This is a genomic window from Coprococcus sp. RTP31081st1_H1_RTP31081_211007 (assembly GCF_040227275.1).
GTDB lineage: Bacteria > Bacillota > Clostridia > Lachnospirales > Lachnospiraceae > Coprococcus > Coprococcus aceti.
Map to the genome: position 1 here is coordinate 461372 of NZ_JBEHVP010000001.1, position 44165 is coordinate 505536.

At 43.9% G+C, this 44165-nt stretch carries 42 protein-coding genes (1 of these 42 cut by a window edge); 10 read left to right on the forward strand and 32 right to left on the reverse strand.

Going from position 1 to position 44165, the window contains the following annotated elements:
* From clpX to ABUA31_RS02125, 22 genes are all read right to left on the reverse strand, one after another.
* Positions 1-669, reverse strand: partial view of an ATP-dependent Clp protease ATP-binding subunit ClpX gene (clpX, locus tag ABUA31_RS02020; RefSeq protein ID WP_022216030.1) — the 5' portion only. 642 nt of this gene lie to the left of the window's left edge; 669 of the gene's 1311 nt are visible here — the first part of the coding sequence; the start codon lies at positions 667-669; its stop codon lies off the left edge, out of view.
* A 136-nt stretch (positions 670-805) separates the two neighbouring features.
* Entirely contained in the window at positions 806-1387 is a 582-nt protein-coding gene (gene clpP / locus ABUA31_RS02025) for an ATP-dependent Clp endopeptidase proteolytic subunit ClpP (protein WP_015534163.1), read from the reverse strand.
* 46 nt (positions 1388-1433) lie between these two features.
* Positions 1434-2720, reverse strand: coding sequence for a trigger factor (gene tig, locus ABUA31_RS02030; protein ID WP_015534164.1), 1287 nt, complete (start codon positions 2718-2720; stop codon positions 1434-1436).
* Between the two features lie 267 nt (positions 2721-2987).
* Positions 2988-3194, reverse strand: coding sequence for an alpha/beta-type small acid-soluble spore protein (locus ABUA31_RS02035; RefSeq protein ID WP_015534165.1), 207 nt, complete (start codon positions 3192-3194; stop codon positions 2988-2990).
* Positions 3195-3326: 132 nt separating this feature from the next.
* Entirely contained in the window at positions 3327-4394 is a 1068-nt protein-coding gene (gene buk / locus ABUA31_RS02040; protein ID WP_015534166.1) for a butyrate kinase, read from the reverse strand.
* A gap of 33 nt (positions 4395-4427) precedes the next feature.
* Complete coding sequence (ptb, locus tag ABUA31_RS02045) at positions 4428-5348, reverse strand: phosphate butyryltransferase (RefSeq protein WP_022216032.1); 921 nt, start codon at positions 5346-5348, stop codon at positions 4428-4430.
* 103 nt (positions 5349-5451) lie between these two features.
* Positions 5452-8691 carry a SpaA isopeptide-forming pilin-related protein gene (locus tag ABUA31_RS02050; RefSeq protein WP_349818407.1) on the reverse strand — a complete coding sequence of 1080 codons (3240 nt, stop codon included), beginning with the start codon at positions 8689-8691 and terminating at the stop codon, positions 5452-5454.
* Positions 8692-8926: 235 nt separating this feature from the next.
* Positions 8927-9409, reverse strand: coding sequence for an S-ribosylhomocysteine lyase (locus tag ABUA31_RS02055; RefSeq protein WP_015534167.1), 483 nt, complete (start codon positions 9407-9409; stop codon positions 8927-8929).
* A 2-nt stretch (positions 9410-9411) separates the two neighbouring features.
* Positions 9412-10113, reverse strand: coding sequence for a 5'-methylthioadenosine/adenosylhomocysteine nucleosidase (locus tag ABUA31_RS02060; protein ID WP_022216034.1), 702 nt, complete (start codon positions 10111-10113; stop codon positions 9412-9414).
* A 40-nt stretch (positions 10114-10153) separates the two neighbouring features.
* Complete coding sequence (locus ABUA31_RS02065; RefSeq protein ID WP_349092605.1) at positions 10154-12514, reverse strand: transglutaminase-like domain-containing protein; 2361 nt, start codon at positions 12512-12514, stop codon at positions 10154-10156.
* A complete protein-coding gene (locus ABUA31_RS02070) occupies positions 12507-13568 on the reverse strand; it encodes a DUF58 domain-containing protein (RefSeq protein ID WP_055144170.1) in 1062 nt (353 codons plus the stop codon). Before ABUA31_RS02070 ends, ABUA31_RS02065 begins: the two co-directional genes overlap by 8 nt.
* A 41-nt stretch (positions 13569-13609) precedes the next feature.
* Positions 13610-14536, reverse strand: coding sequence for an AAA family ATPase (locus tag ABUA31_RS02075; RefSeq protein ID WP_022216037.1), 927 nt, complete (start codon positions 14534-14536; stop codon positions 13610-13612).
* Positions 14537-14551: 15 nt separating this feature from the next.
* A complete protein-coding gene (locus tag ABUA31_RS02080) occupies positions 14552-16480 on the reverse strand; it encodes an EAL domain-containing protein (RefSeq protein WP_349092604.1) in 1929 nt (642 codons plus the stop codon).
* A gap of 62 nt (positions 16481-16542) precedes the next feature.
* Positions 16543-17235 (reverse strand): glycerophosphodiester phosphodiesterase, encoded by a 693-nt coding sequence (locus ABUA31_RS02085; protein ID WP_055222819.1) that lies wholly within the window; start codon positions 17233-17235, stop codon positions 16543-16545.
* Positions 17228-17656 (reverse strand): YolD-like family protein, encoded by a 429-nt coding sequence (locus ABUA31_RS02090; protein WP_055222821.1) that lies wholly within the window; start codon positions 17654-17656, stop codon positions 17228-17230. The genes ABUA31_RS02085 and ABUA31_RS02090 overlap by 8 nt, the downstream gene beginning before the upstream one ends.
* Before the next feature lie 9 nt (positions 17657-17665).
* Positions 17666-19201 carry a Y-family DNA polymerase gene (locus ABUA31_RS02095; RefSeq protein ID WP_055222823.1) on the reverse strand — a complete coding sequence of 512 codons (1536 nt, stop codon included), beginning with the start codon at positions 19199-19201 and terminating at the stop codon, positions 17666-17668.
* 73 nt (positions 19202-19274) lie between these two features.
* Positions 19275-20828 (reverse strand): MATE family efflux transporter, encoded by a 1554-nt coding sequence (locus ABUA31_RS02100; protein ID WP_242859128.1) that lies wholly within the window; start codon positions 20826-20828, stop codon positions 19275-19277.
* A gap of 25 nt (positions 20829-20853) precedes the next feature.
* Entirely contained in the window at positions 20854-21849 is a 996-nt protein-coding gene (locus tag ABUA31_RS02105; protein ID WP_349092602.1) for an ROK family protein, read from the reverse strand.
* Positions 21850-22078: 229 nt separating this feature from the next.
* On the reverse strand, positions 22079-23470 hold the full coding sequence (locus ABUA31_RS02110) for a uracil-xanthine permease family protein (RefSeq protein ID WP_022216044.1): 1392 nt from the start codon (positions 23468-23470) through the stop codon (positions 22079-22081).
* A gap of 67 nt (positions 23471-23537) precedes the next feature.
* Positions 23538-25832, reverse strand: a complete 2295-nt coding sequence (locus ABUA31_RS02115) for a xanthine dehydrogenase family protein molybdopterin-binding subunit (protein WP_349818408.1) — start codon at positions 25830-25832, stop codon at positions 23538-23540.
* Positions 25833-25844: 12 nt separating this feature from the next.
* Positions 25845-26315: a 2Fe-2S iron-sulfur cluster-binding protein gene (locus ABUA31_RS02120; protein ID WP_161171756.1), complete on the reverse strand. Its 471-nt coding sequence runs from the start codon at positions 26313-26315 to the stop codon at positions 25845-25847.
* A complete protein-coding gene (locus ABUA31_RS02125) occupies positions 26306-27106 on the reverse strand; it encodes an FAD binding domain-containing protein (RefSeq protein ID WP_161171755.1) in 801 nt (266 codons plus the stop codon). Before ABUA31_RS02125 ends, ABUA31_RS02120 begins: the two co-directional genes overlap by 10 nt.
* A gap of 129 nt (positions 27107-27235) precedes the next feature.
* Here ABUA31_RS02125 and ABUA31_RS02130 point away from each other — a divergent pair, with 129 nt between their 5' ends.
* From ABUA31_RS02130 to ABUA31_RS02150, 5 genes are read left to right on the forward strand one after another with little or no spacing between them, the layout of a single operon-like run.
* Positions 27236-28354, forward strand: coding sequence for an ABC transporter substrate-binding protein (locus ABUA31_RS02130; RefSeq protein ID WP_161171754.1), 1119 nt, complete (start codon positions 27236-27238; stop codon positions 28352-28354).
* Positions 28338-29339, forward strand: coding sequence for a FecCD family ABC transporter permease (locus ABUA31_RS02135; protein WP_161171753.1), 1002 nt, complete (start codon positions 28338-28340; stop codon positions 29337-29339). Before ABUA31_RS02130 ends, ABUA31_RS02135 begins: the two co-directional genes overlap by 17 nt.
* On the forward strand, positions 29336-30160 hold the full coding sequence (locus ABUA31_RS02140; protein ID WP_055279897.1) for an ABC transporter ATP-binding protein: 825 nt from the start codon (positions 29336-29338) through the stop codon (positions 30158-30160). Before ABUA31_RS02135 ends, ABUA31_RS02140 begins: the two co-directional genes overlap by 4 nt.
* On the forward strand, positions 30157-30492 hold the full coding sequence (locus ABUA31_RS02145) for a winged helix-turn-helix domain-containing protein (RefSeq protein ID WP_055279896.1): 336 nt from the start codon (positions 30157-30159) through the stop codon (positions 30490-30492). The genes ABUA31_RS02140 and ABUA31_RS02145 overlap by 4 nt, the downstream gene beginning before the upstream one ends.
* On the forward strand, positions 30425-31519 hold the full coding sequence (locus tag ABUA31_RS02150; protein WP_349818409.1) for an NTP transferase domain-containing protein: 1095 nt from the start codon (positions 30425-30427) through the stop codon (positions 31517-31519). The genes ABUA31_RS02145 and ABUA31_RS02150 overlap by 68 nt, the downstream gene beginning before the upstream one ends.
* On the opposite strand, the gene ABUA31_RS02155 is transcribed toward ABUA31_RS02150, so the two are convergent.
* From ABUA31_RS02155 to ABUA31_RS02175, 5 genes are all read right to left on the reverse strand, one after another.
* A complete protein-coding gene (locus ABUA31_RS02155) occupies positions 31520-32212 on the reverse strand; it encodes a hypothetical protein (RefSeq protein WP_004853247.1) in 693 nt (230 codons plus the stop codon).
* A complete protein-coding gene (locus tag ABUA31_RS02160) occupies positions 32209-32769 on the reverse strand; it encodes an RNA polymerase sigma factor (RefSeq protein ID WP_044998344.1) in 561 nt (186 codons plus the stop codon). The genes ABUA31_RS02155 and ABUA31_RS02160 overlap by 4 nt, the downstream gene beginning before the upstream one ends.
* A gap of 185 nt (positions 32770-32954) precedes the next feature.
* Positions 32955-33185 carry a type III toxin-antitoxin system ToxN/AbiQ family toxin gene (locus ABUA31_RS02165; protein ID WP_015534180.1) on the reverse strand — a complete coding sequence of 77 codons (231 nt, stop codon included), beginning with the start codon at positions 33183-33185 and terminating at the stop codon, positions 32955-32957.
* A 261-nt stretch (positions 33186-33446) separates the two neighbouring features.
* Positions 33447-33902, reverse strand: a complete 456-nt coding sequence (locus tag ABUA31_RS02170; protein WP_004853253.1) for a DUF3021 domain-containing protein — start codon at positions 33900-33902, stop codon at positions 33447-33449.
* Between the two features lie 11 nt (positions 33903-33913).
* Positions 33914-34360 (reverse strand): LytTR family DNA-binding domain-containing protein, encoded by a 447-nt coding sequence (locus ABUA31_RS02175; protein WP_004853256.1) that lies wholly within the window; start codon positions 34358-34360, stop codon positions 33914-33916.
* A gap of 525 nt (positions 34361-34885) precedes the next feature.
* On the opposite strand from ABUA31_RS02175, the gene ABUA31_RS02180 reads away from it, so the two are divergent.
* The 4 genes from ABUA31_RS02180 to ABUA31_RS02195 all read left to right on the forward strand — a co-directional run bounded on the left by ABUA31_RS02180 (position 34886) and on the right by ABUA31_RS02195 (position 38888).
* Positions 34886-36277, forward strand: a complete 1392-nt coding sequence (locus ABUA31_RS02180; RefSeq protein ID WP_055144127.1) for a condensation domain-containing protein — start codon at positions 34886-34888, stop codon at positions 36275-36277.
* Between the two features lie 61 nt (positions 36278-36338).
* A complete protein-coding gene (locus ABUA31_RS02185) occupies positions 36339-36587 on the forward strand; it encodes an acyl carrier protein (RefSeq protein ID WP_015534183.1) in 249 nt (82 codons plus the stop codon).
* A gap of 68 nt (positions 36588-36655) precedes the next feature.
* A complete protein-coding gene (locus tag ABUA31_RS02190) occupies positions 36656-38215 on the forward strand; it encodes an AMP-binding protein (RefSeq protein ID WP_329988391.1) in 1560 nt (519 codons plus the stop codon).
* A gap of 94 nt (positions 38216-38309) precedes the next feature.
* On the forward strand, positions 38310-38888 hold the full coding sequence (locus ABUA31_RS02195) for a TetR/AcrR family transcriptional regulator (protein WP_349818410.1): 579 nt from the start codon (positions 38310-38312) through the stop codon (positions 38886-38888).
* A 144-nt stretch (positions 38889-39032) separates the two neighbouring features.
* Here ABUA31_RS02195 and ABUA31_RS02200 read toward each other — a convergent pair whose 3' ends face one another.
* Positions 39033-40502: an alpha-N-arabinofuranosidase gene (locus ABUA31_RS02200; RefSeq protein ID WP_349818411.1), complete on the reverse strand. Its 1470-nt coding sequence runs from the start codon at positions 40500-40502 to the stop codon at positions 39033-39035.
* Between the two features lie 115 nt (positions 40503-40617).
* Here ABUA31_RS02200 and ABUA31_RS02205 point away from each other — a divergent pair, with 115 nt between their 5' ends.
* On the forward strand, positions 40618-41412 hold the full coding sequence (locus tag ABUA31_RS02205; RefSeq protein ID WP_055272761.1) for a helix-turn-helix domain-containing protein: 795 nt from the start codon (positions 40618-40620) through the stop codon (positions 41410-41412).
* Here the strand turns inward: ABUA31_RS02205 and ABUA31_RS02210 are convergent.
* From ABUA31_RS02210 to ABUA31_RS02225, 4 genes are all read right to left on the reverse strand, one after another.
* Entirely contained in the window at positions 41402-42025 is a 624-nt protein-coding gene (locus tag ABUA31_RS02210) for a type IV secretory system conjugative DNA transfer family protein (protein ID WP_015533506.1), read from the reverse strand. The two genes, ABUA31_RS02205 and ABUA31_RS02210, sit on opposite strands and share 11 nt — an antisense overlap.
* A gap of 84 nt (positions 42026-42109) precedes the next feature.
* Positions 42110-42274, reverse strand: coding sequence for a hypothetical protein (locus ABUA31_RS02215; protein ID WP_004853270.1), 165 nt, complete (start codon positions 42272-42274; stop codon positions 42110-42112).
* Positions 42275-42548: 274 nt separating this feature from the next.
* Positions 42549-42791 (reverse strand): hypothetical protein, encoded by a 243-nt coding sequence (locus ABUA31_RS02220; protein WP_015533507.1) that lies wholly within the window; start codon positions 42789-42791, stop codon positions 42549-42551.
* A 300-nt stretch (positions 42792-43091) separates the two neighbouring features.
* Positions 43092-44165, reverse strand: a 1074-nt coding sequence (locus ABUA31_RS02225; protein ID WP_349818412.1) for a hypothetical protein, incomplete at its 5' end; no start/stop codon positions are given.

The window sequence follows — 44165 nt, forward strand, 5'->3', positions numbered from 1 at the left end:
CTGAGGTGGAACTGAAGCCACAGTGCCCTCTATTATCTTTAACAAAGCCTGCTGAACGCCCTCACCCGACACGTCTCTGGTTATGGATACGTTCTCGCTCTTCTTTGTGATCTTGTCTATCTCATCAATATAGATTATTCCATGCTCAGCTCTCTCTATGTCATAATCAGCGGCCTGTATAAGCTTCAGGAGAATGTTCTCAACATCCTCTCCTACATATCCAGCCTCTGTGAGAGTTGTAGCATCTGCTATTGCAAAAGGAACGTTTAACAATTTTGCAAGGGTCTGGGCAAGATATGTCTTACCTGATCCCGTTGGGCCAACCATGAGGATATTACTCTTCTGTAATTCAACCTCAAAATCCTTCTGCGCAAGTATTCTCTTATAATGGTTGTACACGGCAACCGCCAGTACCTTTTTTGCCTCTTCCTGACCTATTACATACTCATCAAGAAATTCTTTTATTTCCTTTGGCTTTAACAGATTGATATCACCATCTGAATCAAGTCCTGCGTCAACCAGTTCTTCTTCTATTATCTCTGAGCATATCTCTACGCATTCATCACATATGTAAGCCCCAGGTCCGGCTATGAGTTTTCTAACCTGATCCTGTGTCTTATTACAGAAAGAACATCTGAGCTGTTTTCTCTCGTCACTACGATCTGCCATTACAATACCTCGATTATTCACTATTTATAATTGTCTGGAGCCAGTCTTTTCCAGAATCTGCGAATACACCGCCGGTTCTGCAGGCTGGCTCCAACCAACTGATACATCTTCTACATATCAGATATCTCTATCTGTATTATCTGTTTGTTATAACGCTGTCGATAAGGCCGTATGCACAAGCCTCCTCAGCAGTCATCCAGTTATCACGATCTGTATCTGCCGCGATAACATCAAGTGGTTTTCCTGTATTCTCACTCAGCATTTTGTTGAGTTTCTCTTTTGTCTTTAATATATGTCTGGCTGCGATCTCTATCTCTGTTGCCTGCCCCTGAGTTCCACCAAGTGGCTGATGTATCATGATCTCCGAGTTTGGAAGCGCATATCTCTTGCCCTTTGTTCCTCCTGCAAGAAGGAATGCTCCCATGCTCGCTGCCATTCCACAGCATATTGTTGAAACATCACACTTGATATATCTCATTGTGTCATATATTCCCATTCCGGCTGTAACTGATCCACCCGGGCTGTTGATATATAACGAGATATCCTTTGAAGGATCCTCTGACTCAAGGAATAACAACTGTGCTATAACAAGGCTTGCAGTTGCATCATTTACCTCATCTCCAAGAAAGATGATTCTGTCTTTCAGCAATCTAGAATAAATATCGTATGTTCGCTCTCCGCGGCTAGTCTGTTCTACAACGTATGGTACCAATGCCATGTTATCTACCTCCAATACATATCAAGCCAATCTGTCTGTTAAAATATTAAACTTCCTTTGACTCATCTACAAGAAGCTTTGCAGCCTTCTTAACTGCTACATCCTTCTTGATGCTGTCCTTCTCTGCGTCGCCCATGAATCCCTTGATATCCTCAAGCTTCATCTGGTACTGAGCTGCCATCTTTGAAAGCTCCTCGTCAACTTCCTCGTCAGTAGCCTCAATGTTCTCAGCCTTTACTACAGCCTCAAGAACTGCTCTCTGCTGGATTCTCTTGAGTGCGTCCGGCTTGATTCTCTCCATGAGAGACTCCTCTGTAACGTTTACGATCTGCATATACTGCTCAAGGCTGATTCCCTGATACTGAAGTGTCTGAGCGAACTCATCCTTCATTCTCTTCTGCATATCCTCAACCTGTGCATCTGCAATATCCATAGTTGCGTTCTCGATAACCTTGTCAAGAACCTTTGCTTCCTTCTCGTTTGCAGCGTCTCTGTTCTTCTTTGCAAGTATCTTCTGCTTTACCTCTTCCTTGTACTGGTCAAGTGTATCGCATCCGCCTACCTCGCTTGCGAACTCATCATTGAGCTCTGGAAGCTGTGACTCTGTGATAGAGTTGATCTTGCACTTGAATACTGCCGGCTTTCCTGCAAGCTCCTCAGCCTGGTAATCCTCTGGGAATGTTACGTTAACCTCAACATCCTCTCCGATGTTCTTACCAACAAGCTGATCCTCAAATGTATCGATGAATGAATGTGAGCCAAGAACGAGCTTGTAGTTCTCACCCTTTCCACCATCAAATGGAACACCATCAACAAATCCCTCGAAGTCAAGAGTAACCTCATCGTCAAGCTGTGCTGCTCTTCCCTCTACGAGTACCTTTCTTGCGTTCTGAAGCTGCTCCTTCTTGATGTCCTCAAGAACCTCGTCATCTGTTACTTCAACGTCGATCTTCTCAACTTCGATTCCCTTGTAATCGCCAAGTGTAACCTCAGGCTTTACAGCAACCTCTGCTGTGAATACGAAATCCTTGCCCTTGCCCATCTCTATTACGTCAATAACTGGCTGTGATGCGATCTCAAGCTCTGAAGCTACAGCCTCTTTTGGATAATACTCGTTGATCATTGCATTTGCAGCATCCTCATAGAATACTTCCGGGCCATACATCTTCTCGATGAATGCCATTGGCACCTTGCCCTTACGGAAGCCTGGAACATTGAATCTGTTCTTTGTCTTGTTGTAAGCTGCTGTCATTGCCTTGTCAAAATCTGCTGCAGGTACTGTGATTGTAAGCTTTGCCATGCTGTGCTCAAGCTTTTCTACTGTGAAACTCATCTTTTTATTTCCTCCTTGAAATGTGCAAATGGTGCCTTAAGCCCTACAATTAAGGCACTCAGATAGCATCCATTTATCTTTTTCTTGTTTATATGTGTGGACAAAGTCCACATCAATCATCGATTATATCATAATGTGCAAATGATTGTCCAGTCCATTATACTATTATTATAATAGAAAGTTTTCACGACACAAAAGACCTGATGTATGGATCATACACCAGGTCTTCTTTTTGTTCGTAGATCTAACGGAGATTATAAGCCAGGCTTATCTTCCTGACATCTGCTCTTCCTGTCTCTTGATCATCTGACGAACCATCTCGCCACCGATTGAACCTGACTGAGCTGATGTTAAATCTCCATTGTAGCCATCCTTAAGATCAACACCGATCTCCTTGGCTACCTCCATCTTGAACTTGTTCATAGCACTCTTTGCCTCTGGAACACTTGTCTTGTTAGAGTTTGAACTTGCCATAACCCTGTACCTCCATATTGAAATAATTATTTAAGACTTTCGTCTTGTTAGTATTATTAACAATACGGCTTATGTTATAATGGCAATTTCTGTTATATGCCATGAACTTTTTATCTGAAAATCACTTTTCTCTTAATACTTCATTGGCTCCTCTTCGCCATTCATGACTCTGAGTGCGCCCTGAGCAAGTGCAAGAAGCTCATCCTCTCCTGCATATACTGTAAATGGAGCGATAAATCCTGCTCTCTTCTCAAGCTCTTCGCATGTGTGCTTTGAATATGCGATTCCACCTGTGAGGATGATCTGATCAACCTTTCCTCTGAGAACTGTTGCCATACCACCTATATCCTTGGCAACCTGCTGATAGAATGCATCCTGAACAAGCTTTGCATGCTCATCGCCCTCATTGACAAGCTTCTCAAGATCTCTTGCATCGTTGCTTCCGATGTAAGCGTTGAAGCCGCCCTTTCCAACGAGCTTCTTCATAACCTCAGCCTGTGTATACTCGCCTGAGAAGCACATCTTTACAAGTGCTCCTGAAGGAACGCCACCTGCTCTCTCTGGTGAGAATGCACCGTCACCGTCAAGTGCGTTGTATACATCTACTACCTTACCGTGATCATGGGCACCAACTGATACACCGCCACCCATATGTACTACGATGAGGTTCAGGTCTGTGTACTTCTTGCCAACTTCCTTTGCATATCTCTTGGCTACTGCCTTCTGGTTGAGTGCATGGAACACGCTTATTCTTGGAAGCTCAGGTACTCCTGAAAGTCTTGATGATGGCATAAGCTCATCAACAACGACCGGATCTACGATGTATGAAGGGACTCCGAGCTCATCACCGATCTCTCTTGCGAGGATACCACCAAGGTTTGATGCATGCTGGCCCTGCTTACCGATCTTAAGATCCTCAAGAAGGTCATCGCTTACTGCGTATGTACCGCCTGGGATTGGCTTGAGCATTCCACCACGTCCTACACATACATCAAGTGTCTTGATGTCAAAGTTCTTCTCAGCAAGGACATCAAGAATAACCTTCTTTCTGAAGTCCTTCTGATCTACTATCATATTGAAGCCTGCAAGCTCCTCTGTTGTATGTCTGAGTGTCTCCTCAAACAGAAGTGTCTCGTCCTCGAACACACCGATCTTTGTCGATGTTGAACCTGGGTTTATTATAAGAATCTTATATGACATTTTTTAAACCTCCAAATGTTTTTTATGTATGGCTTATTTGTTTGCCTTAAGTGACTCTGCAACAACTGCTGCAAGTGCTATTGAGTTGAGCTTAACCTCAAATGTATCTGATCTTGATGTAAGGATTACAGGAGCATCTGTACCTGTTATGATACATCCGTTCTTACACTTTGTTGTATGAACAAGTGTCTTGTATACAAGGTTACCTGCATGTATGTCTGGGAACAGAAGGATATCGGCATCTCCAACGATCTTTCTGTCTGTAGCTCCCTTATGGATAGCTGCCTCTGGCTCGATCGCAAGATCCATTGAAAGAGGTCCGTCAACGATACAGCCTGTGATCTCACCGTTCTCGTTCATCTTTGTGAGCTCAGCAGCCTCTACTGTTACAGGCATCTTAGGATTTACAACCTCTACTGCTGCAAGTGGAGCAACCTTTGGACAAGGTATTCCGCACGCATGAGCAACCTCTACAGAGTTCTCTATGATCGACTTCTTCTCCTCAAGTGAAGGATAAGTCATGAACGCAACATCTGTAAGGTACAGGAGTCTGTCAATACCAGGGATCTCAAATACACATACATGTGAAAGTGGCTTACCATTTCTGAGACCAACCTCTTTGTTGAGGACACTCTTCAGGAAATCCTTTGTTGAGAGAAGTCCCTTCATATACATGTCAGCCTTATGATCATGAACAAGTTTCACTGCCTTAAGTGAAGCCTCTATATCATCTGGCTCATTTACGATCTCATAACCTGTAAGATCCATACCGATCTGATCTGCGACCTCTCTGATCTTTGCCTCGTCACCCACAAGTATAGCATCTGCGATTCCCTTCTCCTTTGCTGCCTTTACAGCCTCAAGAATAGGCGCATCCTGTGCTACTGCAACTGAAACTGTCTTTCTGCTGCACTGTGAAACCTTTGCCAATAAATCATCAAAACTTTTACTCATCTTTCGCACCTCACGTGATATTTATTATTTATACAAGTCCATTTTGTATGTTATCACTTATAAATCTAAAGGTCAACCACATTGTCCCATGTTATTATTACTGTCATTTTGATTCTCCGGTAAATTTTTTCCTGTAAAATACGATTCCCGCAACCGAAACTACGGCAAAGCACATAAGCAGTATAACCTTCGAAACAGGATACCGATCTCCGGTGTCCGGCGTATCAGGAGTATTTGGCGTGTCGGGTGATGGATGTTCTTTTATTTTATGATTTGTTATGATCACCGGATCATCCATGGTATATTCACTTTTTGATGTGTCTATCTGAATTTTTTTGTCTGTTTTTTCGTACCCCTCCGGGGCAGCTAACTCCTCTATGCTATACGTGCCTCTGGAAAGTCCGTAAAATACAGCCTGTCCATTTTCTTCCGATTCAGCTTTTGCGATCAGAGCACCCCGGTCATCATATATGCCAAACACAGCCCCGGCAAGCGGACTGCCATCCTCCTGATCCGTCTTGAGTATATGCACCATGCCATAGTGATTTTTGACATTTATCACCGGTGGCTCATCTGCACTCTCCGGCACGCTCACCGGTATAGAATTTACCCCCGGGTCGGCAATATAACCCTTGGGAGTTCTGGTCTCCTTTATATAATACTCTCCCGGCTCGAGTCCGGTGAATTCTACACTGCCGGCTTTGTCAGTCTTTTTTGTCATGAGCTTTTCATGATCAGATGCCCTGTACAATGTGAACTCCGCATCCGCAAGAGGTGTCTCCAGAATATCATCCGTCTTGTGGACACTTATGCTCCCTCTGATCTTCTCTTTTTCTTTTGTATAAACTGTCTGTGAAGCAAGGTTCACATCCTCATGTGAAGCTACGACCTCGCCATCATAATCCTCATCCGTAAGCACCTCATAGCAGACAAGAGCCGAACCACTTATGCTGTCAGCCGAAAAACTGAAATTCACATCCACAGTCATCTCCTCTGCATCTGCGGTAAAACATTTATCTGACGTTGATCCATCTGCCCCAAGCGGTCTGCCCGACTCCTGTGAGACAACGCTTCCGCTCAGTTTATATCTGTGCCCGATATCCAGCCCTTTCATACTCACCGTGTCCGTGATATCTGCAGTTTCCGCATCCGGATCAATGAACTTCGATCCGTCTTCACTGTTCTTCGCCACAGATTCTATCTTCGGCATCCTCTCATCAACTATGTCCCCAAGATCAAACACGCACTCATCTGAATCTATTTTGAATTTTATCGGAGCAATGCTCTTATACTTTCCCCTATTTGCATCACAACGAAGCTCTGTCAATGTGTACTCTCCATACGGCAGTGATCCTTTGGTCTTGTCCGGCTTTCCATCCCCAAACCAGATATCATCCGTAGAACTGGAGTATTCGCCATTGGCATCAGTTGTTATCTCCGCAGACTGGGTGCCATCGGAGTTCTCGACGAGGAATCTCACATTTGCGATCGCTGTCCCATCCTCGGCATCCGCTTTTTTGAATTTGAAGTCACCTCTTACGACATGGTTCCCGACCACAAGCTCGTAGCCATTTACCAGACGAACAGTGTCGCCATCCTGTTCTATTCTGTCCAGATATATTCCATCTGAACTATCCTTTATAATATTGCCATCCTTTGCGCTTTTAAATATTGAATTCACAAGCGTGTACCCTTCTGGGGCTTTTGTCTCCTGAACCGTGATTGTTCCCGTCTGCAAAACCACATCCTCAAGGCCGCACTTACCGCTGTCATCCGTCTTAAGCGTCCAGCTCTGATTCGGCTTCTCTGGGAGCTCGTCCACGGAATTATAAAAATTCCTGTAATAATTGACTGTAAACTCAGCCCCTGACAAGACAGCATCTCCCTGAGATTTATCTCCCGTCTCCGCATCCTGTTTGTATATGCTCAGATCAATCTTGCCTGAGATCACCTTGTCCCAAGTCTCCCAGCTTATTTCAAGCTCCGTGGATGTACTGACCTCCTTGCCATCCACGGACAGGAATTCTCCTTCTTCGTTTATAACGAGCTGTGCCACAGCACTGTTTCTCTCATAGTTGTACGGAGCCCTTTCCTCATATATCCTGTATGTTCCGAACGGCATATCTGTGATCTCATAGGTTCCAAGTCCGCCATATTCTGACATCACAACTATACCATGTCCATTCTCATCAGTCTCTATCTGAGCCACCAGAGTGCGCAGACTCTGTGTGCCGTTTTTCACTTCCATCTCAATATTGTACAGAGCTTCTCCCACACCGACGCCGGAATCTCTGTCGGTCTTGTGCAGACTGAACTTTCCAAGAACAGGCTTCTCTCCCGTCCATTCAATATCCATAGAAATACTGCTTGAAGCTACCGTTCCAAATAACAACTGCTGGTCATCATCTACCTGAGTGGAATCTACAGTATACACTGTAACTCCAGGGATCCCTTTACCAGACTTTACTGTGCCCGTTCCCTTATAAGCCTTCTCAGCACTGAAAAAGAATCTGTCGCCTCCCATTATAGTTACCTTACCTGTCTTGTGGATGGTGAACTCCTTTTCTCCGCTTTTCCTGATATGGAGCCATGTATCCGCCGGTACCGAGATCCTCACTCCATTCTCAGCATCTGCCTTACACCTCATTATCCTGGTTCTTCTTCTCTTCTCACCAGTCTTCTTATCCACATAACCGGTATAATCCTTAAGACTTACATAATTACCGTAATTCTCTTTGCTTCCATCATCTATTATCTCTATATCTGCCTGATCTCCCTGAAGGACGATCTCATCTCGCTTTGTCTCCGATATGTATTTATAGAATTCGTCTATAACGTCAAAATACTGTCCATGTCTTATATAATTCAAAGTCAGTGTCATGATGAGCTGTCTGTGATCTGCGGACACCCCCTTAAAACCAGACCACGCATATTCACTTCCCGGTCCATACAGAAACGCTTTCTGAAGCAGTCTGTTATTTGTCACGGAAAATGCCACCTTGTCCGTGCTCTTAACTTCATTTTTCTTATGATCGCCGCAGTATGCCCTGTACTCTACACCATCCTTATGCACCGTGTAATGCCTCGTGTATGGCATCTCATTGTAAAACACCACATCGCCGCTTAGGATGCAGTCCACATCTTCATAACTTATCTCATATCCGGCCATAGCCGCAATTCCATCCGTTGAGGTGGCCATAACATCAGTATGCCTGCTTTTCTCCCCGGCATACAATTCGTCAGCACTTGACCTTGTACTGAACCTATGATAAAAAACCACACCGGCCACACATACGGCCATAAGAACAGCCAGCAGAATCTTATATACATACAATCTTTTCATAATCTCTTCCTTTCTGTTTAAGTTTCAGCCCATTCATAACCGTATCCGGTAAGAGCCGTCTTCATGAATCTGTTTAGCTGTTTTATGTGCACAAAAAAAGCTTACGTGCATTAAAAAGCACGCAAGCTTCATTGTCAATAGAATGGCAAACATTCCTCAACAAAGCGAATTTCCACTGAAAATCACCCGTTTTTTACATGGTCTGTATATTTTGATCTCATTTGTAAATTGGAATTTAACCCTCTGGATAATTAAGTCTGCTGTCATCTATATCATACAGAACCTGTGACAGGAATTTCTCTGCAAGATAGTTCGCCATACCGAGATTCATATCCAGGTAATTGCCGCACTCTCTTGGATTTGCTCCAGGGATCGGATCGTGATAATGTCTTATGAATTCGAACATTGATATCATAAGCTCCACTATATCCTTCGACTCATAATCGCCTGCGAGTATGAGATAAAATCCCGTCCTGCAGCCCATAGGTCCAAAGTATATGACCCTGTCCTTATACTCTTCATTATTTCTCAAGAATGTCGCACCGAGATGCTCTATGGTATGAACCTCCGCAGTGTTCATAACCGGCTCATAATTCGGCTTTGTCATCCTTATGTCAAATGTTGTGAGGATCTGATCCCCAGCCTTATCCTTTCTCGACACATAAATGCCCGGATTCAGGAGAAGATGATTTATCTGAAAACTTGCTATCTTATCCATGTCTACTTCACCTCATATCTCTTTATTATCTCTGTCATCATGTTTACACTGTTCTCTATAGCCTTTGCCGCAAATGTAGGATAATCCATCTCTGCACTGTCATCAGCCTTGTCCGATATGGCCCGGACAACAAGGTACGGAACCTTATTCAGCACTGCAACATGTCCTATGGCCGCGCCCTCCATCTCTGCACATCTTCCACCAAATGTCTCCACAAGCCATTTCTTCTTGTCCTTGCTCCAGATAAACTGATCGCCGCTCACCACTCTTCCAGTGAACACCTTGACTCCTATATTTGCTGCATCCACTGAGTCCTGTGCTATCTTAAGCAGCTCATCGCTGGTCTTGAACACGCTCAGCTCTGTATCAGGGATCACACCCGGCTCATATCCAAGGGCGGATACATCCATATCGTGCTCCACGGTATCCGTAGCCAGAACGATGTCTCCTATATCTATGTCAGCATCCAGTGATCCGGCTATTCCGGTGTTGATGATAGCTGACACTCCATACATGTCGATCAGCGACTGGGTACACATGGCCGCATTGACCTTGCCGACACCGCACTTTACGACCACGACATCCGTTCCTTCTATCTGTCCTTTGTAGAAGCTCATGCCACACTTGTCTGTGACCTGGAGCCCATCTATCATCTCTTTCAGTCTTGCGACTTCCTCGTCCATCGCACCTATGATTCCAAGCATCTCTTATACCTCCATTATCCATTGCTACCTGTCAACTATACTACAACATTCGGAATATGTATATCCTCTTCATAAAAGGAACCTGTCTCCTAAAGCTCCTGAACAGCACCCGAAGTTCTCCCATACGCTGTACATATTCGTCCCCGGACACCTCGCCGCCATAGCTTATGCCTTCCATATATGCCGCAAGGTCCTCAGTCTCCGCCGGATCTGCGCCCTTACAGAAATATTCAAGCTGCTGCCTGTGATTTCCCGCCTTCGAAAAATCATCCGACGCAAGTCTTGCATAATCACACATATACCTATAGTAAGCTATCACATTTCCAGTCTTATCTCTCCTGTGATAACCCACAAAACGAACTATCTTCCTGACTGCTATACGTCCCACAAACAAGAGCACTGCAAATGCTATACATCCCGCCAGAACATATATTATCCACACGGCATTTCCAAGTGAAAATGCTGTGCCGGTCGTATCTGTTCCGGTATCTCCGCTGTCATCACCTACTAGCCATCTTCCAAATCTGGACCAAAAATCATCCTGGGTCTCATCCTCATCTTCACTCGACGGAGGTGTCAGCTCCACGACCTGCCATCTGCCACGTATGAACGCCTCTATCCACGCATGAGCTCCGCCATCGTCCACATACACCTGAACAACAGCCGTTCTTCCAAGCTCTGATGAGCCTGAATAATAATCATCGTAACTGAACTGTTCTTCATCGAGCATTGTTCCGTCAAGGACCTCGGTGTAATCCACGGCATACCCCTCCACATATCTTGTGGGTATCCCCATGTATCTCAGGATCAGCGCCCCCGCAGTGGCATAATTGGCACACAGGCCCTTCTTCGTGGTATCAAGGAAATAATTGACATAATCCTCATCCCTCGGCGTGGCTCCCGGATGCAGTGTGTACGGATAATTCTCCAGGAAGTATATATACACCTTCTGCAGCACATTATCCACACTGTCTTTTTCCGTGATTCCTGCGCTCTCACAGAATCTTCGTATTGAATCCATATTCTCCTCTGGAATCTCAAGATACTTGTCATCCACCGATGGCATAACCGGCTCAGCCAGAGCGGATGGACTGTACTCCACACTGTACAATGAATCGCCCTCTTTGTAAGTATTCATGGCTTCTATATCAGTGTAGTAAGGGTAATATTTTAGATCTCCGGCGCCATCTATGTTCTGTATATCCATTCGTCCTCTGGCATGTCCTTCAGAATTGACCGGTGACGGATAGTCGCCATCCTTATCTCTGTCCCAATGATCCCAGCTATACTCATCACCAACGAACGCTTTCAGATAGATCCTGTTTGTGCTATATGGTGCAAATGTGATTACCAGATCCGTCTGTCCATCAAGTGTGACATCCGACACGCCTCCAAGCTTTCCATTCGCCAGTCCTCCGGTATTCGCCGAATTCCTTAGGGATTCAAATCCATACATGATGAGGTTTCCAAGCGGGCCTTCGATCTTGTTCTTCGCCGAGCTATCACGATACCTGTACAGATAAGTCTGCTGCGGCTTGACAAGGATAACCGCACTTCCCACCAATATACATACAGCCGCCACACCGGCCGCAAGCTGCAGAGACGCCCTGTCACTATGCCTGTAACTGAATCTTCGCTTCTTCTCATCATATTCAAACGTACTGTCCTTGTCAGTTATACGGAAGTGACCATTTCCCTTAAGGCAGATAACTCCCAAAAGTCCTGTGGATACCATGAACATGTAAATAACATCCGGCTCAAGCCTGAAAAACAATGGTAATATAAACACAGGAAGTGAAAACCACACTGCCCAGAACACACTCATATTCGTGTTAAGGAAAATGTTGAGGATTATTATCTCTACACAGCCTATAGCGATGGCTGCCACAGGAACAGTGAGCGCCCTGTTGGACAAAGTCTCGGAGAATACCTTAACCTCCTGGGCTCCATAATAATCAGTCACATGATCCAGAAACTCATTTACGATAGCATAAAATCCACTGTTTATATAACGTCTGAGGAGCATGATGAACAGGACAAAAGCGACAAGAAATATGACATATCCCACATCTCTCACCCACACCTTGCCTGATTTGAACAGACCACAGAAGTACATGGCCAGCAGCGCATACGCCAGAAATATAACAGGAACACCGTACGCCATATCTATACACGACAAAAAGCCGCACATTGAACCGCCTATGATAAATATCTCCAGCAGGCATTTTGCAGCAATACCTCTGCTGTCCGATTTTCTTCTGCGCAGCTTTCCTTTTCTGTAATCCGCGCCTTCTCTGCCTCCATCTGTGATCTCCGGATCGTTGAGCAGCCTTACACCTTCACAGAATTCTACCGCTTTCCTGTCTTCAGTTTTCTTTTTTCTACCAAAGATTCTACCCAATTATGTATCCTTTCACACGATCTCCATATGTAAACACTACATTGCCATCCGCTCTCATATCGCCGGAAACAACTATGATCCTTCTGTCAGAATCCAGATTCTTCTCAAGCATCGATAACCCATAGCCAAAATCTGCATACGCCTGCTCATAAAAGATCTTCTCCATCCATTCAGCGAGATCATCCCTGCTGTCTATCGAAGTCCTGACTATATCGCCCTGCGCGCCGCTCCAGTAATAGAATGTAAACGGCAGTTGTTCATCCAACAGACTTACAGCCATGCCGTAGGCGGATTTCAGTACATCATTCAATATATGTGTCTCATCATCGGCAAGCTCTACCAATATCATGAGCTGGCTTGACGACATGCTCTCTCTGTCCTTTACCATCAGCACGTCTTTTTTTGCTGACAGCTTCCAATGTATATTCTGAAGCTTATCCCCCGGCTGGTATTCTCTCACATCCACAACCTCGGAGAAATCATGACCTTTTTTCCGGCTCTCCTCAGCCTCGTTCATCCCCTGTGAAACCGCGGTCATATCCGCCTCCACATCAACCTTTCCGGAAGGGAAAACCTTGTACTCTTTTACCGAGTTGCATTTGCTCTTTATCCTCACAAATCCAAGCCAGTCAGTAACACATATTCTGTCCGCTTTCACCTCCAGTGCACCTACATACGACTGGGCTATCTGGTAGTCCACCACATTCGCACTGCGCGAATATGCAGGTATGCACAGCGTATGCCTGCCATTTGTATGGAAAAGATCATTCTCCATGCTTATCTCTATCTCTGTGTTCATATTCGGAATAATGCTGCTGTTGTCGAGCACAACCGATACGAGAAATGGCGAGTCCACCGTAAGGTTCTGCTCCCCGCCGCCAAACTTTACAGTCAAATGCCTTGAAAGCACAAAGGTGCATACTATTGACACGACCGGCAGAACTATCATCAGTATCATAACTATGAAATTAAAATATGAATGCACAAAAAGAAGGATCAACAGATTTATAACAAACACGAGAATGTATTTGAATACATGCCATGCGTACTTCATCCGCTGATCCTCCTTTACTTATATCTCTTATGTTCTCAGTTCTAAGTCCTTGGAACCTTAACCTGACTTCTCACTTCATCCAGAGCCTCTGCGACAGTCATTCCATTAGCTCTGGCACGGGCTGCAAGCTTTACCCTGTGCCCAAGCACGTCGTTGAACACCTCTGCTATGTCTCCCGGCACAACATATTCTCTTCCAGAGAGCACCGCCATTGCTCTGCTCATCCGCAGAAGTGCATTTGCGCCTCGCGGACTTGCTCCCATCGAGAAGAGCTCACTCTCCCTGGTAGCCTCAACCAGAGTCACTATGTAATCAAATATTGAATCATGCACACTCAAAGTTCTCGCCTTATCCTGAAGACCTATCAGTTCATCTCTCGTCACTATTCTCTCTACACTGTCCATAGGTACAAATTCCTGACCTTTAAGTATCTGCACTGCAGCCTCGTGGGATGGGTATCCCATGGAAAGTCTCACCATGAATCTGTCAAGCTGGGACTCCGGAAGCATCTGCGTTCCCGACGAACCAACCGGATTCTGGGTTGCCATGACCGTGAAAGGCTGTGGAAGTTCCCTTGTAACAGCATCGACTGTCACATGTTTTTCCTCCATGATCTCAAGGAGTGCCGACTGAGTCTTAGGCGATGTTCGGTTTATCTCATCCGCAAGGAACAGATTACAGAACGCTGAACCCTCTCTGTACTCAAACTCACCGCTTTTTGCATTGTACATGGAAAATCCCATTATGTCACTCGGCAGAACATCCGGTGTAAACTGGACTCTGTTATATTTCATATCCAGAGTTCTGGCAAATGCCGTTGCAAGAGTGGTCTTGCCCACACCCGGGATATCCTCAAGCAGTATATGTCCACCCGCAAGTATGGCAGCATAGACCTTGATTATTATATCTCTTTTTCCCTTTACGACCTTCTCTACCTCATCAACGACCCGGTTCTCTATATCTGTCATACGCCGTCCTTTCTCTTAGCTCTGGTTAACTCTCTTCACCTCTGATATGAACTTATCCTGTGGCAATGGTCTTGAGAAATAATAGCCCTGAATGTAATCCACTCCAAGATTGCTGAACTCCCTGAGGGATTCCTCCGTCTCCACGCCTTCCACTACGATCTTCATATTCATATCCTTAACCATGCTTATGGTGTTCTTGACAACCTTCATCATCTTGTCATCTGTGTCTATATCCGCAAATGTCTTGTCCAGCTTAACTATCGCAAACGGCATGGATGCTATCCTCTTCATATTGGAATAACCTGTTCCAAAATCGTCAAGTGAGAATGCAATACCATAATCTGTGAGACTGTTGATATTGTCCATCATTGTCGTCTGAGCATAGGCAGCCGCAGTCTCAGTAATCTCAAGATTTATCTGCTCATTGCTGACTCCGTAACGCTCCATCACCGCCCGCACGTCTTCTGATAACTCACTGCTCATGCACTGGATGACCGACAGATTCACCTCAACATATTCCAGTCCGAGATTCTTGAATTTCTCTCCAGCTATGAAACGGCACACCTCTTCAAGAACGAACTTACCTATCTTATGGATCATTCCATTCTCCTCCGCAGCAGGGATAAATATCTCCGGCGAAATGTATCCATACATATCATCATTTAATCTCAGAAGTGCCTCAGCACTGTTATACTTTCCAGAATCTATGCTGTATATCGGCTGATAGTAAACCTCAAACCTGTTCTCGGCAAATGCCTTATCAAGTATCATGCCCATGTCCCGCATCAGATCATATCTTTCCTTGTTATAGATATCTCTGGCATAGAGAACACGGCCTGTATACTCGTGCTCAGCAAGCTCACCGCCAAACCGCATCACACTGTCAACATCCTCTATATCCTGAGGACATCTGGTGATACATATTATCGGCAATAGATTTATAAACATATCATTATACTTATATCCCTTCTTCAGCTTCTCGTTTATCCGCTCCGCAAAATCCTCAGCCTGATCCTTGATACGCTGGTTCATGACACATCTGAACATTCCGGTTCCCAGATAATACCACTCAACATCATATCCGTATGGTCTGCTCCACTCTAAAAAGTCTTCAGAGATCTCCCTGAGCAGCTTATGATATTCCTCAACTCCCAGAATCCCGCGAAGAGTCTTGTCATTCTCCATAGTTATCATAACTACCGTTATATCAAGGCCATTATCCAGAGAATTTCTCACGTCGTCCATGTATCTTGTGATCTTGTTCAGGCCCGTGGCACTGCTTATAATCTGCTCCGGACTCTGTATCAGCAACGCAACGAACAGTAATCCAATCGCATTTGCAAACATCTCAATCGGAATATCCGGGTTAAACATCTGAAATACGGCCGCAACAACAACCAATGGGAATATCGCTATGGTTGATACAAATCTTCCTCTTGTAAGTCTCCTGTGATATCTCGTAACAACCATGAAGCCCAGAATCATATAAAATATTCCGGCAGCATACAGAAATGTCATGAAAAACTCTCTTCTGTACTCTCCCTGTCCGCCTATACTGAATACACACGGAGTGAAAAAATTAACTCCGAGCATGATCATGCACAGCAACGTTGGAAGTGCCAGTATGAAACTCTTCACTTTACCTCTGAATATATGTATGGCATCCACTATGTTCACCACATAAGCGGCATACATAGCCGATGAAACGACATGGAAAAAGAGATATCCCGTATGGAATATGTATTGGGTGACTACATGCCTTTCACCCATATTGTCAAATGCGATGGCGCCTATATCAAACGCTGTGGCAACCATTGCAATGGTCAGAACAAATTGAAACTGCCTGTTTAATTTGCCTCTGGTCATCTTCTTCATGATGACTGAGACCATGATAAGAGTAAACACGCAGAATGCCGCGTAATCAAAGTATAGTACTTTGCTCATATTATCCTCCTATGTCCAACTCCTCCACCTATAAAATAATATAACAAATATTTCTAGGTCTTTCAACGCATTATATCCGGGCGGTCTGTTATCACTGCATCTACGCCCAGTCTGCACATACGTCTCATCCAGTGTGGATCATTCACAGTCCACACATATACCGGTATGTGCTTGCGCTTCATTCTCTTCACAAATTTCTTCGTGCAGAGAAGATAATTCGGCGATATAAAATCCGCTTTACACCGTCTCATTCTTCTCTCAGGAAAATACTCATTCAATCTGACACCGAGCTTAGCCTTTTTCTTACCGACGAGCAGTCCGGTCTTTATCCTCGGGTCTATGGCCTTCACATTGTACGACACTTTGTCCTTGAAGGATTTTATCGAGAACTCACCGTATCCAAATCTCCCCTTGACAAGATCTATGACACGCCTCTCGTATCCGCTCTCCTTTAATTCTATATCAAGACATATCTTTCCGCTGCAGAGTTCCAGGACTTCGTCAAGCGTAGGCACTCTGTAGCCTTCTTTTGATGCAATATCGTTGATCCTGTTGTATGTCATATCTCCTATCTTTCTGCCGTCTATAGTTCCATCATGAAATACTATGAGTATATTATCACTGGTTTTCCTCACATCGAACTCCGCCATATCCGCCTTCAGATCTATAGCTATCTGAAACGCTTCAAGTGTATTCTCATGAGGCGCAAGGGCACTCGCTCCTCTGTGTGCTATCACCATAGTCTCTCTATTCATGCAAATATACATCTCCATTCTGATCAATATTTAAATCATATATATCATCTATCGGTATCTCGGTTCTGTCTTCCATAACTATCTTTTTCCCATATACGTCAACATTGCGTATATATCCCGACACATGTTCGTATCTTCCACCAGCTTTTCTGTCATCCTTTACAAAATACTCTATACTCACACATTTTTTGTCTGCATTATGCATTATATTCAACAGTTTCTGATCAAGAACCATTTTCTGACTCTCATCCAGCTCCAACTTCTCATCGGTGAGCCTTGCAGTCTCCGCTATGGCTGCTCCATGTCCTGTGAGTGCGGCAAATGGGGCAAACTGTGCTGCTCTGTCATGGATAGACATGTGCGGATGAACAGAGGACACGTGATGTGTAAGCTGTATTATGTCATCGTAATTATCTTCCATAAGCCCCTCCTAAGCCTTGTGACCGCCTATCTGTCCGTTCCTCTCTATCGTCGTACCGCCCTCCTCAAGATTCATTCCCTTAAGGACTGCATTTTTGCCAAATTTCTTCTTGAGCTCTATCATCGCTTTCTGCATGCTCTGCTCCCGCTTCATATCCTGCTGCTTTTTCTCCGTCTCTGCTGCCCCGTCTCCAAAATCATCAAACAGACTGAGCTGCCTTGCTGACTGTTTCTCATGTGCCGCAGTATTCGATATGATATTGTTCGCCGTGACATATATCCTTCTGACATACAATAAAGGATCTACGATCTCTTCAAACAATCCGGTCACCGCATCCATGATGACCTGTGTAGATGATGTATACTCTCCAAGATTCACCGTTCCATGGGCACTTTTCGGTATCTTTCTCCCATACATATCTGTCTGTATCTCTCCGGAAAATTTCGCTCCCGCAGCGTTCTTTTTGAGATTATCTATATCATACCCCACTGTTATGACCATCTGATCTGTCTTGACATTCTTATCCACAAGATCCAGCACGAGCAGATCCGTCATCTCACGGATAATAAGTCTGGCTTTTTCATATTCGTATGGGCATGACAACACCTGTCCTGAACCTATGCTGTTCCTCTCCGGCTTGTAAGCCTTGATATCTGCAATGGTACAAGGCTCCCAGCCCCATGCATGATCTATGAGCAGCTCTGCATTTATACCAAATAATCTGTACAGCAGATCTTCGTTGTAATACTCATCGTCATGTCCCAGTGAGCATCTGGCGATATCCCCCATTGTATAAAGTCCATGACTCTCAAGTTTTCTCGCATATCCTTTTCCCACCCTCCAGAAATCTGTGAGCGGTCTGTGATTCCACAGCTTCTGTCTGTACGACATTTCATCAAGACTTGCTATCCTGACTCCATCCTTATCCGGGGCTATATGCTTTGCCTCAACATCCATCGCTATCTTACACAGGTAGAGGTTCGTTCCTATCCCTGCTGTTGCTGTTATACCGGTCTGTGCAAGCACATCCTGTATGATCGTCATGGCAAGATCGTGCGGACTCATCTTATATATCCCAAGATAATCCGTCACATCCATGAACACCTCATCTATGGAATACACATGCATATCCTCTGGTGCTACATACTTCAGATAGATGTTATATATATCCGTACTGTACTTCATGTAATATGCCATACGTGGCGGAGCGGCTATATACGAAACCGCAAATTCATTATGCTCCGCAAGCTCATTGGAATCGCAGCTCTCCCCGGAAAAGTTTCCACCGGGTGAAAGTGTTCTCCTGCTGGCATTGACCTCCTTAAGCCTCTGCACCACCTCGAACAGTCTGGCTCTTCCAGGTATACCATAGCTCTTCAGCGACGGGGAAACAGCAAGACATATGGTCTTCTCTGTTCTCGACGCATCTGCCACTACCAGATTGGTGGTCAGTGGATCAAGTCCGCGCTCAACACATTCAACCGATGCAAAGAAGGATTTCAGATCTATCGCAATATACGTTCTATCTTTCTTATCCCTATCCACAGCCAATCCCCCTGTCACTTCTTGCTCAGTCTTAATCTTCTCTTTCTGATGCTTATGTGCCTTGGGTCACATACTATACAGCAGCCGTCTCAGCAGCTTTCCCGCCGGCCCGTGTATGCCCCAGCACTTTCCTCGATACGAGTATGTAGGCGATTATCATCGCCGTACCTGTTATTATCCATGAAACTATATACACGTTCAAAAGCATGCCAAAAGAATGATATCGCGCAAACACCGTATATATCCATATGATCCTGAACACTACTGAACCCACAACTGTTATAATAGCCGGCAGCATGGATCTGCCAAGGCCTCTGAGTGCCGCAGCTGTCATCTCATATGTTCCTGTCATCGCCTCAAGGAGCATGACATGCTTCATTCTTATAAGTGCATACTTTATAACCTCTGTATCTGTTGTATAAAATCTCACAAGAAAATCCCCTGAAAGCATCATGACACTGCTGAACACAGCCGTCATAAGCATGCCCTCTAACATGGCAATCCTGAGAGCTTTTCTGCATCTCTCCTTCTCACCTGCACCATAATTCTGGCTCACAAATGTCACTGCTGCCTGTGCGTATGCGGATATGACAAAATATGCAAAATATTCAAAATTAAGACCCGTGGATGAGCCTGCCACAGCATCAGGACCAAAGCTGTTGATTCCGCCCTGTATCAGCACATTTGACAATGAGAAAACTGCCGTCTGTATCGCTGATGGAGCTCCTATCCTGAGTATCTTTCCCAGGCACACTTTATCTATTCGTATATTCTTTATATCGAGTCTGAGTGGACCTTCCTCATGCATCAATATATACATGACTATTCCCGTACTGACAACATTTGATATGACCGTTGCCATGCCGACGCCTGCCACTCCAAGTTTACACACACACACGAAGAACAGGTTGAGTACAACATTGAGTACACCTGAAACTATCAGGCAGTAAAGCGGACGCCTTGTATCACCTATAGCTCTGAGCACAGCCGCTCCAAAATTATAAAGTATGATAAACGGCATTCCCACAAAGTATATCCTCAAATAAAGTACAGCCTGATCCAGCACCCTCTCAGGGGTATCTATGGCCTCAAGAATCGGTCTTGCCACAAACATTCCCGCAACAAGCATAACTATTCCGCATATAAGGGCAAACTTCACGCTGGTATGCACACACCTGCTTATGGAATCTTTTTTGTTCTGGCCTATATAATGGGCCACAAGAACATTCACACCCACTGAAAGCCCCACGAACACATTCACAAACAGGGCAACAACCGCCGCATTGCTTCCAACGGCCGCCAGGGCATCACTTCCTGCAAATCTTCCTGCCACAGCTACATCTGCCGAATTGAAAAGCTGCTGCAGTATACTGCTGGCGGCAAGTGGCATGGCAAATATAAGCATCTTAAGCGCCAGTGAACCATTTAACATATCCATCTCGTGCGATTTTTTTCTATAATCGGTGTTCTTTTCTGTATTCGTTTCTTTGCCTTTTTCTTTGCCTTTTTCTATGCTTTTTTCTATGCTTCTTTCTTTACTCTTTTCTGCGCTCATTCTGATGTCAGTCTCTTTTTCGTCATTGTGCTTCATTCTGATGTCCGTCTCTTTTCCGTCATTGTGTTTCATCCTGATATGATCTCCGTTTTCTTATCTAGTGGGCACCCTCATACTTCTGAAGATAGTTGAAAAGTGCTCCTATGAGATTGGAATCGTTGCCAAATTTGCACAGTCCAACCTGCATCTCATTATAGATCACTGAAAATTTTGCAAGCTTATCCACGTACTTCTTCACGCCCTGTATGAACCTCGGTTCCGCACTGATTCCACCTCCAAGGAGTATGATGTCCGGTGCAAGAATGACATGTATATTCATGCAGTGCTTCGCGATGTTCAGATACCAGTCCTCAAGCACATCTATGACCGCCTTATCACCGGCAGTCTCCCACTCATATATCATCTCACCTGACACTTCATCTTCCCTCATGCCCTTGACTGCTGCCACCTCTCTTCTGAGTGAGCTTACCGATGCCTGCATCGTCCAGGTGACATTGTCCGGAAGTTTTACATGTTTCTTTGTATTCTTGAGATTCGCCTCAAGCGGTACAAGTTTGTCTATATTATCCCTGTTCACATCCTCAAACAGGTACGACATCTCACCGGCAACCATACCTCTGCCGTGGAGTATCTTTCTGTCTATGACTATTCCTCCACCGACACCTGTGCCAAATACCAATACAACTGCGCTGCTATAGTCCTTTGCATTTCCCTGCCATATCTCCGACAATGCTGCACATTTGCCATCGTTCTCAAGAGCCACCTTAAGTCCATCGCATCTCTCGCTTACAAGCTCGCCTACATGTGCTTTGTCAAGGTATGGCAACGCTCCGCCGGCATAACAGATTCCGTTATCCACATCCACCTGTCCAGGAAGTGATATGGCTATTCCCTGAATATCAAATCTTTTCTTGTAGTCTTCATATATCCCCTGAAGAATATCCAGAAAGGCATCCAATCCCTGTTGAATACTCTCAAGACCATGTCCAAATCTTCCCGGAGTCGCAACCTTGCTCTTCTCCTGGATCTCCGCATCTCTGTCCATCACACAATGCTTTATAAATGTTCCGCCTACGTCTATCACAAGGTACATAACTTCTCCTCCATACCGAATATGTTTTATTACTATATATTTTTCAAGCTAAAAAATAGCAGTCTCAAATGTATATACAGTATATATTATACTATATCGAACATACATTCGAAAACTACTATTTTTATGTTAGCATATTTTTTTGTTATCAACAACTACTTTTGTAGCACAACTTTTCGTTATATATAACAGGGACGTTCCTTCTGTCACAAAGAGCGTCCCCGATTCACTACTTTTCTTTAGGCAGGATAATATTAAGCAGAATTGCAACCATTGCCGCAGGAACAATTCCTGAGCCTCCAAAAACAAGCTGGAGCAGCTGAGGGGCATTTGCAAGAATACCCGGATTGGCTCCCATTCCATAGCCCACGCCCAGTGCTACCGAAACTATGGACAGGTTGCGTGCGCTTAATGGTTCCTTTGTTATGAGCTGAATACCACTGATAACTATCGAAGAGAACATCATAACTGCAGCTCCACCAAGTACTGACTGAGGCATGATCGATACCAGTGCTGCAAGTTTAGGGCAAAGACCACATAATATCAGGAATATCGCTCCTGTTGCAAGCGCAAATCTGTTGACGACCTTAGTCATGGCTACAAGTCCCACATTCTGGCTGAACGATGTATTTGGAAGGACTCCAAACACAGCTGCAAGAGATGAACCCAGACCGTCACACATCACACCACCTGAAAGTTCCTTGTCTGTGGCTTCCCTTCCAAGACCACCTTCCATAACACCTGATATATCGCCTACAGTCTCCACCGCTGTTACAATAAACATTATGAGAACGGGAAGTATTGCGCGCACATCAAACACCGGTTTTACAGGCATGAGCTGTGGAATCGCAAACCAGGAAGCATCTTTCACCTTGTCCCAGTTCAGCACCCAGGCTTTTGTATATTCCACACCATCAGCAGTTATACCTGTTCTCGGAAGAACAAGTCCCATTATGATCGCTGCGATATAACCTGCGATTATTCCAAAAAGAATAGATGATGAGCTTAAAAATCCTTTTGTCCAATGCTTAAAGAAAAGGATGACCACAAGGACAAATAATGCAAGCAGAAGGTTCTCCATGGATCCAAAGTCTGCGGCATTATTTCCACCTCCAAATGAATTTATTCCCACCGATATAAGGCTGAGTCCAATGGATAAAACCACTGTACCTGTTACAACAGCCGGGAAAAACCTGCGCAATGGCTTCAGGAAAAAGCCAAGCACAGTTTCAAACAAGCCACCGATAATGGATGCCCCCATAATAGCACCATACGCAAGCACTCCACCGCCCATGGTTGCCGCCACGCTGTTGAATACTCCTATAAAACCTGAAGATGTACCCATAATGATCGGCACCTTTCCTCCAACAGGCCCTATTGAGAAAAGCTGTATCAGGGTGACAACTCCCGCGATGAGCATTGCGTTCTGAAGCAGTGAAAGCTGAAGATCAGCAAATTCACCACCGACCAGTCCGCATGCTCCTGTGATAATCAATAATGGTGTCAAATTTCCGACAAACATTGCAAGGACATGCTGAAGTCCAAGAGGTATCGCCTGGGAAAGAGGCATCCTTCCATCAAGCTGGAATGCTGTTTCTGAAAGTTTAAACTTATTTTTCATCTGTTGTTTTCTCCTGTATATTTTTTTCATATTACAGATTCTGTTATTCTGCTTATGTTATCTCCAATCACTCTTCCGGCATGGACATAAGAATCTTCTCCGGTGTGATCGGCAGTTCTCTGTGCCATACACCTGTCGCCCTGTATATGGCATGTGCAATAGCAGGTGCCGGAGTGTTGATAACTATTTCTCCTATCGATTTGGCTCCAAAAGGACCTGTAGGCTCATAGCTGTTTTCAAATTCCACTCTCAAATGTCCCATATCCAGACGGGTTGGTATCTTGTATTGCATGAAACTCGACTCTATCGGGCATCCCTTCGCATTGTAGGTGATGTTCTCAAACAGAGTGTGTCCTATTCCCTGGACTATGCCTCCCTCTGCCTGAACACGTGCCAGTGCCGGGTTTATGGCTATGCCACAATCCACGACTGCAGCATAATCCAGTATCTTCACTTCTCCTGTATATCTGTCAAGTTCTATCTCAACCATTCCGACCATATATGGAGGAGGTGAAACCGGAGATGAATGAGAGACTGTGGCTACAGCAGCAATATCATTTGCGACCTGATCCTTAACACTTATATCAGCCAAAGAAACGCTTTGATCTGTTCCTGTCCGATATGCCATGCCATTTTCGAAATACATTTCATCCTGTTCACATCCAAGCATTCCTGCTGCAATTGCACACAGCTTCTTCTTCAATTTATCACATGCAAGCTCCACAGCCTTTCCTGTTACATACGTAGTGGATGAAGCATATGAGCCGGAATCATATGGTGAAGCATCTGTGTCTGCTCCAAATACCGCCACGTCATCAACCGAGCAGTCCATACACTCCGCAACCATCTGTGCAAGGATAGTATCACATCCAGTTCCCATATCTGCAGCACCGATTATCAGGTTAAATGTACCATCATCCGCAAGCTTGACCGTTGCAGATCCTACATCCACATTCGATATACAAGAACCCTGCATGGCCATTGCCACTCCTGCAGCCCTGACTTTTCCGTTTCCCATGTCCCTGACAGGGTATTTATCATCCCAGTTAAATATCTCCTTGCATCTGGCCATACATCTGTCAAGAGCACACGCATTTGCCGTTTCACCATAATACGCAGGCATCTTCATTCCCTCGCGCAGCATATTCTGCTCACGGATCACAGTCGGATCTATCCCCAGTTTCTCCGCAAGCTCATTCACCGCAGACTCAAGTGCGAAGATTCCCTGCGTAGCTCCATATCCTCTGTATGCGCCGGCCGCCATGGTGTTCGTATATACAACATCATATCCAAACCTATATGCCTCAAGCCCCCCTGTATATAACGGGATGGACTTATGCCCGCTAAGTCCGACTGTTGTAGGTCCATGCTCCCCATACGCTCCAGTGTTGGACAGCGTATACAGATCAAGTCCCCTTATATGTCCATCGCGGTCTGCTCCCAGACGGACTCTCACCTCCATCTCATGGCGCGGTGAACCTGCGATCTGACTTTCCTGTCTCGTAAATATGATCTTGGCCGCACGCCCGGTCTTCATGGTCACAAATGCAGGATACACCTCACTTACCGCTGTCTGCTTTGCTCCAAATCCGCCTCCTATACGTGGTTTTTCCACTCTGATCCTGCTCTTTGGAATGCCAAGCGCCCTTGACAGAATACGACGTACATGAAACACGATCTGTGTAGAAGAAATTACATGAAGCCTTCCATAACGGTCAAGGTGTGTATACGTTCGAAAAGTCTCCATCATAGCCTGGTTAAAGGCTCTCATATGATATCTGTTCTCCAGCACCTCATCACAGTCCGCTATAACGGCATCAACATCGCCATCACCGCCTACTTCGCTTGCAACCAAGTTGCGTTTCGGATCGCCTCCTACCTGAACCGGCGGGAACCAGTCGTCCTCAGGATGAACCAATATGTCATTATCCTTTGCCTTGCGGAAATCCAGAACAGGCTCTAAGATTTTATATTTTACCTTTATGAGTTTCATAGCCTTGATTGCTGACTTTTCATCCTCAGCTGCTATGATGGCAACCACATCGCCCACACACCTCACATGGCGGTCCATAATGAGTCTGTCATACGGTGACGGCTCAGGATATGTCTGTCCTGCTATTGCAAACCGGCTATTTGGCACATCCTGCCATGTGTAAATATCTACTATTCCGGGTATTTTTTTTGCTATGGAGACATTTATATCCTCCACAATGGCATTCGCATGTGGACTGCGAAGCAGTTTCACAACAAGTGCATCACCGGGAGTGATATCATCCACATATACCGGTTTGCCAAGAAGTAACTGCATAGAATCTTTTTTTCTAACGGATTTATTAACTACATTATATTTTTTATGTTCCATGAGTTCACCCCTTTACTGTCTGTCATCTGCAGGAATTCTACTGTCTAAGTAATTTCGGATTCCTCTCAGTTGTCCCTCATATCCGGAACATCTGCACAGATTTCCGGCAAGATATGCCCTGATCTCATCATCCGATGGATCAGGATTTTCTCTGAGAAGAGCTATTGTATTCATCACAAAACCCGGGTTGCAGAAACCACATTGGTCAGCACCCTGATCAGCAATGAACCCGGCAAATTCTGCCGCCTCATCCTGAAGACCCTCAAGGGTCTGCACCTCGTGTCCATCTGCCCTGGCAGCAAGCATCGAACAGGAAAGGACAGGAGTCTGATCCATGAGCACTGTACACAGACCACAATTTGACGTCTCACAGCCGCGTTTCACACTATAACAGCCATGATCGCGCAGAAAATCTATAAGGAGCATATCAGGAGCTATATTTCCCGAGACTAATTTTCCATTTAATTTAACTTTTATTTCCACTGCTGCTCCTCCTCAATTTTTTTCAATAATCTCTGTCCAAGCACACGTATCAGGCGGCTTCTGTATTCTGCGCCAGCACGATGATTGCTTCCAACCGGAACCTTGTCAGAAACCCAATTGGCAAATGCTTTCTCTGTATCATCTGAAAGTCCCCCTGTGAGCAAGCCTTCTTCATCCAGAACAAGTATCGCCCTTCCAGGCCTTGCGCCCACAGCCAGACGGTATTCTCCATCCACGCATGATGCTGAACAGGCAATGACAGGGAAATCTGTTCTCTGATTGCGGACTGATGCATAAGCAAAAACCCCGGGAGTTTTCCTGATGATCAGATGTACAATCACATCCCTGTCCTGCTTCATGTTGACAAATTCCCTGAGAGGAATCATACCACCATGATAAAGCTCCACAAATGCATCCATAGCTAAAAAAACTGTCAGAATGTCCGAAAATCCGAAACGTCCCCATATGCTTCCGCCAATCGTGGCGAGATTTCGAAACTGAACCCCCACAATATCCTTCACCGCTTCGCATACTGCACCATGTGTATATTTGTTTAATCCGTCATGCAGTTCTATCTGACGGAGTGATGTCATTGCACCAATAATGAATTCGTCTTCTCTTTCTTCAATCTTATCAAGTCCCAGATCACACATATCTATGGCTGTCTGTATCAGGCGATCCTGCATTTTTGTCCAGAGCATTCCTCCGATAATACAGCTTCCCTTTTTCTGATTCAGTTCATATGCCTCATCAATACTTTGTGCGCGTACATAATTCTGTATTGTTACCATAAAAGCTCCTTTTAACATATAAACACAATTTTTCAAAATATATTATATTAAAACAGCTTGTCTTTGAAAAGATGCTTTGTTACAATACCGTTGTATTATTTCAAGAATAACGAAAGGAACATTGAATTCATGAAAACAAGTTTTAAAAAGCAACTATCTATCATCCTTATCTGTACCATGCTGGCAGTACTTACAGCCTGTGGTACAGACAGTGCTACGACAACACAGAGTACTACGGAAAGCACCACAGCTGCTTCAGTATCCGAATCAGCTTCCAGTGAAGAAGTATCTGAAGAATTATCTTCTGAAGAGTCTTCCACTGAAGCAGATGCTGAACAGACTGTCTACCCTGTAACAGTTACTGACCAGGCCGGCCGTGAAGTTACAATTGAAAAAGAGCCATCTTCTATCGTGAGTGGCTACTATATTTCTTCAAGCCTTCTGATCGCTCTTGGTCTCAAGGATAAGGTTGTCGGTATTGAGGCAAAAGCAGACAAGCGCCCTATTTATAAGCTTGCTGCACCAGAACTGACAGAGCTGCCTAATGTTGGAACTGCCAAAGAGTTCAACCTTGAGACATGTGCTGCTCTTTCACCTGATCTGGTTATTCTGCCAATGAAACTGAAGGATGCAGCCCAGAGCCTGACAGACCTCGGTATCACAGTACTGCTCGTCAATCCTGAAAGTCAGGATCTTATGACAGAAATGATCAACACCATAGCTACGGCAACTAACACCAATTCAGAAGCTGCAAAGCTGCTCGCATATATAGATTCTCAGAAGAATATGCTTACTTCAGCTCTGTCTGGCGTAGAACCTGAAAGTGTATACCTTGCCGGCAACTCATCATTCTTGTCTACTGCCGGTCCTTCTATGTATCAGTCAAGCATCATAGAGCTTGCTGGTGGAAAAAATGCAGCTGATTCTATCACAGACTCATACTGGGCCGAGATAAGCTATGAGCAGCTTCTTGCATGGGATCCTTCTTATATAATAATCGCATCTGATGCCGAATATACAGTAGATGACGTAATGAACGATCCAAACCTTGCAGAATGCACTGCTGTAAAAAACAGCCACGTATATGCTATTCCTGGAGATGTTGAGGCATTGGACAGTCCGGTACCTGCAGGAATCCTGGCATCTGTATGGCTTGCAGGAATCCTTCATCCTGATCAGGTATCAGCTGACACATATACAACTGAAATGACAAATTATTATGAAACATTCTATGGAATCAACAACTAATAACAAGCGTAAAAATAAAAACAAAGCAACAATAACTATTATACTGGGAGCTGTCATTCTGGCGGCTCTCAGTATATTTTCTTTTTTTGTCGGAAAATATCCTCTTACACTGAATGGATTGCTGCAAGGTGATGACATGCAGTGGCGTGTATTTCTCACGCTTCGCGCAAGCCGCGGAATCATCGGCTGTATAGGAGGATTTGTTCTCGGCATAGCAGGATTTGTATATCAGACTGTATTTAAGAATCCATTGGCTTCTCCAGACATCATAGGTGTATCCTCAGGTGCAAGCGCTGGTGCCGCATTTGGCATTCTGTTTTTGTCGGGAACAATGTCTGTAACCATATCCGCTTTTGCCGGAGCCATATGCTGTGTGATACTGGTTCTGCTTCTGTCATCTCTGACATATGAACGTGATGGAAAAAGCATAGTACTGGCAGGCATAGCAGTACACAGTCTTGCCCAGACCGCTCTTGTGTGTCTGAAGCTGACTGCCGACCCTGAAAAACAATTAGCATCAATTGAATACTGGATCATGGGAAGTCTTAATGGCATAAGCATATATTCCATTGGTTCAAATGTAATACTGTGCGCTGTCTGTCTGCTGATAATGTTCCTGTTGTACAGGCAGATCATAATGCTCTCCCTTGATGACGCAGAGGGCCAAATGCTTGGAGTGCATGTTAACCAGATGCGAATGCTGGTTCTTTTGATCGCAACCCTGGCAACTTCAAGTGTGATCAGCATGACAGGACTTATCAGCTTTATTTCTTTGCTTGCTCCGCACGGAGCCAGAATGCTGCTCAAAAATAACCGCTTATCAACTATGCTTCTGAGTGGTCTTATAGGTGGATGTCTTCTCACTTTCGGCGATATCCTTGCCCGCAGTGTATGTTCCACAGAACTGCCGGTCAGTATATTCACAAGTATCGTAGGAGCACCGTTTCTTATCTATCTATGCATAAGGAGGAAACCTGTAAAATGAGTATATTAAACATATGCGATCTGTCAGCCGGCTACCACCACAGCAGCCGCACCAACACCCCAGATGTGCAAAATGTGATAAATAATATCAGCTTTTCTGCAGAAGAAGGTACAATTGTTGGTATACTTGGCGAGAATGGCTGTGGCAAGACAACCCTTATCAAAGCTATTGCCAATTTGATTCCACATAGTGGCTGCTGCGAGTTAGATAATCTCCAGCTGGAACATATTCCTCACAAAAAACTAGCACAGCTATGTGGATATATCCCTCAAAAAAGCGGCATATCCATAGACATATCTCTCTTGGATGTTGTCATGATGGGATTTAACCCAGAGCTTAAGCTGCTTCAGCCCCCTACTGATACCATGAAAGGAAAAGCTCATGAAGTTCTTGCAATGGTCGGCCTTGATTCACGGATAAACGATAATTTCCAGACATTGAGCGAGGGGCAAAAACAGCTTGCCCTGCTGGCACGTACATTTGTGGCCAAACGGAAGCTTTTACTCCTGGACGAACCGGAAAGTGCACTGGACTTCAGACTGCGCTACCAGATCATGAAACTTCTGTGCAGCTATGTTGAACAAAACCGCGCGGTGTCTCTGGTAACGCTTCACGATTCATCACTTGCATTAAATTACTGCAACACTCTTCTGGTTTTATCTGAATCCAAGCTGATCGGTGAAATATATCCCGATAAAACACCCATTGAGGAAATGGAAATGCTTCTGTCCAAAGTTTATGGTACAATCAGTATCAGAGAACTTTGCAACCGTCAGGGAAAGCGCCAGCTTGTCATGATGAAGGAGGATGATATGCATTGAGAGCTGCTATTAAAATAACATTTTTTGATGATAATGATGAGAAATTCTTTGGTGAAGGCCCATACCGCCTTCTTTTGGCTATAGAAAAAACCGGTTCTCTCCGCTCCGCATCCCAGTCCATGGGACTTGCCTACAGCAAAGCATTCCGCATGATAAAAAATGCTGAAGAAGCGCTGGGATTTTCACTTACAAGCCGCACAACAGGTGGCAGGTCAGGTGGGGGAAGCACGATAACACCAGAGGGAAAGGAATGGCTGAAAAAATATGAACAATACAGAGAAGCCTGTATTCAGGCTGGAAGCCAATTGTATATGGAGATCTTTTCTGACTAGTCAAAAGAAACATATCGTTATTACCGGTGACAGGAAAAGTGGCAAATCAACACTTCTCTCTTCACTTTTCGACAGACAAATGCCCGGAGTTACATCATGGGCCGTTCCAAAAGAAGGCGTATACATGAAAAACAACTCTAGCGGTGAAGTTGTACGTATAGGCAGATTCTGCTCTGATGCCACAGGTTGCGAGAACCTCATGCAGCCCATTAAAGATGCCTTTAACAGCACATGTATTGCTTTTTTAGAAAGCCTAGCAGACACAACAGCACCATGGATTACTGTAGACGAAATTGGATATCTTGAAAACACATCATACGATTATCAAAAAGCTTTCGAAAGGCTCATGAATAAAAAGCGGATCATTATGGTCGTTCGAAAACAGGATCTCTCATTTCTAAACTGGCTGTGCAGCCATAAAGATGTGTTCCTTGTTGACCTTGACAGACCATTTGGCAATTCCGGATGTATCATCATGGCTTCAGGACAGGGAAAGCGCTTTGGCAGCAATAAGCTCATGGCTGAATATCACGGACAGCCACTCATAAAGTGGATACTTGATATAACAAAAGATTTGTTTGCCAGACGACTTGTTGTCACCATACACCAGGATATTGAAAAGCTTTGCACAGAATATAGTATACCGGTAATCCTTCACTCCTCTCCATATCGGAATGATATGATCCGTCTTGGTCTGGATACAATTGGTTCTTATATTGACCGCTGTGCTTTTATTCCTTCCGATCAGCCACTCATAAAGACGGAATCTATAGCATCACTATTATTATGTTCTAAAAATGAGCCATCATATATATGGAGAACGTGTTATGACAAAACACCAGGAGCACCTGTGATATTTCCAAAAGAATATTTTGATGAGCTTATGTCTCTCCCACAAGGAAAAGGCGGAAATGTCGTTGTCCACAGTCACGAATCTCAGGTAAGGCAGCTACCTGTCACCAGCAAGACTGAATTGATGGACATTGACACACCAGCAGATATGGCGCAGCTGAAGGAACGTCCCTGATTATTCTTGGATTTGACTCAAATCAAATGCACCGTTCTCAATCAACTTCAAAATTGTGTCTACCAAGTTGTTTTTTACAGTTTCACTTTCATTTTCAACGCCAGAATACTCTACATAAATAGTGTTCTCTCCCATATCAAAGGTTGCATAATATATTACGGTTTTGATACCTTGACTATTTGACTTTGTTACGAAATATCCTGCATTGATATCAACGCCGTCTACACTTGAAGTGATTGTATTTCCATCAATGATAGTATCTAATAGATTTACACCCTGTTTAGATACTACCATTCTTGTATCACCAATTTTTCCCTCAAGACCCAGAATATTATGATTGTCAGCATCAAAGTAAGCATCTGCGGTAACAGGCAAGTCTGCAAAAAGCATTTCAATCTCAGCATCGCTCAAGGGCCTTGTTGTTACATTTAAGTTAATTGAAGATTGTGATAAGTCATTTTTAACAAAAGTAATTGTTTCTCCACCATCCAGCGTGGCAATATCGTTTTTTGTACCAAACAGATTGCTTTGAAAAACTCCCACTCCAATCACAGCAACGAGTACGAAGCAAGCAGCAACAGACACCCATTTTTGCCGATTAGTTATTTTACTTGTTTTTTTCATAGGTTCAGCCTCCTTAATATACTGATTATCGACATTTCCCAATGCCCTTAAAAGTTTCTTTTCTTTCATACAGAGATACCTTCTTTCTCTAACAATTTTTTAAGTTCGTTCCTTGAACGAAATAATGACATCTTGATTTTGCTCTCGCTCATATCATATTCCGTTGCAATTTCTTTAATGGGCGATAAGTACCAATATCTTCTCATAAAGATTTTTCGCTGTTCTAATGACAGGGAAGAAAGAAAGCGGTTGAGAATATCCGTTAGAGCAATTTCTTCAACAATGTTTTCTGTACTATCCAACGATGGTATGCACTCTTGTATTTCATCAAGAATCAATGGCATTTGCCCGCCATTACGTTTCTTTGCATTGAGCAGTTCGTACCTGTCCAAAGATAAGTTGCGAGTAATCTTCCCTAAAAAAGTTTTTAGGACAGATGGACGGTTAGGCGGTATGCTGTTCCAAGCTCTTAAATAAGTATCATTTACACATTCCTCGCTGTCTTCGTCATTGTGAAGAATATTAAAGGCTATGTATCTGCAATACTTTCCGTATTTTTTTGAAGTTTCGGATATAGCAGCTTCGGAGCGCTCCCAATATAAATCTAATATCTGCTTATCATCCATAGGCTTCTCCTCCTCCTTTGTATTAAGGCCTTTCACTCTAATAGACGGGGAAAATGTGTCAAGCGTCACTTAAATTCAAAAGATATTTATTCAAAGATTAGCTTTCATTTTTTGAAAGAATATAATAAAACAGCAAAAGACATACACCAACAAGTCTCTTAATATTCAATGCGGAAAATTACAATTCATACAATCTTTTTGAAATCAATTTTATCCCTCATTTTTTCATGCTTTTCCTTTGGCTTAGATAAGGGAACACAATACTTATGTTCATTACAAATAACAAGCACTCCAAGAAAAGGTCGCTCGTCCTTACCAATCTGAGGAGATACCGATAAAACTCTGTCATCTATATTATGTAAGTTTCTGATGTATTTCATATCAATACGATATACTTCTAATGGTGCTTGAATCATTCATTTCTTCTTTAAAATATTTCAAGGACTATGTTTCCATAGTCCTTGAATGTAGTGTCACCGTAGCGACCCTAACGCTTTTTGAACGTCCACTTATCGGCAGGACCCTCCTTCAATATTATTGAACCAAATGCCATTCTTTTGTCAATGAATTTCTAAAAATTCATAATCTTTTTATATTTAGCACAAATCATTTTTCAGCCTCGTAGAGCGAAATACACCCACCGCACAAATCTTCGATTTGTACTCTGTGTATTTCGACTAATTATTCTTTTGAATGCCTTCTTTTATCTTATAAATACGTATCTTCCAAATCAAATATTGTACTATCCAAACTACAACAAATATTGCAACAAAAATAGCAAAATAGCTTAATACACCTTTAACAGAATGCTCCATCCATTCGCAAATATATGCAACTGTCATCATAAGTACAGATACAATTCCAAAATAAATGCTTGTTTGTTTTAATAAACTCCACTTATCTATTTCCCAGATAACAGATGCTCCTGCAAATCCTGCTCCAAGAACGGCACTTAAAACAGTCTGTATGATAATCGCTGTTACCTCATTGCCAAATCGTTCAATCAAACTCGGAACACATGAATAGTAACTACCATCACCGATTGCAAGTGAAATTCCAATTGTAATCAAATAACTAATTACAATTCCACCCAATAATCCAACAAATATTCTAGAAAATAATTCTTTTTTCATTTTTAGTCACCTCATAATCCTAATACTTTTTTGATCTTTGAAACATATCTTCTGGAAACATAACTTACAGTCCCATTCGATAATTCCATACAAATTGTTCCTACAAAGCTTAAATCAAGGCTTTTAACCTTCTTAAGATTCACAATTTCTGAATTTGATATCCTTACAAACTTACTGTTATCCAATCTTTCTTCCGCTTCATATAGTCTCAATCTAATTTGATACGTACCATTGTCTGTTTGGGTAAAAACTTTACTGTCTTCTGCGTAAATCTTTACTATGTGATCCGGATCTAATAGTTCGACCTTATCCTCTCTGATACCGGAAATAATTGTTGGAGCATCATCTAATCTGCTTACAAAATCAACAACTCTGTTAACTTCTTCCGTCATCTGTGCTGTTGTAATCATAATTTCAGGTTCTTTAGCTTCCGCATCGATATTAATATTCAGTTTCATGATTTTCCTCCTTTCTTGCTTTATAGTATATCTGAATTAGGATTATTATCTATACTTTATCAATAGGTGGTCATTTTTTCTACCTAACTGGTCAAAAACAATGTTTTCTCAGTTGATTCTTTCCCTTGTTTTTTCCCTTATGAGGGTTCATAAACAAGGGTAAAACGATATAACACAATACAAGATGTGACGGGGAGGACACCCACGAAAATTTTAGTATTTTCAAGGGTTTGCCGAGATTTCTATAACCAAATATAACAGTTATTAAATCCCTTAAAATACCTCAAGTGAGACTTCAAATTTATCGCTCTGATTTTTAATACATGTAGGGACGTTCCTTCTGTCACCAAGAGTGTCCCTCTGTCTTATTCGTTACAGGGGGACACTCTTGGTGACAGAAGGAACGTCCCCGATTTCCGGTCAATTTCATCTAAAGTGTCCATTAGCGGATCCGGCATATTGAATCCTCATTTTTCTTGTGATAACTTTTCCCACAGCGTATCAGAACATCAGGAGGAATAAATTATGCCAAGAAAATATTATCCATTAACACCTTCACAAAAGATACATTTCAAACCAATTATTGAATTTGGCACTCAGCAAGTCGCAAATATAAGCATTTGTATGACTCTGCAAGCGCCGCTTGATTTTGGTCTGCTGAAAAAATGCATACAGCTGGAGTACGAAAGATACGAATGCCTGCGAATCCGTTTTACAAAAGTTGACCCAAATGGAGAGGTACGGCAATATGTTGTTTCTCACGATGACAGAGATATTGATTACGAAAACCTTTCATGGCTTTCCGGTGATGACGCTTACCACCGCATGGAAGAATGGTCCAGAATTCCGTTTGACGGGGACAATATTCCAATGAATGTGATAAAAATGATCTCGCTTCCGGGTGGCTACAATGGGCTGTACATCAAGATCGATCACAGACTCATGGATTCATGTGGAGCTATCGTCATGGTGAATGACATCATGGAACTGTACTGTCATTACAAATTTGGCACGCCTTATCCCGAGGACATGGCAAGTTTCACTGACATGGTCGAACGTGATCTTAAAAAAAGCACAGACGAAAAACGTGTCTCAAAAGACCGCATGTACTGGCAAAATGTGCTGGAGGAAAATGGAGAACCTATTTACTCCGATATACAGGGACAACGGATACTTCAGGAAAGCAGGCGCCTTCACAATGACAAGTCACTCCGCGCTGCAGATCAGGAAATTAACAACCTGTCTGTCGCTACAAAGAACTATCATCTAGATGCTGAGCCAACCCAGAATCTTCTAGATTTTTGTATGAACAATCACATATCCATGACCAACCTCATTCTCATGGGAATACGAACTTATCTCTCCAAGGCAAATGGCGGACAGACTGACATCTCCATAAGGAATTATGTTTCAAGACGTTCCACACATGCCGAGTGGGTATCAGGTGGCTCTCGCGCAATGGCATACCCTTGCAGAACCATCATTGATCCGGACACAGAGTTTCTGGATGCAGTTTTCATGATTCAGGATGTTCAGAATCATGTATACCGACACTGCAATTATGACCCGGAACTTTTGTCTGACCAGATGAAAGAAATGTTCCACACTCCTCCACACACTACTTATGAGAGCGTGGGGCTTACTTACCAGCCTCTTCCTATCAGGCTTAAAAATCCGCATCTCAAAGACATTTCCGTAAGGAGTATGTGGATTCCAAATGGTACATCAAAACAAAAGATCTATCTCACCGTCATGCACAGTGCAAATGATCTGGGCCTGAATTTCTATTTCAGATACCAGACCGCAAGTCTCTCCGAACAGGACATTGAACTGTTCTACTACTACCTTATGAAGATAATCTTCAAAGGCATTGCCGAGCCAGAAATGACCGTGGGCGAAATCATCGAATGCATCTGACCATCTTTTGGGGACGGAGGTTCCTGCCCCATTTAATTAATTCAATAAGGAGAATTTTAATATGAATACTAATATAACTTTTTTGAACATTGTTGCCGAATACTGCAATACACCAGCTGATGAGATCACTAATGATATGCGATTCATAGAAGATTTGGGCTTTAGCTCCCTTGATTTCATGACTTTTCTCGGCGACCTTGAAGATACATTTGACGTGGAAATCGATGAAGATGAGATCATCAATATTCACACTATAGAAGACGCCATCAAGTACCTTGACAACCTGACAAGCTCTTCTGCATCGGTTTAACATTAAAAATCTGGGACGACGGAGTATGTCCCATTTTGCCTCACATAAAAGAAATGGAGATATGATATATGGAAGAAACTATTCTGGAAATTGTTGAAAAAAGCTGTCGGATATATAGAGATGTAATAGCTGTTAAATATCTGTCTCACAGAGAGATTGTTGAAAAGAGCTACGGAGATATGTGGGATGATATTCGCAAAACTGCTGTCATTTTACGAAATAATGGACTCTGCGGAACACATATTGCACTGGTGGGAAGCAGCTCTTATGAATGGATCTGCGCCTACATGGCTATACTTTTCACGGGAAATACTGCTGTACCGCTGGATGCAAACCTGTCTGCTCCGGAATTACATGAACTTCTGAATAGATCAGAATCAACTGCATTATTCTGCGGAGCATCCAGAAAAGATGTGATAACAGAACTGAAAGCAGATTGTCCTAGAATGAATGTTGTATTCACCATGGAAAAGAAAGTCGATATAGAGCGTCCGGAGGGTGCAGATTCAAATCCACAATTAGCAATTTTGTCATTTGAACAGCTCCGCAGCGAAATTACCATACCGGATGACTTTGCATTTGCCGATCAGGATAAGGATAAAATGTGTACGCTTATGTATACCTCTGGAACAACAGGTAAAAGCAAAGGCGTCATGCTGTCTCAATTCAATCTCGCACAAAATGTTGAAAATGTATATGTAAATCTGGAACCTGGTGTAACTATTCTGAGCGTTCTTCCTATACATCACGCCTTCTGCCTGACAATGGAATGGATGAAGGGCATTTCACTGGGCGCCACTATCTGCATCAATGACTCGTTGCTACACATGCTGAAAAACATGAAACGGTTCCAGCCCGTTGGCATGCTGATGGTTCCTCTCATGGTAGAAACCATTTACAAAAAACTTAAAGATGTCAACCCTCTCCTTCCTAAAAAGCTGGTTGCAAAGGAAGCATTTGGCGGTAAACTGGAATATATATTCTGCGGAGGGGCATATCTGGATCCTATGTATGTTACCGAATTCAAAAAATACGGAATAGACATACTCCAGGGATACGGCATGACTGAATGCTCCCCTGTAATTTGCTCCAACAATCACAGATACAACAGACCCGGATCCGTTGGCAAACTCCTGGACAACTGTGCTGTTCGTTTTGTCGATGAGGAAATTCAGGTAAAAGGCACAAGCGTCATGTCCGGATACTACGACATGCCAAACGAGACCGCAGAAGCTTTTCAAGACGGCTGGCTCTGCACCGGAGATCTTGGTTATCTCGACTCCGATGGTTTCATGTATATAACCGGAAGGAAAAAGAACCTCATCATTCTGGCAAATGGTGAAAACATATCCCCTGAGGAACTGGAAGGAAAGCTTTCTATAGAACCCCTTATTTCAGAAATAGTCATTACCGGCGACGGCAACCATCTCACTGCTCACATATATCCAGATCAGGATTTTGTAGATAAGAAACATATGGATGCAGACAGAACTTCTGAAAAATTGCAAAAAATTATTGATACTTTCAACAAAAACCAGCCAACATACAAAAGGATCTCTGCACTGGATATAAGAAAAGAACCATTTGAAAAGAGTTCGACAAAAAAGATCAAAAGAAATCTCGTATAACAATAGACTCACACGCATTATTGTTGTAACATTGCTGTATTAGATAATGACAAAACTGCAGCACCAAGCCAGGCAGCAGATAAAGGAGACAGCCATGATCAACTCAACCGATCCCCGATATGATAGAACTGAAAGTGACCTTCTAGATGCATTCAAGATACTTGCAGGTCAAAAGGCTCTGAACAAAATAAGCGTGTCCGAGATAACAAAACTCACAGGTGTGACCAGAAGCACATTTTACAACCACTATGAAGACATGCCTGCTTTCATCAATGCCATGGAAGACCGCATCATCGATGAAATATTTCAGATCATGAATAGCTTCAAACCAGAAGGCAATATTGAGATCTGCCACCAGTTCTTCAGGTCTCTATGCGAATACATGAAAGCAAATAAATTTCTCATGATCATCATTGCCACACCTGAGGCTTATGATTTCGTGGAAAAGGCACTGACAATGTTCCATAGATACGTGCGATTAATTCTGGAAAAATCCAGCAAGACCGGCCTGGCCCAGGAGAAATACTCATACGCCGTAGCATACGCAATAGGCGGCGTAGTTGGTATCCTGCACAAGTTTGCGGTGGATAACTGTCAGGAAAGCAGCGACAAGGTGTCTGCTTTCCTGACAGAAGCATTTCTGGATGGTATGAGACCGTATTTGGGGGTGTAGGCACATCTCTTCATCTAGTGGTGTTGGGGAGATGTGTTTTTTATACATTCTCACATAAAGAGCTGCGCTTCTTTAATGAAACGCAGCTCTTATGCTTATATTTTTATTATAAAGACGAAATGCACTGTGAATATGCCCCAATATTTAGTCAACAACACATTCCACAACAGCACAAGGCGGAATATTCAGCTTTAAAACATTATCCTTGATGACTGCCGTATGCTCGGTAATGCTCACCCTGTCGGGACAGTCGAAGTCGTTATAGCTGTGCGCCTCGTTTGTAAGTATCCTGCACGAAACCGATGATGCTTTAAATCCGAAAATGCTACATTCAACGGCAGCCTCTTCCGTAAGCGAACAGTTTGCGGCGGTAACGGTCATACTCTTTTCGTTCACCGATGCGGAAACCGAGATCATCGGAGCATTTTTGCCTTCCGACATATTTTCGTTCTGCGTATAGCAGTAAACTGCCTCGTTGTTTTGGTGTGTTTTAAAAAGGTCGAAAACGTGATATGTAGGCGTTTTTATCATCTTATCGTCCTCTGTAAGAATGACCGATTGGAGAACATTCACCGCCTGTGCAAGGTTTGCCATTACAACACGGTCGCTGTGTCTGTTAAAAACATTCAGCTCTATTGCAGCAACGATAGCATCACGCATAGTATTCTGCTGATATAAAAATCCCGGGTTCGTACCCTCTTCTACCTTATGCCAACAGCCCCACTCGCCTATTACAAGTCCTATTTTCTTTTCGGGATCATAGCGATTCATTATCTCCGAATGTCTTGTGATAAGCTCATCGGAAAAGTTCGCTGCAGCGATAGTTTTATAATAAAGCTCATCGTCAAAATCGGTGGCTGAATCCATTTCGGGCCATACGGGCATCGTATAATAATGCAGGTCGATAGCATCAACATTATTGCTGTCAAGATTTTTCATCATGACTTCTGTCCAGTTATAGTCGGCAGAGCTTGGACCGCAGGCTATTCTGTAAAGTCTGTTTCCCGAATAATTGTGGCAAAACGTCTGATACCTTTTATAAACGTCGGCGTAATATTCGGGACGCATATTTCCTCCGCAGCCCCAGTTTTCATTGCCGACACCGAGGTATTCGAGTTTCCACGGCTCGGCTCTGCCGTTCTTCTTTCTCTGCTCTGTGAGAGGCGATTCCGCATCTGAGGTCATATATTCTATCCATTCGGACATTTCACGAACACTGCCGCTGCCAACATTGACGTTTATATAAGGCTTGCAGCCAACAAGCTCACAGAAGCGCATAAATTCGTGTGTACCGAAAGAATTATCCTCCGTAACTCCGCCCCAGTTCGTGTTCACGATCTTTCGGCGCAAGGCTTTTTCACCGATACCGTCCTGCCAGTGATATTCTTCCGCAAAGCAGCCGCCGGGCCAGCGGAAAACGGGAGCTTTTATATTTCTGAACGCCTCGATGATATCATTCCTTATTCCGTCTGTATTCGAAATAGGTGAATTTTCACCCACATATATACCGTTGTAGATACATCTTCCGAGATGCTCGGAAAAATGTCCGTATATCTCGGGAGAGATATGTCCGAGCCTGTCGTCTGCATTTATTACTATTGATATTTTTTTCATATTATACCTCCGCCGCATACTGAATTATTATATTATCATATATAAGTCATTGACTTTGGTATTGCAATGACTTATAACATTATTATACTAACCGTTCGTACTTTGAGGTGATGATATGATAAGTATAAACACAGTCTGTCAGAACGTAAGACACAAAGGGAATTTTGAAATATGCAGACCGGATGGTTCGGGAGATGATCTTCTTGTTATCTTCAAGACCTCCGCTGTTCTGATACAAAACGGTGAAGAAATAACCGTTTCTCCCGACAGTCTCATTTTATACAGCAAGGGAACAATGCAGCATTACAAAACTCTGTGCGGAAGTTATGTTAATCACTTTGTCCATTTTGATACGGACGATACCGAGCTTATGAATGGGATAAAAACTGACACGCTTATCACCTCGGCGGATATTCCTGCAATTGAAGAGTTGCTTACGATATTATGCCGTGAAAATGTAGCCGGTTCGACCAACAGGAAACAGTACGAAAATATGCTTATGCAGATGATACTTATGAAAATATCCGAAAGCAGCATAAATCCTGACAGCGATAAAAGCCGCATTTCCGCTCTTGAAATGCTCCGCACCGATATTTACAGCAATGCAGGGAGCTACAGCAATATATATCAGCTTGCTGAAAAAATGAATCTGAGTCCGTCATATCTTCAGGCAATATACAAACGGAAATTCGGGATAAGCTGCTATGAAGATATTTTATCCGCAAAGATCAAGACAGGACAATATTATCTTTCGACCACCGATATGACCGTTAAGGAAATATCCGACCTCTGCGGATACGGAAATGAGATATGCTTTATGAAGATATTCAAAAAAAGAACAGGGATCACACCGAGTGAGTACAGGAAAATTTCCAAGAATGATAATTTGAAAAACAACTTTATATGGTAAGGAATAAACTTTTATGATGAATTTTTTTGAACATTGCGCGGATATTGCTTCGGTTGGCATAATTGTTGACTTTACGGAAGATACGGAAACATATATCGTCGGCTCTCCTGCAGATATTAAGACTTGGGCGTACAGCGGCTGTCCCCGAAAAGCTCCGACAGGAATTATGTGGCACAGCAACAAACTTGGCAATCTCGTCAAGGATATAATCATCCGGCAATGCAACATTTGCAAATTCATCAAGCATGAATGTCACATGAATCGGTAATCTGCCACCGCAATTGAAATCTGCCTGATAATATAACTCCTGGAATATCTGTGTATATAACATTCCGATAATGAAGTTATATGATTTATCACTATCTGGAATTACACAGAACAGAGCTGTCTTTGTTTCACCATCCCCATTTACTCCTATCCCTATTTCAGGCAGATTAAGATCATCCTTTGAAAGCAGCCTGAGTACCTGTTTATTTTCAAGAAATGCCAGTCTGGAATTTGCACTGATAATAATAGAACGAACGGTATCTCCGGCACCTCTCATACATTTGTTATACTGCTTTACCGCCGGATGATTAGCTCCAAGAGGATTGTTCTCCTGTAAAAACTTCATTCTTGTATCCAGTTTTGACGGCTTACCCTGCTTTCTCCCAGAACGGATCAGATGGGGTGGCACCTTTAGGTGTCGTGTTGGCAATCAGGCAACATCTGCTTCCTGCAAAGCCATTGCTTCTCTTGCAATCAGAGCCTTTACAAGCTCCTCCTGCGTATGCTTTGCGTTCTCTGCGGGCATTGCGTTGACAACGAAAATGGTGCCGCCGATTCTCTCTACAAAGCCGGTTTTCATATCCTCCACGGTCATCACCTCCCTCCGTAAAAATAGGGGCGTCCGTTTCCGAACGCCCCGTTACCAGCCGAAAAAGGATTATTCCTTTTCATAGATTGCCTTGAGTGCTGCGTAAAGATTTCTGCCCTCGTCCTCCGTGAGCGTGATACCCTTCCCGCAGCGCTCGTGGTTCGGATGCTACTCTTGAATGTCCAGCTTGGCGGCATTGCCGTTCCCAATCATTTCTGCCCCGACGATGTTTGGATTGTTCTTTTCGGGCGGCTGCTCTGTCCTCCCGTTCCTTGCGCTCCTACGCTTCCTTGATACTGAAAAGCTCCTTGACCTTCTTCACAAAGACCTCCACCAGCTTTGGAAAGTGTTCCAGTGCCTGCAAAAACGGCTGGCATTTTTCTTTGAGCCGGTCATACCGTTCCTGCAATCGTTCCACGGCAGAGGACGCATTGAAATACTGTCTTTGATAGTATGAAACGCTGCTTGCAGCTCCTTTCGCATTTCCTGCAAAGCTCGTTGTATTTCTTCCTGCCACGCTCATCAAGAAAGAACGCCAATTCTTCCTTGAGGTATTTCGGCATACGGGGCATAGCGAGCACCTCCTTTTCACTGCCGATTTGCTCCCGAAACGCAGAAATGCCCAAAACCTCTCCGAACTGTCATTTTTCTGGGCGATTTTGGGCGTTTTCTTTCGATATGAGCGGCTTTGTTTTAGCGGCGGTATCCTTTACCGCCAACCATTCAAAAGCCGCTGTTTGTCGCTTCCGGGTAACAAAAAAGCGCCGTATCGCTACGACGCTTTTGTCTTGCTCGGAAGATGGAGCAAGGGAACGCTATTCAATTATCTGTTGTACTTTTTCTTTCTGCTGACAACCGTTGTGCCAATGGCTGCACCGCCGCTGACAAACAGCAAGGCAATCCACAAAGCAAGGTTGCTTGTATCGCCGGTCTGCGGAGATTTGGAATCGTCCTTCAGCTTCGCCGTTACGGTGTCGGCTTTTTTGATTTCCTTTGTACCGTCCTTGTCGCTGTAATATTTACCACAGCCTTCGCAGTACCAGTACTCGATATTGCCCTCGGTGGTCTTGGTCGCCGCAGTTGCCTGGAAGTGCTTTAAGTTGGTGTGGTTCTTCGCATCAAGCTCACCGTATTCCGCACCGCAGACTTCGCACTTTGCCTTGTCCTTGCAGGTCGCTTTCCCGCCGGTGTGCTCAGTCAGCTTCTTGCCGCAATAATCACACTTGTGGTCTTTGTTATCGTCTGCACACTCGCTGATTATATAATCGCAGATATCACATTTGTGGTCTTTGTTTGCATCGATGCAATTCTCCGTTTGCGTGCCTGCAGAGCATCCGTCAACGGTGCAGGTGCGGGTATGGGCGCCGTCTTCGTTGGACGTCCAAGCGCCCCAGTTGTGGTCCAGCGCATTGCCGGAGAAGAAGGTCGCCTCATCCGCCGTACCCTCGGAGCTCAGACCGCAGACTGCGCAGGACTTGTAATAGATTGCCTTTTCGGTACAGGTTGCAGCAGACTTCAAATACTGCGCCTCTGCTTTTTCGGCAGTGAAGCTGTGTGCCGCCATCTCGCCGTATTCGCCGCCGCAGACCGTGCAGACAGCCTTGGCAGTGCAGGTCGCCGTGCCGCCATGGCAATTCTCGGTTTCCGTATGGCTGGTGTCACGCTTACAGATTCGGGTGTGGGTCTCTTCATCGCTGTTCTGCGTCCAAGCGCCCCAGTCGTGATCCAGCGCATTGCCGGAGAAGAAGGTCGCCTCATCCGCCGTGCCCTCGGAGCTCAGACCGCAGACTGCGCAGGACTTGTAGTAGACCGCCTTTTTGGTACAGGTTGCAGCAGACTTCAAATACTGCGCCTCTGCTTTTTCGGCAGTGAAGCTGTGTGCCGCCATCTCGCCGTA

Excerpts from the sequence above, each read along its gene's own strand:
- ABUA31_RS02100 (WP_242859128.1), bottom strand. The coding sequence starts at position 20,828 with ATGAAACACAATGACGGAAAAGAGACGGACATCAGAATGAAGCACAAT.
- ABUA31_RS02055 (WP_015534167.1), bottom strand. The coding sequence starts at position 9,409 with ATGGATAAGATAGCAAGTTTTCAGATAAATCATCTTCTCCTGAATCCG.
- ABUA31_RS02130 (WP_161171754.1), top strand. The coding sequence starts at position 27,236 with ATGAAAACAAGTTTTAAAAAGCAACTATCTATCATCCTTATCTGTACC.
- clpP (WP_015534163.1), bottom strand. The coding sequence starts at position 1,387 with ATGGCATTGGTACCATACGTTGTAGAACAGACTAGCCGCGGAGAGCGA.
- ABUA31_RS02090 (WP_055222821.1), bottom strand. The coding sequence starts at position 17,656 with ATGGAAGATAATTACGATGACATAATACAGCTTACACATCACGTGTCC.
- ABUA31_RS02175 (WP_004853256.1), bottom strand. The coding sequence starts at position 34,360 with ATGAAACTGAATATTAATATCGATGCGGAAGCTAAAGAACCTGAAATT.
- ABUA31_RS02075 (WP_022216037.1), bottom strand. The coding sequence starts at position 14,536 with ATGACAGATATAGAGAACCGGGTCGTTGATGAGGTAGAGAAGGTCGTA.
- ABUA31_RS02180 (WP_055144127.1), top strand. The coding sequence starts at position 34,886 with ATGCCAAGAAAATATTATCCATTAACACCTTCACAAAAGATACATTTC.
- ABUA31_RS02115 (WP_349818408.1), bottom strand. The coding sequence starts at position 25,832 with ATGGAACATAAAAAATATAATGTAGTTAATAAATCCGTTAGAAAAAAA.
- ABUA31_RS02140 (WP_055279897.1), top strand. The coding sequence starts at position 29,336 with ATGAGTATATTAAACATATGCGATCTGTCAGCCGGCTACCACCACAGC.
- ABUA31_RS02135 (WP_161171753.1), top strand. The coding sequence starts at position 28,338 with ATGGAATCAACAACTAATAACAAGCGTAAAAATAAAAACAAAGCAACA.
- buk (WP_015534166.1), bottom strand. The coding sequence starts at position 4,394 with ATGTCATATAAGATTCTTATAATAAACCCAGGTTCAACATCGACAAAG.
- ABUA31_RS02110 (WP_022216044.1), bottom strand. The coding sequence starts at position 23,470 with ATGAAAAATAAGTTTAAACTTTCAGAAACAGCATTCCAGCTTGATGGA.
- ABUA31_RS02215 (WP_004853270.1), bottom strand. The coding sequence starts at position 42,274 with ATGACCGTGGAGGATATGAAAACCGGCTTTGTAGAGAGAATCGGCGGC.
- ABUA31_RS02170 (WP_004853253.1), bottom strand. The coding sequence starts at position 33,902 with ATGAAAAAAGAATTATTTTCTAGAATATTTGTTGGATTATTGGGTGGA.
- ABUA31_RS02080 (WP_349092604.1), bottom strand. The coding sequence starts at position 16,480 with ATGAGCAAAGTACTATACTTTGATTACGCGGCATTCTGCGTGTTTACT.
- ABUA31_RS02105 (WP_349092602.1), bottom strand. The coding sequence starts at position 21,849 with ATGTACCTTGTGATAGACGTAGGCGGAACATTTATAAAGCATTGTGTG.
- ABUA31_RS02195 (WP_349818410.1), top strand. The coding sequence starts at position 38,310 with ATGATCAACTCAACCGATCCCCGATATGATAGAACTGAAAGTGACCTT.
- ABUA31_RS02165 (WP_015534180.1), bottom strand. The coding sequence starts at position 33,185 with ATGATTCAAGCACCATTAGAAGTATATCGTATTGATATGAAATACATC.
- ABUA31_RS02125 (WP_161171755.1), bottom strand. The coding sequence starts at position 27,106 with ATGGTAACAATACAGAATTATGTACGCGCACAAAGTATTGATGAGGCA.
- ABUA31_RS02150 (WP_349818409.1), top strand. The coding sequence starts at position 30,425 with ATGAACAATACAGAGAAGCCTGTATTCAGGCTGGAAGCCAATTGTATA.
- ptb (WP_022216032.1), bottom strand. The coding sequence starts at position 5,348 with ATGAGTAAAAGTTTTGATGATTTATTGGCAAAGGTTTCACAGTGCAGC.
- ABUA31_RS02060 (WP_022216034.1), bottom strand. The coding sequence starts at position 10,113 with ATGCTTGGAATCATAGGTGCGATGGACGAGGAAGTCGCAAGACTGAAA.
- ABUA31_RS02070 (WP_055144170.1), bottom strand. The coding sequence starts at position 13,568 with ATGAAGTACGCATGGCATGTATTCAAATACATTCTCGTGTTTGTTATA.
- ABUA31_RS02085 (WP_055222819.1), bottom strand. The coding sequence starts at position 17,235 with ATGAATAGAGAGACTATGGTGATAGCACACAGAGGAGCGAGTGCCCTT.
- ABUA31_RS02190 (WP_329988391.1), top strand. The coding sequence starts at position 36,656 with ATGGAAGAAACTATTCTGGAAATTGTTGAAAAAAGCTGTCGGATATAT.
- ABUA31_RS02205 (WP_055272761.1), top strand. The coding sequence starts at position 40,618 with ATGATAAGTATAAACACAGTCTGTCAGAACGTAAGACACAAAGGGAAT.
- ABUA31_RS02050 (WP_349818407.1), bottom strand. The coding sequence starts at position 8,691 with ATGAAAAGATTGTATGTATATAAGATTCTGCTGGCTGTTCTTATGGCC.
- ABUA31_RS02160 (WP_044998344.1), bottom strand. The coding sequence starts at position 32,769 with ATGGATGATAAGCAGATATTAGATTTATATTGGGAGCGCTCCGAAGCT.
- ABUA31_RS02155 (WP_004853247.1), bottom strand. The coding sequence starts at position 32,212 with ATGAAAGAAAAGAAACTTTTAAGGGCATTGGGAAATGTCGATAATCAG.
- ABUA31_RS02210 (WP_015533506.1), bottom strand. The coding sequence starts at position 42,025 with ATGAAGTTTTTACAGGAGAACAATCCTCTTGGAGCTAATCATCCGGCG.
- ABUA31_RS02035 (WP_015534165.1), bottom strand. The coding sequence starts at position 3,194 with ATGGCAAGTTCAAACTCTAACAAGACAAGTGTTCCAGAGGCAAAGAGT.
- ABUA31_RS02185 (WP_015534183.1), top strand. The coding sequence starts at position 36,339 with ATGAATACTAATATAACTTTTTTGAACATTGTTGCCGAATACTGCAAT.
- ABUA31_RS02220 (WP_015533507.1), bottom strand. The coding sequence starts at position 42,791 with ATGAGCGTGGCAGGAAGAAATACAACGAGCTTTGCAGGAAATGCGAAA.
- tig (WP_015534164.1), bottom strand. The coding sequence starts at position 2,720 with ATGAGTTTCACAGTAGAAAAGCTTGAGCACAGCATGGCAAAGCTTACA.
- ABUA31_RS02200 (WP_349818411.1), bottom strand. The coding sequence starts at position 40,502 with ATGAAAAAAATATCAATAGTAATAAATGCAGACGACAGGCTCGGACAT.